This is a genomic window from Nocardioides sp. Root240 (genome assembly GCF_001428825.1).
Classification (GTDB): domain Bacteria; phylum Actinomycetota; class Actinomycetes; order Propionibacteriales; family Nocardioidaceae; genus Nocardioides.
The window spans coordinates 395907-451829 of record NZ_LMIT01000001.1; the positions used below are offsets into that span (position 1 = coordinate 395907).

Here is a 55923-nt window from a genome sequence, read left to right on the forward strand (position 1 = left end):
CCGTCGTACCGGGCGGGAGGGGGGCGGCGCTCCAGCGCCTCGCGCAGTCCGAGACCCGGCTCCAGGCCCGGCTCGTGAAGGCCGCCGGCAAGGCGGAGAGCGGCGCGCTCGCGCAGGTCCTCGCCTCGATGGCCGCCGCGGTCGCCCAGCAGCGGGCGGCGCTCGGATGACCACGACGTCGCCCGAGGCCGCGGACCCGGCCACCGACGCGCTCCAGACCACGCTGGCCGCCGAGCACGCCGCCGTCTTCGTCTACGGCGCCCTCGGCGCCCAGGCCTCCCGCTCCCGTCAGCCCGCCCTGTTCGGCCGCGTCACGGCGGCGTACCGCCTCCACCGGACCCGCCGCGACGAGCTCCTCGCCCTGGTCGAGGCCGCCGGCGCCGACCCGGTCGCCGCCGAGCCCGGCTACGTCCTGCCGCCCGACCTCGGCACCGCCCGCGCCATCAACGCCCGTGCCCTGAAGCTCGAGCAGGACGCCGCGAGCGCCTACGCCTTCCTCGTCGCCAGCAGCACCGGAACGACCCGGAGCTGGGCGGTCGAGGCGCTGCTCGACGCAGCGGTGCGAGGGATGGGCTTCGGCGGCAGGCCCGAGCAGTTTCCCGGACTCTGACTCAGGCAACGCCCTCGCCGAGCTCCTCCGCGCCGGGGACGACCGGGCGGCGCGGAATGGCCGAAAAACGCCAGTGGTTCGCGGCCTCCTGCCTCCGGGGAACTCCCGAGACGTCCCCCGAAGACGGGGCCGCGAACCACTGGTGACCGGGGACAACGGTCATCATGGGTGACGGGAGAGGTGGGGCTCACCGATCACCTGTGCACAATCATGCAACAGAACGCCCTCACGGTCTGCAGATCACGATCCTCATAAATGTGCACTGCACAAACCTGCAGTTCGCGCTCCGGGCCGCGGCCGGCCGGCAGCGGCCCGGCTCAGCGCCAGGGGGCGATGAGGTCGGGGATCTCGGAGAGGCGGTGGGCGACCGCGTCGGGGTCGCCCTCGGTGTGGCCGACCTGCTCGGCCGGGATGTCGCTGTGCGGGACGTGGATCGCCCGCAGGCCGGCGTTCTGGGCGCCCCAGACGTCGTCGAAGAGGCGGTCGCCGACGTAGACGCAGGCAGCCGGGTCGCTGACGCCGACGGCCTCCATCGCGGCGCCGAACGCGCGCGGGGAGGGCTTCGTCCAGGGGATCTCGCTGGTGTAGACGTCGCCGTCGATCAGCTCGAGGACGCCGTCACGCTCGAAGAAGCCGCGATGCCAGGCGCGCGGCCAGATCGTGTTGGAGAGAACCCCGACCTTGATGCCCTCGGCGCGCAGCCAGGAGAAGAGGGGCGCCACCTCGGGGTCGGTGAGCGTGTGCGGCTCCCAGAAGCCGTAGTAGGCCTCCAGCAGGTCGGGGTCGTGGTCGAGGCCGGCCTCGGTGAACAGGTCCGCGATCGTCGCGCTCTGCTGGTGGTCACGGCTGCGACCCCACACGACGCTGCCCGCGGAGTGCAGGCGCGCGGCGTGGGCGTGGTGGTCGTCGCTGGTGTCGGGCGTGGCCAGCACCGCCTGCGCCAGCGCCAGCGACTCCGCGTGGAAGTCGATGTCGTGCCATGCGGTGAGCGTGCCGCCCCAGTCGAAGATGACCGCCTCGACCGGTTTCGAGGCTCGCTGCGCTCGCACCTCAACCACCGCGTTCTCAGAGACCGACGATGGTGCGGATCGCGTCGGCCGCGCCGGTGAGCGCGAGCTCCTGCTTCTCGCCGGTACGCCGGTCCTTGACCTCGATCACGCCGTCGGCCACGCCGCGGCCGACCGTGACGATCGTCGGCACGCCCAGCAGCTCGGCGTCCTTGAACTTCACGCCGGGGCTGATCTTGCCGGCGCGGTCGTCGTAGATCACGTCGACACCTGCGGAGAGGAGCTCGGCGACGAGTGCCTCGGCGGCGTCGAAGACGGCCTGGTCCTTGCCGGCGGCGACGACGTGGACGTCGGCGGGCGCGATCTCGCGCGGCCAGCACAGGCCGATCTCGTCGAGCGTGTCCTCCGCGATCGCGGCGACCGCACGGGAGACGCCGACGCCGTAGGAGCCCATCGTGACGGTCACGAGCTTGCCGTTCTCGTCGAGCACCTTGAGGTCGAGCGCCTCGGCGTACTTGCGGCCGAGCTGGAAGACGTGGCCCATCTCGATGCCACGCGCCGACTCGAGGGTGCCGTCGTCACAGTTCGGGCAGGCGTCGCCGTCGCGGACCTCGGCGGCCTCGATCGTGCCGTCGCCGGTGAAGTCGCGACCCGCGACCAGGTCGATCACGTGGCGGCCGGCCTCGTCGGCGCCGGTCACCCACCGGGTGCCCTCGGCGACGCGGGGGTCGAGCAGGTAGCGGATGCCGCTCGCGCCCTCCTCCCCCAGCGCAGCGGGGCCGATGTAGCCCTTGACGAGGGCGGGGTGCCGGGCGAACTCGGCCTCGCCCATCGCCTCGACCTCGATCGGCTCAAGCTGGCCCTCGAGCCGCTTCTGGTCGACCTCGCGGTCGCCGGGCAGGCCGATGGCGAGGGGCTCACGGGTGCCGTCGGGGTGCTTGAGCACGACCACGACGTTCTTGAGCGTGTCGCCGGCGGCCCACGGCCGGTCCTCGCGGGGGAAGGCCGCGTTGAGGTGGTCGACCAGGGTCTCGATCGTCGGGGTGTCGGGGGTGTCCTCGGCGTGCGCGGCGGGGACGCCGTCGTACGACACGGGCGCGGGCGCGCGCACCTCGACGGCCTCGACGTTGGCGGCGTAGTCGCACTTCGTGCAGCGGACGTAGGTGTCCTCGCCGACCGCGGCGTTCGCGAGGAACTCCTCCGACTTCGAGCCGCCCATCGCGCCGGCGGTGGCCTTGACGATGACGTAGTCGAAGCCGAGCCGGTCGAAGATCCGGACGTAGGCGTCACGGTGGGCCTGGTACGACGCCTCGAGGCCCGCGTCGTCGATGTCGAAGGAGTAGGAGTCCTTCATGATGAACTCGCGCCCGCGCAACAGGCCGGCGCGCGGCCGTGCCTCGTCGCGGTACTTCGTCTGCACCTGGTAGAGGCTCAGCGGAAGGTCCTTGTAGGACGAGTACATGTCCTTCACCAGGAGCGTGAACATCTCCTCGTGGGTGGGTCCGAGCAGGTAGTCGGCGTCCTTGCGGTCCTTGAGGCGGAAGATGCCGTCGCCGTACTCGGTCCAGCGGTTGGTCGCCTCGTAGGGCTCGCGGGGCAGCAGCGCGGGGAAGCTGACCTCCTGGGCGCCGATCGCGTCCATTTCCTCGCGGATGACGCGCTCCACCTTGGCCAGCACCTTCAGGCCCAGCGGCAGCCAGGTGTAGATGCCCGGCGCGGCGCGGCGGATGTAGCCGGCCCGCACGAGCAGCCGGTGGCTCGGGACCTCCGCGTCCGAGGGGTCCTCGCGCAGGGTTCGAACGAAAAGGGTCGACATCCGCATCAGCACGTGCGAAGCCTACGGCCGTCGTACGACGGGCCGCGAACCAGTAACGCAAAGCCTCGATCAGGCGGTCCGGGCAGCCTTGAGCATCCCGCGGATCATCGGCGCCTGCAGCGGCACGCGGGCCGCGGTGAGCACCTTGAACGCGGTGTTGTCGCTGCGTTGCGCGTCCGCGGCCATCTTCACGTTGCCGGGCAGCACGCCGGCGAGCAGCGCGACGCTGGCGTAGGCCGCGGCCTTGCGGGTCCGCGGGTGCAGCATGCCGGCGGCGCACGCCAGCTCGGCGACGCCGCTCCAGGTCACCCACGGCCGCGGGCCGCCGGGCAGCTGCTCGGGGATCAGCGGCTCGAAGACCTCGGGCTTGACGAGGTGGACGACGCCGCTGACGACGAAGGCACCGGTGACCGCCTTGGCGGTGAAGGGAACGGGCATGGCCCCACTCTGCCAGCCGGCACTCAGCCGAGGTCGAGCGCGTTGCGCAGGCCCAGCTTGTAGAGCAGCTTGTCGGCGGCCTTGAGCGCGGTGAACTCCGGCGGGTCGTAGAGCTTGTAGGTCTTGACCCGGGCCGCGGTGGAGCGCGACTCGTCGAGGATCGCGTTGACGGCGTGGCGGGCCGACTCGTTGGCGCCCTCCATCGTGGCGAGGTCGATGTCGGTCTGCACGAAGTCGCCGCTCATCAGCAGGTTCGGGATCCTGGTGCGCGCGGTCGGCCGGCTCCCCCACGAGTCGACGGTGTTGACGAGCAGCGGGGTCTCGTTGGTGTTGCGGCCGGCAGCGGCGTCCCACTGGACGCCCGGGTCGAGGAACCACGAGTGGACGATGCCGTCGGGCATCAGGTCGCCGACCGTGTGGTGGTCCTTGATCTGCGCGAGCACCTCGGCGGCGATCTCCTCGCGCGTGCACTCCTTGGCGGTCTTGCCGTGGAGGATGCCCGGGGCGTCCCAGTTGGAGATGTCGACCGACAAGATGTCGACGACCTCGCCGTCGCCGTAGTCGCGCGGGATGGTGCGGTCCGCCCAGAACTGGCCCTGGGTGAGCGCGGTCAGCGACCAGGGCGAGTCGATGAAGGTGATGTGCCCCTTGGTGATGTCGACGTGGTCGCGCAGGAAGAACTGGATGCCCACCATCCAGTCCGTCCTGAGCGCGGACAGGCCCTTCAGGCCGGGGTCGAGGGCGAGGACGTCGGGCGTGAGCGTCGGGACGGCCTTCTCGACCGGCATCGCGCTGACGAACCAGTCGGCCTCGACGCGGCTCGTCGTACCGTTCACGTCGGCGAGGACGGCGCCCGTGATCCGGCCGGCCGACGTCTCGTAGCGGACCAGGCGCTGCCCGCTCACGAAGCGGACGCCGCGGCCCCGCAGGTAGGTCATCCACGGGTCGATCCAGGCCTCGTTGGTCGGCAGGTCGAGAACGCGGTCGAGGGCGCCGTCGTTGCCGCGGCCCATGATGTTGTAGACGAAGGCCTCGCCCATGTTGCCGATCGTCCGGGTGCTGGCGATGGTCTCCTTGGCGGCGACCAGGTTGCGGGTCAGGCCGGCGGCGAGGATCTTCCGGTACGGCTCGGAGCGCTTGCCGGCACCGACGAAGTCCCACCAGCTGACCTTCTCCCACTGCCCCAGCCGGCGCTCGTCGCAGCTGGTGAGGAAGACGAGCAGCCGCTCGACGAAGTAGACGAGCTCGTGGGGCGGCACCGCGTGGCCGCCGAGGTTGTCGAGCAGGAAGCGGCGCAGGCCGTCGACCGTGAGGATCTGGACCGGGTCGGGACCGATGCCGAAGACGAAGGCGTCGGCGTGGTCGCCACCGCGCAGGAACTTGCCGCCCGTGGCCGCGACCAGGTTGTCACCGACCGTCCCGGAGCCGAACGGGATCCGGCGCATCGTGTCCGGGACGTGGTGGTAGAAGCCCGGGAAGAAGCGGAAGCCGTGCTCGCCGGGGAGGTCTGCCCGGCCTCCGGTGCCGGTGCCGCCGAACGGGATGCTCCGCGCCTTGCCACCCCACGCCGACGGCTCGAAGACGGTCACCGAGAAGCCACGCTCCACGAGCTCGTGGGCCGCGGTCAGGCCGGCCATGCCGCCTCCGAGGACCACCGCCTCCTTGCCGGGCGTCGCCGCGAAGGCGGGCGCGAGGCCGGTCGCGGTCAGTGCGGCGCCGGCGCCCACTGCCGCCGATGAGCTGAGCAGGGTACGGCGGTCGAGGCGGTGCGTCATCGTGTCTCCCCATGAGAAGCGACGGAATCAACCGACACTGGTGTCGGTAACTGTCGGAGCCGAGTATTGTGATCGCCACCACAGCGGTCAAGACCCCGTCGTGGACGAGCCGACACCCGTGTGGGTTGGCAACGAGAGGAGAGCCCGTGGCCACCACGACGGACACCGTCCGCCGGCGGCTCAGCGCGCCCGCCCGCCGCCAGCGGATCGAGGCGGCCGCCGTCGAGGTCTTCGCCGACCGCGGCTACGACGCCACCTCGGTCGGCGAGGTCGCCACCGCCGCCGGGGTGACCCGCACCGTGCTCTACGACCACTTCCGCTCGAAGCGCGAGCTCTACCTGCAGGTCCTCGACAGCCAGAACTCCGCCATGCTCGCCGAGGTGGGCGCCGGCATCACCGGCGCGGGCGCGGGTGACGACCGGCTGCGGGCCACGGTGACGGCGTACCTCTCCTTCGCGCGGCAGCGCCCCGCCGCCCGGCGGCTGCTGGTCGACCCGATCCCGACCGGGGACGCCGAGCTCGACCAGGTCCTGTCGGCGTACCGCACGGCGCGCACGCAGGCGGTCGCCGCCATGCTCGCCCCCGACCTCGCCCGGTCGGGCGTCGTGGCGGGCTCCACCGCCGCGGCCGTGGTGGTCGAGCTGTTGATCACCGGCGTCGACGGCGTCGCCCGGTGGTGGCAGGACCACCCCGGCGCGAGCCTCGACGAGGTCACCGACATCGCCTCCCGGTTGCTCTGGAACGGCCTGCCCCGCCTGGGTCGTTGACGACGAGGGCCGGCAGCCTCAGAACATCACGGTCGCGAAGCGGGTCGTCTCGACGAACCCGACCCGCTCGTAGACCTTGCGCGCGGCGACATTCCAGTCGTTGACGTAGAGCGAGACCGTCGGGGAGATCCGCGCCCGCACCTGGTGCACGACCGCGGCCATCCCGGCCGATGCCAGACCCTCGCCGCGGCGGTGCGGCGGCACCCAGACCCCCTGGATCTGGGCGGCGTTCTCGGTCGCGCACGCCACCTCGGCCTTGAAGACCAGCTCGTCGCCGTCGTAGCGGACGAAGGACCAGCCGCGGCCGATCAGCTGCGCGACCCGCGCCCGGTAGAGGTCGCCTCCCCCGCCGGCCTCGGGCGAGACCCCGACCTCCTCGGTGTACATCGCGACGCACGCGGGATAGAGCGTGGAGATGTCGCCCTGCACGCCGGCGCGCACCCCGTGGTCGGGCTGGACGACGGGCGGGCCGTCGAGGACGAGGTGTCGCTGGTCCCACCGCACGTCGCGCGGCTGCCCCCACTGGGGAGCGACCTCGTCCCAGAACGGGCGGACCGCGGACTGCGGTCCCACGATCGTCGAGGCGCTACGGCGACGCGAGAGCGCCCGCTCGGCGAAGACCACGGCGTCCTCTGCGCTGGCCTGGACCGGCACCAGGTTCGCGGCGACGTGACAGGCGGCCACCAGGCGCCCGCCGTCGAAGCGGCCCCACATCTCGCCGCCGAGCCAGCGCGGCTCGAGGTTGGTGGTGTGGGCGCGGTGCAGCGCGAACACGTTGACCACCGGGTCCTGGTTCGCCAGGTCCACGAAGGCGGGGACGTCGGCCGCCGCGAGGACGCGCACGCCGTGCCGGGTGGTCAACACGCTCGGAGCCTATCGGGAAGGAGGACGGGACACGGACCGGTCGCCGGGGCCACACTGGGGACCTCCCGAATGAGGTGACGCCCATGCCCGCACGGCACGTGACCGACGGCGGTCTGGAGACCGACCTGATCTTCCTGCGCGGGATCGACCTCCCCGCGTTCGCGTCCTTCCCGCTGCTCGACAGTGAGGACGGGAGGGCGGTGCTGCGCGACTACTACCTCGCGTACGCCGACATCGCGGCCCGGGCCGGCGCTCCCCTGCTGCTGGAGACGCCCACCTGGCGGGCCAACGCGGACCACGCCGCCGCCCTCGGGTACGACGCCGCGGCCCTCGACCGCGTCAACCGGCAAGCCGTCGAGGTCCTCGCCGGGATCGCCGCCGAGCGGGCGGACGACCTCGTGGGCTGGGAGGTCGGCGGCATGCTCGGTCCTCGCGGCGACGGCTACGCGAGCGCGGGGCCGGTCGACCCGGACGCCGCGGCGGAGTACCACCACCCGCAGCTGGCCTCCTTCGCCGCCGCCGGGGTCTCCCGGGCGACCGTGCTGACCCTGACCGAGGTCGGCGAGGCGATCGGCGTCAGCCGGGCGGCCGCCGACGTGGGCCTGCGGGCCGGGATCGGGTTCACGGTCGAGACCGACGGGCGCCTGCCCGACGGGACGTCGCTCGCGGACGCGGTGCGCGCGGTCGACGAGGCCGCGCCGCCGGCGTACTTCCTGATCAACTGCGCGCACCCGAGCCACGTCCTTCAGGACTTCGGGGACGGCGCCTGGCGCGAACGGATCGGCGGGCTGCGGGTGAACGCGTCCACGATGAGCCACGCCGAGCTGGACGAGTCCGAGACCCTCGACGACGGCGACCCGGCGCAGCTCGCGGCCGACCAGGCACCGATCGTCGACGCGCTGCCGAACCTGGAGGTGCTGGGCGGTTGCTGCGGCACCGATGCGCGGCACGTGGCCGCGATGTGGGGCCTCAGCAGTTGAGGCTCAGCTGACGGAGACGGAGGGCTCCGCGCCCTCGACCGGCTCCATCGACTCGGCGAGCTTCAACGCCTCCTCGATCAGCGTCTCCACGATCTCGGCCTCGGGGACGGTCTTGATCACCTCGCCCTTGACGAAGATCTGGCCCTTGCCGTTGCCGGACGCGACACCGAGGTCGGCCTCGCGCGCCTCGCCGGGACCGTTGACGACGCAGCCCATGACCGCGACGCGGAGCGGGACCTCGAGTCCGTCGAGACCCGCGGTGACCCGCTCGGCGAGCGTGTAGACGTCGACCTGGGCGCGGCCGCAGGACGGGCAGGAGACGATCTCGAGCTTGCGCGGGCGGAGGTTGAGCGACTGCAGGATCTGGATGCCGACCTTGACCTCCTCGACCGGCGGGGCCGAGAGCGAGACGCGGATGGTGTCGCCGATGCCCTTCGAGAGCAGGGCGCCGAAGGCGGTGGCCGACTTGATGGTGCCCTGGAACGCCGGGCCGGCCTCGGTCACGCCGAGGTGCAGCGGCCAGTCACCCTGCTCGGCGAGCAGCTCGTAGGCGCGGACCATCACGACCGGGTCGTTGTGCTTGACCGAGATCTTGAAGTCGCGGAAGCCGTGCTCCTCGAACAGGCTGGCCTCCCACACGGCCGACTCGACGAGCGCCTCGGGCGTCGCCTTGCCGTACTTCTCGAGCAGCCGCTTGTCGAGCGACCCGGCGTTGACGCCGATCCGGATCGACGTGCCGTGGTCCTGGGCCGCCCGGGCGATCTCCTTGACCTGGTCGTCGAACTTCTTGATGTTGCCCGGGTTGACCCGGACGGCGGCGCAGCCGGCCTCGATCGCCGCGAAGACGTACTTCGGCTGGAAGTGGATGTCGGCGATCACCGGGATCTGGCTGTGCTGCGCGATCTCGGGCAGCGCGTCGGCGTCGTCCTGGCTCGGGCAGGCCACCCGGACGATGTCGCAGCCGGCGGCGGTCAGCTCGGCGATCTGCTGGAGCGTGGTGTTGACGTCGGAGGTCAGCGTCGTGGTCATCGACTGCACCGAGATCGGGTGGTCGCTGCCGACGCCGACCTTGCCGACCTGGATCTGGCGGGTCGTGCGACGGGGAGCGAGCACCGGCGGTGGGGCGGCCGGCATGCCCAGGCTGATCGACGTCATGACGTCCAGCCTACTTTCCGGGCGGGTGGGATCAGGATTCGAGGTGCACGGGTACGACGAGGTCGCCGACGATGAGCACGACGCCCATCACCAGCAGGGCCCCGGCGACGACGTAGGCCACCGGGAGCAGCTTCGCCGCGTCGACGTAGCCGGGGTCGGGACGGCGGCGCAGCCGGGCCAGCCCGCGACGCAGTGCCTCCCACAGCGCACTCGCGATGTGCCCGCCGTCGAGCGGCAGCAGCGGCACGAAGTTGAACATGCCGATGAAGAAGTTGAAGCCCGCGACCAGCATCAGGAGGGAGACGAACTTGTCGCTCACGCTGATCTCGTCGTGCGAGGCGACCTCGCCCGCGAGCCGGCCGCCGCCGACGAGGCTGACCGGACCCATCGGGTCGCGCTCCTTGACCCCGACGATGGCCTGTGCGACGCCCCAGACCTTGGCCGGCAGCGTGGTGAGCGACTTGGCGACGTCGACGGTCATCTGGCCCATCTGCTCGATGGTGTAGCCGACGCCCCCGGTGGTCGGGTGCTGGCGCGGGCTGACGCCGAGGAAGCCGACCTCCTTCTTCTCGTCGTTGCCGATGTCGCGCAGGTCGACAACCGTGGCCGTCTCGATGGTCCGCTCGCGGCCTCCGCGCTCGACGACGATGCTCGCGCGCCGGTTGCCGTTGGCGCGGACCAGCTTCTGGACCTGGTCCCAGTCGGTGACGGCGGTGCCGTTGAAGGAGACGATCCGGTCGCCCGCCTTGATCCCGGCGGAGTACGCCGGGGTCGGCTTCTCGGCGACCTCCTCGCGGGTGCAGACCCGGCCGTTCTCCTCGGGGGGCAGGATGCAGCCCTGCACCTCCTGGATCGTGGTCTCGACCGTCGCGTCGCCCGCGTTGCCGTAGGTCGCGAAGACCCCGGCGAAGATCAGGAAGGCGATCGCGATGTTGACCGACGGGCCGCCGGCCATCACGACGACCTTCTTCCACCACGGCAGCTTGTAGAAGAGCCGATCGGTGTCCTCGGGCTTGACGTGCTCCCACTCCGCGGCGCGCGCGTCCGAGATCAGCTGCGTGAACATGCCGGTGTTGGACTTGCGGACCTTCACGACCTGGTTCCCGTCGGCGTCGACCTCGACGGTGTCGGCCACCTCGGTCGCGGCCGGGGGCAGCATCCCGACGATCTTGACGTAGCCGCCGAGCGGGACGGCCTTGATGCCGTACTCGGTCTCGCCGATCTGCTTGCTCCACACCGTCGGCCCGAAGCCGATGAAGTACTGCGTCACCTTCCCGCCGAACTTCTTCGCCGGGATCATGTGGCCGAGCTCGTGCAGGCCGATCGACGCGAGGATCGCGACGGCAAAGATCACGACGCCGAGGAGGTACAGCAGAGCGGTCATGGGGTGCGGGTCGTGCTTCCTCGGTCGGCGATGGTGCGGGCGGCAGCCTCACGGGCCCACGCGTCAGCGGCGAGGACGTCGTCGAGCGAGATCTGCTGGTTCGAGGGTACGTCGTGGGCGGCTAGTACGTCCCCGACTACGTCGACGATCCCGGTGAACGCCAGGCCACCGGTGCGGAAGGCGTCGACGGCGACCTCGTTGGCGGCGTTGTAGACCGCGGGGGCGGTGGCGCCACGCTCCCCCGCCGCCCGGGCCAGGGCGACCGCGGGGAAGGCCTCGTCGTCCAGTGGGAGGAACTGCCAGGTCTCCGGCTGCGTCCAGTCCACCGCCGGCGCCGCGTCGGGGACCCGGTCCGGCCAGTCCAGACCGAGCGCGATCGGGATCAGCATCGTCGGCGGGCTGGCCTGCAGCAGCGTCGAACCGTCGACGAACTCGACCATGGAGTGCACCACGCTGGTCGGGTGCACCACGACCTCGATGCGGTCGTAGGGGATGCCGAAGAGCAGGTGCGCCTCGATCACCTCCAGGCCCTTGTTGACCAGGGTCGCCGAGTTGATCGTGATCACCGGGCCCATGTCCCACGTGGGGTGGTTGCCCGCCTGCTCCGGGGTGACGTCGGCCAGCTCCGCGCGGGTGCGGCCACGGAAGGGGCCGCCGCTGGCGGTGAGGACGAGGCGTCGTACCTCCGCCGGGGAGCCGCCGCGCAGGCACTGCGCCAGGGCGCTGTGCTCGGAGTCGACCGGCACGATCTGCCCGGGCGCGGCCCGCTCCAGGACCAGCGGGCCGCCCATGACGAGCGACTCCTTGTTGGCCAGCGCGAGCGTGTTGCCCGCGTCGAGGGCCGCGAGGGTCGGCCGGAGACCGACCGCACCGGTGATGCCGTTGAGGACGACGTCGCAGTCCTGCCCCGCCGCGTCGGTGCTGGCGTCCTCACCCAGGCCGTGGAAACGGGGCGCGAACTCCGCCACCTGCTGCTCGAAGAGGTCCGGGTTGCCGCCCCCGGCGGTGAGCCCCACCACCCGGAACCGGTCGGGGTTGGCGCGGACCAGGTCGAGCGCCTGCGTGCCGATCGAACCCGTGGATCCGAGGATGATGACGTCCTTCACAGTGCGCATCCTCTCAACACCACGGGACCACGTCGCGTCGAGGCACGGGACGTGACGTGACGTGCATCATCCCGGGAGGTCGAGGAGCGCCGTGAGCGAGGCACGAGCTCGCGACGCGCGTCTCGAGACACGGCGAAATCCCACGCGAGGGCCCGTCGACACCCCATCCTTGCTGCGTGTCGCTCCCCCTCGCCCGGTTGGAGGCCACGGGGCGGAGACTCGGGACCGCCTGTGCCGCTGCCGTCCTGCTCGTGCTCGCCCTCGTCCTCGGTGTCGGCGGCACGCCTCCGGGCGCGTCCGACGACTCCGACGCGCCGGCTGCCGTCCTCGCCTCCTCGCCGCGGGACCGGGCCGAGGTGTCGGCACGACGCTGCACCGGCAGGGTCGCGCTGACCTTCGACGACGGGCCCGCGGTGGGCACGACGTTGCGCCTGGTCCGGATCCTGCGGCGCGAGAAGGTCACGGCGACCTTCTTCGTCGTCGGCCAGCACGTGCGCGCACACCCCGAGCTGGTCCGCGCGATCGAGCGCAGCGGGCTGCTGATCGGCAACCACAGCTGGGCGCACGAGCAGCTCACCGCGCGCTCCGACCGCGAGATCCGCGACAGCATCCGGGGCACCGACCGGGTCCTGCGCCGGGCCGGTGTGCACCCCACCCACCTTCTCCGCCCGCCGTACGGCGCCATGAACGACCGCGTCCGTGCCGACATCGTCCGCCTCGGCTACCGCCCGGTGCTGTGGACCATCGACTCGCGCGACTGGGCGAACGGCACCGCACCCCAGATCGCCGGCCGGATCCTCCGCGCGTTGCACCCCGGCAACAACATCGTGCTGCAGCACGACGGCGTGACCCGCTCGCCGATCTCGGTCGACGCGGTCACCCGGGTCATCCGCACCGCGCGGCGGCGCGGCTACTGCTTCACCGGGCTCGACGAGCGCGGCCTGCCGGGCTTCCCGTCGCCGCTGGCCTCGGTGTCGGTCCGGCAGGGCGCCGAGGGCGGATTCGCGGTCGCCACCGTCCGGCTCGACCGGATGGCCGGGCGTCGTACCGCGGTGACGCTCTCGGTCCGCTCGGGCAGCGCGACGGTCGGCACCGACCTGGCTGACGTCCGCACCCGTGTGGTGATCCCGGCCGGACGGCTCACGGCCAGCGTGCGGATCCCGATCCTCGCCGACGGGCTCGCCGAGCCGGTCGAGCGGGCGGCCGTCGACATCAGCGCCCCCAGCGGCGTGCGGATCGGCCGCGGCACGGCGTCGTTGGTGATCGGTGCGGTGATGGCTGCCCGGACGGGGCGCTGGTCGCCGGTGCGTCCGCTGCCGTCACCGGCCGGCCGCTGAGCTCCTACGGCGTGCCGGTCAGCTCGTCGGCCGCCGCATAGGCGTCGGTCTCGCCGGCCACGACGGCCGCGGCCAGGGTGTCGAGGCGGTCGCCCTCCCCGACGGCGCCCCAGCGCCGGCGCAGCGCGGTGAGGGCGAGGGTCTCGATCTCGTTGCGCGCCCGTCGTACGCGGCGGCGGTGGAGCTCGCCGCTCTCGCGCAGCCACGTGCCGTGCTCCTCGAGGGCGTCGACGACGTCGGCGACGCCCTCGCCCTTCGAGGCGACGGTCTTGAGAACCGGCGGGCGCCAGGATCCCTCGCGGCGCTCGGCGAGGCCGAGCATCGACCGCAGGTCGCGTCGTACCTTGTCGGCGCCCTCGCGGTCGGACTTGTTGACGACGTAGAGGTCGCCGATCTCGAGGATGCCGGCCTTCGCCGCCTGGATCCCGTCGCCCATGCCGGGCGCGAGCAGGACCATCGTCGAGTCGGCCTGGCCGGCGACCTCGACCTCGCTCTGGCCGACGCCGACGGTCTCGACGAGCACGTAGTCGAAGCCGGCCGCGTCGAGCACCCGCAGTGCCTGCGGGGTGGTCCAGGCCAGGCCGCCGAGGTGACCGCGGGCGGCCATCGAGCGGATGAAGACACCGGGGTCGAGGACGTGGTCGCCCATCCGGATCCGGTCGCCCAGCAGAGCCCCGCCGGAGAACGGCGAGGAGGGGTCGACCGCGAGGACGGCGACCCGGTGGCCGCGCCGGCGCAGCTCGCCGATGAGGGCGTTGGTCGACGTCGACTTGCCCACGCCGGGCGACCCGGTGATGCCGACGATGCGCGCGCGGCCGGTGTGGGGAGCGAGCGCCCGCATCAGCTCCGGCAGCAGCGGCGACTCGTCCTCGACCTGCGAGACCAGCCGGCCCACCGACCGCGGGTCGCCCTCGCGCGCCTTCTCGACCAAGGCAGGAACGGCCGCCGCGGTGATCCCGCGACGGCCGCCCTGGATGCTGCTTGCGTCAGGCAACGCTGTCCGCTCAGTCGATCAGCTGGCCGGTACCCGGAGGACCAGCGCGTCGCCCTGGCCGCCACCGCCGCAGAGGGCAGCGGCACCGAGGCCGCCGCCGCGGCGCTTGAGCTCGAGGGCGAGGTGCAGCGTGATCCGCGCACCGGAGGCACCCAGCGGGTGGCCGATGGCGATGGCTCCACCGTTGACGTTGACCTTGTCCTCGTCGATGCCGAGGGCGCGGGCCGACTCGATGCCGACAGCGGCGAACGCCTCGTTGAACTCGACCAGGTCGAGGTCGGCGGCGGTCAGGCCGGCCTTGTCCAGCGCCTTCTTGGTGGCGTTGGCGGGCTGCAGCTGGAGGGTGGAGTCCGGACCGGCGACCTGGCCGTGGCTCACGATCTCGGCGAGGATCGGCAGGCCGAGCTCCTCCGCCTTCTTCTTCGAGGTGACGACGACAGCGGCCGCACCGTCGGAGATCTGCGAGGACGAGGCGGCGGTGATGGTGCCGTCCTTGGAGAACGCCGGGCGCAGGGCCGCGAGCGACTCGGCGGTGGTGTCGCCACGGACACCCTCGTCCTTGCTGACGACGACCGGGTCGCCCTTGCGCTGCGGGATCGACACCGGGACGATCTCGTCGTCGAAGACACCGTTCTTCTGGGCGGCGGCGGCGAGCTGGTGCGAGCGGGCCGCGACGGCGTCCTGCTCCTCACGGGTCAGCGGCGTCTCGCGGCAGGCGTTGGTCGACTCGGTCAGGTTGCCCATGCCCTGCTGGGTGGCCTGGTCGAAGAGCGCGTCGTAGGCGAGCGAGTCGACGAGGGTCGTGTCGCCGTACTTGAAGCCCTCACGGGACTTCGGCAGCAGGTGCGGCGCCTGGGTCATCGACTCGGTGCCACCGGCGACCACGATCTCGGCCTCGCCGGCGCGGATCATCTGGTCGGCCTGCGCGATGGCGTTGATGCCCGACAGGCACACCTTGTTGATGGTGATCGAGGGGACGTTGGCCGGGAGGCCCGCGGCCAGACCGGCGGTCCGGGCGGGGTTCTGGCCGGCACCGGCCTGGAGGACCTGGCCCACGATGAGGTAGTCGACCTGGTCGCCGGAGACACCGGCCTTCTCCAGCGCGCCCTTGATGGCGACGCCCGCGAGGTCGGCAGCCGAAAGGGTCTTGAGGGCGCCGAGGTGGCGACCGATCGGCGTACGAGCGCCGGCGACGATGACGCTGGGGTTGTCGGACATGTTTCCTCCGTGCAGACGTGTGGTCGGAACATTTGGACTCTACTCGCGGGTATCCGGAGCGGGCGAGGGGTCCATCGTGCGGTCGGTGAGGCACTCGTCACACCCCTCGAACGGAGGCGCAACGGCACAATGGCGCGCATGAGCATCACTGACGGCGTACCCACGCACCTGTTCACCGCCATCGACCACGTCGGCATCGCGGTGCCCGACCTGGACGAGGCGATCGCGTTCTACCGCGACAACTTCGGCATGCACGTGGCGCACGAGGAGACCAACGAGGAGCAGGGCGTCCGGGAGGCGATGGTCGCGGTCGGCGACACCGACTCGAAGATCCAGCTGCTCGCCCCGCTCAACGCGGACTCGACCATCGCGAAGTTCATCGACCGCAGCGGCCCGGGCCTCCAGCAGCTCGCCTACCGGGTGACCGACCTCGACCAGGTCTCCGCCATCCTGCGCGAGCGCGGCCTGCGCCTGCTCTACCCCGAGGCCCGCCGCGGTACGGCGAACAGCCGGATCAACTTCGTCCACCCGAAGGACGCCGGCGGCGTCCTCGTCGAGCTCGTCGAGCCGGCCGCCGACGGCGGTCACTGATCCCCTGACCGGTCAGGCCCAGCGGAACCCGAGCTCGTCGCCGGGACGCAGCTGGGCCAGCCGGTCGGTGTCGGCGTCGACCACCACCGCGACCACGGGATAGCCGCCCGTCACGGGGTGGTCGGGGCCGAACACCACCGGCCGCCCATCCGGGGGCACCTGGACGGCGCCGCGCAGCGCGCCCTCGCTGGGCAGCTCGCCGCGGTGCGGCGTCGCCGTGAGCGGGTCCCCGTCGAGACGGAGGCCGACCCGGTCGCTCGCGGCCCCCACCCGCCACACCTGCCCGACCAGCCGGTCGACGTCGCGGACCCAGCCGTCGCGCGGGCCGCGCACCACGCGCACGACCGCCCGTCCGTCGTACGACGCCGGGGGGACGGCGTCGACCAGCACCTCCGTCGCCGCGTCCCTGCCGACCGGCAGCCGCGCGCCCGGCGCCAGCGCGGTCGGTCCGAGCCGCGCGAGGGTGTCGTGGGAGCGCGAGCCCAGCACGCCGGGGACGTCGAGGCCGCCGCGGACGGCGAGGTAGGACCGCAGCCCGCTCGCCGGCGTGCCGAGCCGCAGCCGCTGGCCGGGCCGCAGGGTCAGCACCGCGCCCGGCGGCTCGGGCCGGCCGTCGACCTCGAGCGGCGTCGGGGCCCCGGTCACGCAGACCGTGATGTGCTCCCCGGCCTCGACCTCGAGCCCGCCCAGCACGACCTCGACCACCGCGGCGCCGGGAGCGTTGCCGACGAGCCGGTTGCCGAGCGCGTACGCCGCCCGGTCGGCCGCGCCACTGACGCCGACCCCGATCGCGGCGTACCCCGGCCGCCCGGCGTCCTGCACCAGGCACGGCCCGCCGTCGACGGCGGTGACGATCACGCTCATGCCTCGACGAACCGGACGGTGGTGCCCGCCGCCAGCAGCGCGGGCGGATCACGCTCGAGGTCCCACAGGGCGACGTCGGTGTGCCCGATCAGCTGCCAGCCACCGGGCGAGGCGCGCGGGTAGACCCCGCTGAACTCCCCCGCCAGGCCCACCGCGCCCGCGGGCACCGTCGTCCGCGGCTGCTCCCGACGCGGCACCTGCAGCCGTGGATCACCGCCGACGAGGTAGGCGAAGCCCGGCGCGAACCCGCCGAAGGCGACCTGCCACGACCTCCCCGTGTGTGCGTCGACCACCTCGGCCTCGGTCAGGCCGGTGCGGTCCGCCACCTCGGCGAGGTCGGGGCCGTCGTACACGACCGGGATGACGACCTCTGCCTGCGGTGGTCCTTGGTCAAGAGCACGGGAATCGGCCGAGTTCAGGTGCTCCTGGCCCGGGACGACCGCCCTGAGACGGTCGAGGGAGACCCCCGGGCGGGCCACGAGGAGGACCGTGCGGGCCCCCGGGACGACGTCGGCGACGAGGGCGGCGACGCGCGAGTCCGCCAGCAGTGCGCCCGCCGCGGCCACCACCGCGGCGGTGTCCGCGAGCTCGAGGAGGAGCCCGCGGTCGCCGTACGGGAGGACGTTCATCCGGCCGCGAACGAGGTGACCGCGAAGCCGGCGTGGTCGAGGGCGGCCCGCACTGCGGCCGCCAGCTCGGGCGCACCGGGCGAGTCCCCGTGCACGCACACCGACCGGACGCCCGACTCCGCCAACCGGACCGCCTGCGCGGCGGCGACGGCCGGATCGGTCAGCAGCGCGCCGGGCTGCGAGCGCGGGACCAGTCCCCCGTCGGGCAGGTAGCCGCGGTCCGCGAAGCCCTCGCCCACCGCCTCGAGCCCGGCCGCCTCGACGGCGGCGAGGAAGGCCGAGCCCGCGAGACCGAGAACGGGCAGTCCGCCGAAGGCACGCACGGCGGCGATGACGGCGTCCGCCTGGCCGGGGTGCTGCGACACGGCGTGGTAGAGCGCACCGTGCGGCTTGAGGTAGGCCACCCGCGCCCCGGCGGCGCGGGCGATCCCGTCGAGCGCACCGAGCTGGTAGAGCACGTCGGCCTCGAGCTCGGCGGGCGGTACGTCGACGTACCGGCGCCCGAAGCCGGCGAGGTCGCGGTAGCCCACCTGGGCGCCGACGGTCACGCCGAGCTCCGCCGCTCGTGCACAGGTACGACGCAGGGTCAGCGGGTCGCCCGCGTGGAACCCGCAGGCGACGTTCGCGCTGGTCAGGTGCGGCAGGAGGGCGTCGTCGTCGCCGAGCTGCCACCGGCCGAAGGACTCCCCGACATCGGCGTTGAGATCCACGCCACCCACCCGGGTGTCGGGCGTGGACCAGCGACCCGAATGCAACGTCACGGGCCTATGGTGACCTATCGAGCCCTCGGACCAGGGCTCAGTGCGCGCCGCCGAGCCCAGGACGGTGCAGTCGCCGTGAATGAGACGCCGGTCACGAAGCCACCCACGAGGTGGTTACTCGTGGGTAATCTTCCCCGCGGCCGTATTGCCACCCCCGCATGCCCTCCGAGCATGTTCCAGAAAGCATTCCTAGGGAGACGACGACCGTGCAGCACATCCTCGACGCCATCCAGGCCGAAGCCTCCGCAGAGGACTTCGCCAACCTCGAGCTTCCCCAGTCCTACCGGGCCGTGACGGTCCACAAGGACGAGGTCGACATGTTCGAGGGCATCGACTCGCGTGACAAGGACCCCCGCAAGTCCCTGCACGTCGACGAGGTCCCGATGCCCGAGCTGGGCCCCGGCGAGGCGATCGTCGCCGTGATGGCCTCGGCCATCAACTACAACACCGTGTGGACCTCGATCTTCGAGCCCGTCTCCACCTTCGGCTTCCTCGAGCGCTACGGCCGCGAGTCCGAGCTCGCCAAGCGCCACGACCTGCCCTACCACATCGTCGGCTCCGACCTGTCCGGCGTCGTGCTGGCCGTCGGCCCGGGCGTGACCCGCTGGAAGGCCGGCGACCGCGTCGTCGCCCACTGCCTCTCCGTCGAGCTCGAGGCCCCCGACGGCCACAACGACACCATGCTCGACACCTCCCAGCGCATCTGGGGCTTCGAGACCAACTTCGGCGGCCTCGCCGACGTCGCCATGGTCAAGGCCAACCAGCTCATGCCCAAGCCCGAGCACCTCACCTGGGAGGAGGCCGCCTCCCCCGGCCTGGTCAACTGCACCGCCTACCGCCAGCTCGTCTCCTCCAACGGCGGCAACATGAAGCAGGGCGACAACGTCCTCATCTGGGGCGCCTCCGGCGGCCTCGGCGGCTTCGCCACCCAGTACGCCCTCAACGGCGGCGCCAACCCCATCTGCGTGGTCTCCAACGAGGAGAAGGCCCAGATCGTGCGCAACATGGGCGCCGAGATGGTCATCAACCGCTCCGAGCTCGCCCCCAGGTTCTGGAACGAGGAGGGCACCCAGCAAAACCCCAAGGAGTGGCAGCGCTTCGGCAAGGCCATCCGCGAGCTCACCGGCGGCGAGGACATCGACATCGTCTTCGAACACCCCGGCCGCGAGACCTTCGGCGCCTCGGTCTACGTCACCCGCAAGGGCGGCACCATCACCACCTGCGCCTCGACCACCGGCTACATGCACGAGTACGACAACCGCTACCTGTGGATGAACCTCAAGAAGATCATCTCCAGCCACTTCGCCAACTACCGCGAGTCGTGGGAGGCCAACCGCCTCATCGCCCAGGGCAAGATCCACCCCACCCTGTCGCGCACCTACAAGCTCGAGGACACCGGCCAGGCCGCCCTCGACGTCCACCACAACTTGCACCAGGGCAAGGTCGGCGTCCTGTGCCTGGCCCCCGAAGAGGGCCTCGGCGTCAAGAACGACGAGATGCGCGCCCAGCACCTCGACAAGATCAACCTCTTCCGCGGCATCTGATCAGCACCTGATCCACCGCACCAGCACGGGCGGGCCGGCGCACACGCGCCGGCCCGTCCGTCTTTTCGCCGGCGCACGGCGCGGGTCCGTCCGCCACGGCGGGGCGGACTGTGAAAGCTCAGGTCCATCGGGGATCATGGAGGCGATTCCCCCATCCCCCATGCACGCACCGAGCCAGGGAGGCTCATCCCCATGAGCGACCAGGGTCTGTCCATCTTCGACGACGAGCCCACCCCCAACGAGGAGTCCGCCCCCGTGACGACCAAGTCCACCGACGAGGAGCCGACGCAGGTCATCCCGGCGGTGAAGACCGCCGAGACGCCGACCGTCCGCGCGCAGGCCACCCCCCGGCCCGCCGCGCAGCCCCCCGCGGCCGCGCCCCGTGCGGCGTCCCCGGCACCGGCAACGTCTCCGCGTCCCGCGGGTGCGTCGTCCGCGACCGCGCGTCCAGTGGGCTTCAGCGCCCCGTCCGGCGGGCTGCCGATCGTCCGCAAGGGCGGCTACGACCGCGACGCCGTCGACGCCCAGATCCGCCAGCTCTCCGGCGAGAAGGCGACGCTGGGCGCCAGCCTCAACGAGTCCGAGCAGCGCGTCATCGAGCTCGAGAAGGAGCTCGCCAAGGTCCGCGCGGAGCTGTCGGAGTCCGACAACCCGTCGTACGCCGGGCTGGGCGGTCGCGCGAGCGCGATGCTCCGGCTGGCCGAGGAGGAGGCGGGCGAGATCCGCACGACCGCCGAGGCCGACGCCGCCGAGATCCGCGACCAGGCCACCCGCGACGCCAAGGCGATCCGCGCCGAGGCCGCGCGCGAGGCCGACGACATGCGTGCCGTCCAGCTCCGCGAGCTGGAGGAGAACCGGACTCGCCTGCTGACCGACGCCGAGCAGGAGCGCGCCCTCGCCAGGAGCGAGGCCGAGGACCTGCGCGCCTCGGCCCGCCGCGAGGCCGACCAGCTGCGGCTCGCCGCCCAGCAGGAGGTCTCCGAGCAGCGCAGCCAGGCCCAGCGCGAGATCGAGCAGGCGCGCACCGCCGTCGACCGCGAGGTCCAGGAGGCCCGTCGGGCCCTCGCCGTGGAGAAGGAGCGCCTCGCCCGCGAGGCCACCGACCACCACGCCAGCGCCGTCGCCGAGACCCGTCGCCTCGTCGAGGAGTCCGAGCAGCGCGCGAACGCCGCCGAGGAGCGGGCCGCCGAGGCCAGCAAGCAGGCGACGCAGAACCGTGCCGCCGCCCAGTCCGAGTCCGAGGCCCTGCTCGGTCGAGCCCGTCGCGAGGCCGAGCAGATCATCGCGTCCGCGCGGGTCCAGGCCGAGGCCCTGGCCGCGGCCGGCGACTCCGAGCTGCAGCGCGAGATCAGCTCGCGCCGGGCCGAGCTCGACCGGCTCACCAAGCGCCGCGCCGCCATCACCGCCCAGCTCTCCTCGCTCGCCGACCTCGTCGCCGGCTTCGGCGAGGACGAGAGTTGAGCGCACCTGACGGAACCGTCGCGTCCCGGGCCGCCGCGGCCCCGGACGCGACGCCCGAGGAGCTGCACGACGGCGTCGACGAGCACGCCGGCATCGACCCGGCCGCGGCGGCCGCTCCCGCCGAGTCGCCGTACGGCGAGATGGGCCAGCCGTTCGACCGGCGCTCGCCCTTCTACTACGGCTTCGTCGGCGCGCTCGGCGCCCTGTCGGCGTTCTGGCTGTTCAAGGCCGTCGCCGGCATCGGCTCGGTGCTGCTGCTGGTCGTCGTCTCGTTCTTCCTCGCCGCCGGCCTGAACCCGTCGGTCGAGTTCCTCGAGCGCCGCGGCCTGCGGCGCTCGTTCGCGGTGACGCTCGTGATCGTGCTCGCGCTCGGCACCGTCGCGCTGTTCCTGGTCGCGATCGTCCCGGTCATCACCGACCAGGTGCAGGCGATCACCAAGAGCGCCCCCGGCTGGCTGGACGAGCTGCAGAAGAACAAGCGGATCCAGGACCTCAACGACGAGTACGACATCATCGACAAGCTGAAGGCGAAGATCACCGACGAGAGCTTCGTGTCGGCGCTCTTCGGCGGCGCGCTGGGCTTCGGCCTCAAGCTCGTCTCGGCGCTGTTCAACCTGTTCGTGATCGTCGTCCTGACGCTCTACTTCCTCGCCTCGCTCAAGACCACGACCGGCGCGATCTACAACCTGGCCCCGGCCTCGCGCCGCGACCGGGTCGCCCGGCTCGGCGACAAGGTGATCGCCAACATCGGCGGCTACGTCTCGGGCGCCTTCCTGGTCGCCATGGCGGCGGGCATCTCGTCGCTGGTCTTCCTGTCGTTCACGCCGATCGGGAAGTACGCCGTCGCGCTGGCCTTCGTGGTCGCCGTGCTCGACGTGATCCCGATGATCGGCGCCACGCTCGGCGCGGTGATCGTCTGCGCGATCGCGTTCGCCACCGACGTCAAGACGGGGGTCATCTGCGTGATCTTCTACGTCGTCTACCAGCAGGTCGAGAACTACCTCATCTACCCGCGGGTGATGAGCAAGTCCGTCGACCTGCCCGGTGCGGTCATCGTGATCGCCGCCCTGGTCGGCACCGCCCTGCTCGGCGTGGTCGGTGCACTGCTGGCCATCCCGGCGGCCGCCGCGGTGCTGCTGGTCATCCGTGAGGTCGTCGTGAAGCGGCAGGACACGCGCTAGCCCGACGGCGTCCCTGCTCCTGCAAAGCGACAAGGGAACCGCATGTGCTTCTCGGCAGAGATGGACCTGGCCGCCGGCCTGCTGGTCACCGGGATCGGCATCGACACCCTGCGTCAGGCGCGCGCCCGCGAGCAGCTGGCGATCGCCGCCGTGCCACTCGTGCTCGGCACCCACCTGCTGGTCGAGACGCCGGTGTGGTGGAGCCTCGAGGGACACCTCTCCCCCGCGGTGGGCGACCTCGCCTCCTGGGCCTACGTCGCGATCGCTCTCGTCGTCGTACCCGCGCTGGTCCCGTGGGCCTTCCTCCGGCTCGGCACGTCGGGACGCGCGGGCCTCGACCGGTTCTTCCTCGCGTGCGGCCTGGCCGCGGCGGCGGCCGGACTGTTCGCGATCGGCCTCGAGCCGGTGGGCCGTCGCATCGACGGCCACCACATCGCCTACCACCCCGGCGTCGCGTGGTCGGGCGTCGTGCTCGCGGCCTACGTCCTGGCGACCTGCGGACCGAGCCTCCTGGCCCGCAGCGCGGAGCTGCGCTGGTTCGGCGTCGGCAACCTCGCGGTCGTCGCGCTGCTCGCGTGGATCCAGCAGAACGCCGTGATCTCGCTGTGGTGCGTGTGGGCTGCGTCGACCAGCCTGCTGATCAACCTGGCCCTGCGCCGCACCCACGTCCCGGCTGTCGCGTCCCTCGTCGCACCCGACGGGCACACATGAGGTCTCAGACGAGCACCGGCTCCTCGCGGGTGACGCTGCGCTCCCCCAGCTTCACCCCGACGACGCCGAGGAGGATCAGCGCGCCTCCGGCGAACTGCACCGGACCCGGCAGCTGGCCCAGCAGGAGCCATGCCCACAGCACGGCGAGGACGACCTCGCTGAGCGCCACGAAGGACGCGAGCCGCGAGCCCAGCCGTCGGCTGGCGGCGATGCCGGTGCCGTAGGCGAGCGCGGCCGTGACCAGGCCGAGGGCGAGGATCGCGACCCACGGCGCGACCTCGAGGCCGGCGTACTCGACTCCGGTGGACGCGGTCCGCACCGGCATCAGGCCGAGGAGGCCGATCAGCCCGAGGAACAGGCCTCCGACGACGAGGCCGCCGGTCGCCAACGCCATCGGCGGCAGGCCGCTGCGGTCGTCGGCCGAGATGACGAAGTAGGCCGCCGCGCCGACCATGGCGCCGAGCGCCCAGGCAGCGCCCCGGACGTCGAAGTCGGCCCCCGAGAAGAGGTCGAGCACCAGCAGCAGCCCGAGCGCCGCCACGACGGCGCCCACGACCGTGAGCCGGCCGGGCCGCTGGCCGTGGGCGACCCACATCCAGACCACGACGGCAGCCGGCGCGGTGTACTCGATGAGCAGCGCCGGGCCGACCTCCATGGTCTGCACGGCCGAGAAGTAGCAGAACTGGGCGCCCGCGACCGCGAGGATGCCGTAGAGGACGACCGTGGGCAGCGCGCGTCCGAGCAGGGGCCAGCGACCGCGCATCGCGGCGAGGCCGAAGGGCAGGACCGCGAGCGCGCCGACGGCGATCCGGAGCAGGACGACCCCGCCGGCGCTCCAGCCGGCGTCCAGCAGCGGCCGTGCCAGCGCTCCGGACATGCCGAAGGTGGCGGCCGAGACGATCGCGAGCAGCAGGCCGGTTCCGGCGTCCCGGCCGGCCGCCACGGGCTTGTCACGAGTCAAGGTCGTCATGACTCATGACGGTACGCCGGGCTGCTGTAACCTGTCAAAGTGGTTTTCACCCATGACACCGCCGCGTCCCTCCAAGCTGCCGTCACCCTCGTCAACTCCGAACTGGAGCCGGTCGGGCTGAGGACGCCCGAGGAGCTCGACGACTTCTTCGCGGACTTCGGCTACACCGGCCGCCACGACGGCGACCAGGCCGAGGTCGACGAGGTACACGCCGTCGTACCCCAGCTGCGGGCAGTGCTCACGGCCCACCGCGACGAGGCCGTGCGGATCGTCAACGAGATGCTGCGGACCGCGCAGGCACTCCCCCAGCTCCAGCGCCACGACGGCCTGGACTGGCACCTGCACGCCATCGCGCCGGACCGCCCCCTGGCCGAGCGGATCGTGGTCGAGACCGCGATGGCGATGATCGACGTGATCCGCGCCGACGAGATGTCGCGGCTCGCGATCTGCGCCGACGAGACCTGCGAGGGCGTCGTGCTCGACCTGTCCCGCAACCGCTCGAAGCGCTTCTGCTCGGTGACCTGTGGCAACCGCAACGCGGTCGCGGCGTACCGTGCCCGGCAGGCGGAGGAGGCCGAGGAATCCGCAGGGTGACGTCCGTGTGACATCTGGCGCGAAGGTCTGGCCGAGCCCGACGGTGCCGGGGCAGGATTCGGCCCATGACTCGCATGCTCGGGATGCGACGACCTCCGCTGGCCGTCCTCGCCCTCACCCTGTTCACGTCCTTCCTCCTCGTGGCGCCACTGCGTCCGGCGCCTGCCTCGGCGGCCACACCGCTGACCGTGGCCCAGGCGATCGCGACCCAGGACTCGTCCGTCGCCACCGTGCGCGGGTACGTCGTCGGCCAGCCGACAGCGACCTCGACCGTCGTCACGAGCGGCTTCCCCAACGACTACGCCCTCGCCCTGGCCGACTCCCCCGGCACGACCGCGACCAGCCAGATGGTCTACGTACAGGTCCCGACCGCCTTCCGCTCGACCTTCGGGCTCCGGACCAACCCGTCCCTGATGGGCAAGCAGGTCGACGTGACCGGCACCCTGTCGGCGTACTTCTCCCACCCCGGGCTCAAGGACGGCACCTCCTTCGCCCTCGCCGGCACCAGCGGCGGCGGAGGCGGCGGCACCGATCCGTCGATCCCTCCCGGCTACTACGACGCAGCCACGGGCAGGACCGGCGCCGCGCTGGCGACCGCGCTGCACGGCATCATCGACGGCAACCAGACGCTGAGCTACACGCAGGTCTGGGAGGCACTCAAGGTCACCGACGCCGACCCGGCCAACGCCAACAACGTGATCGAGTTCTACTCCGGTCGCTCCATCGCGAAGTCGTCGAACGGCGGCAGTGTCGGCCAGTGGAACCGCGAGCACACCTGGCCGCAGAGCCACGGCGACTTCGGCACCACCGCCGGTCCGGGCACCGACCTGCACCACCTGCGGCCCGAGGACGTGACGATCAACTCCACCCGCGGCAACAAGGACTTCGACAACGGCGGCTCCGCGGTCACGAACTGCACCGACTGCTTCACCGACGCTGACTCCTTCGAGCCGCGCGACTCGGTCAAGGGCGACCTGGCCCGCGGCCTGATGTACATGGCGGTCCGCTACGAGGGCGGCGACGGCTTCGCCGACCTCGAGCTCAACAACACCACCAACGGCTCGACGCCCTACCTCGGCAAGATCTCGGTCCTGCTCGCGTGGAGCGCCGCCGACCCGGTGTCCACGGCCGAGCGGACGCGCAACAACCTCATCTACAACAGCTACCAGGGCAACCGGAACCCGTTCGTCGACCACCCGGAGTACGCCGAGGCCATTTGGTGACTCGTTGGTTGAGGTGCGAGCGCAGCGAGCCTCGAAACTCAGTCGCCCAGGAACTGCTGGAGGATCTGGAGGAAGAGCTCCGGGCGCTCGGAGTGCAGCCAGTGCCCGGTGTCCTTGAGGGTCACCTTGCGGTTGCGCGGGAACCAGCGGTCCATCGCGGCGTCGTAGGCAGGCTGGACGTAGCTCGACCGGGCACCGGCGAGCCACAGCACCGGCCCGTCGTACGGCGCCGCGTGGGCCAGCTCCTCCTCGGGCCAGCCGCTGATGACCCCCAGGTCGCGGGCGAGCACGTCGAGGTTCGCCTGCCAGCTCCAGCCGGACGGGGCGTCCGGGTCGCGGCGCAGGTTCTGCAGGAGGAACGAGCGCACGGTCGTGTCGGGCACGGCCGGCTCGAGCAGGCGGTCGGCGTCCGAGCGGTGCACGACCTGGCTGAGGTCCATGCCGCGCATCGCCGCGAAGTAGCCGGGGAACTCGCGGCTCTCGTCGTAGCGGACCGGGGAGATGTCGGCGACGCAGAGCCGCTCGACGCGCTCGGGGTGCAACAACGCGAGCACCATGGCGACCTTGCCGCCCAGCGAGTGCCCGACCAGCGTGAACGGCTCATCCGCCGGGACGGCACCGGCGACGAGCGCCGCGGACTCGGCGAAGTCGAAGTGCTCGAGCCAGTCGGAGCGGCCGTGGTGCGGCAGGTCGAGCAGCAGCACCCGGTGCTTCTCGGCCAGCTGCTTGGCGATGCCGGTCCAGTTCTTGCCCTGCCCGAACAGGCCGTGCAGAAAGACCACACGGCTCCCGGTGGAACCGAGAGCCGTGTGGTGAAGCGTCACGCCGCCATTGTGTCAGGCGTAGTCGTGGAAGCCCTTGCCGGTCTTGCGGCCGAGCTCGCCCGCGTCGACCTTGGCGACCAGGGTCGCGGCCGGGGCGAAGCCGGCCTCGCCGAACTCGCCGTACAGCTCCTTCTGGATGGCCAGCGACACGTCGTTGCCGACCACGTCGAGCAGCTCGAAGGGACCCATCGGGAAGCCGGCGGTCTCCTTGATCGCGGCGTCGATGGTCGCGAGCTCCTCGCCGCCCTCGGCCAGCTTGATGGCGTCGTTGAGGTACGGGAACAGCAGCAGGTTGACGATGAAGCCCGAGCGGTCGCCGGCCGAGACGCCGATCTTGCCGACGTTGGCGGTCAGCGCGCGGGTGGTCTCGTCGACGTCGGCGGAGGTGGCCGGGGTGGTGATGATCTCGACGAGCTTCATGACCGGGGCGGGGTTGAAGAAGTGCATGCCGATGACGTCCTGCGGACGGCCGGTGACCTCGCCGAGCTGGGTGATGGGGAGCGACGAGGTGGTGGTCGCGAGGATCGCGCCGGGCTTCGCGATCTTGTAGAGGTCGCGGAACAGTTCCAGCTTGATCTCGAGGTCCTCGGCGATGGCCTCGACGACGATGTCGACGCCGCCCAGCGCCTCGCGCTCGGTCGAGCCGGTCAGGCGGCCCAGGAGCGCGTCCTTGTCGCCCTCAGTGCCCTTGCCCTTGGCGATGGCGCGGTCGAGGTTCTTGGTGATGTAGCCGAGGACGCCGTCGAGCTTGTCCTGGCTGCGGCCGACGTAGACGACGTCGTAGCCGGCCTGGGCGAAGACCTGGACGATGCCGGAAGCCATGGTGCCGGTGCCGACGACGCCGACCTTGTTGATCTCGTGCTTGAACGTCGGCGCGGCGGCCTCCCCCGCGGCGGCGGCCTCGTCGGCGAAGGTGCGGCCGTCGGCGACGAGCTTCTCCAGCAGGTCGGCGGGCTGGTGCAGGTGGTCGCCGGTCTCGGCGTACCGGGCGGCGAGGAGGTCACGCACCTGGGCGGCACCGATCTCGTCGACGACGGTCAGCGGGCCCTTGGGGTAGCCGCAGCCGAAGCGCATCGCGGCGTCGATGTCGGCCACCGAGGCGTAGCCCGACTCGTAGGTGCGCACCGCGTGGTTCAGGTACGGGAGCACCAGCGTGTTGAAGATCTGCTCGCTCGAAGTCATGCGCCGGATTCTGGCAGCCTCAGGGCCCGGTGACTACCCGTCGGTAACAATGTGGACACATCGAGACCGACGTCACATCCCGCCCCGGGCACGGCGGTTCACCGTGTCGATCCGCAGCTGCTTGGACCGCGAGGCCTGGCCGCGCAGCAGGGTGACGGCCGAGCGCGGTACGCCGAGCTCCTTCGCCAGCCACCGGACCAGCTCCTCGTTCGCGCGCCCGTCCACCGGCGGCGACGCCAGCCGGACCTTCAGCTCGGCCCCCTCCGGGCCCGTCGGCCCCGCCTCCCCGGTCCGCGACGCGCCCGGCTGCACCCGCACGCGGAGCAGCCACGCCGTCGTACTTCCCTCCTCGGGGCGCCACCAGGGAAGGTCCGCATCGATCTCCACGGGCTACGCCTCCATCCACCACTGCGCGACCACCGAGCGGCCCCACGCGGGCGCGCTGGCTGCGTTGCCGACGCTCGACACACGCCCAGTCTGGCGTCGCGCCGGACGCCTTGCCATCACCCCCACCTGGCGCCGCTCGCGACGCCGCTCAGTGGCGGCTGGAGGCGGACTGTAGATTCGTCGCTCGTGAGACTCGTCGTGGCACGTTGCCAGGTGGACTATGCAGGCCGACTGACCGCCCACCTCCCGATGGCGACGCGGGTGCTCATGATCAAGGCGGACGGCTCGGTGCTGGTGCACTCCGACGGTGGCTCCTACAAGCCGCTGAACTGGATGTCCCCGCCGTGCACGGTCCGCGAGGGCACCACCGACGACGGCCAGGTCGAGTGGACCGTCACCGCCAAGGCTGCCAAGGGCGCGACGCCGGACACGCTCCGCATCCTGGTCGAGGAGATCCTCCACGACAGCGAGCACGACCTCGGGATCGACCCGGGCCTGCAGAAGGACGGCGTCGAAAAGCACCTCCAGGAGCTCCTCGCGGAGCACCCCTCCACCCTGGCCACCGGGCTCTCGCTCGTGCGCCGGGAGTTCCCCACCGCCATCGGCCCGGTCGACCTGATGTGCCGCGACGAGTCCGGCCTCAGCGTCGCGGTCGAGATCAAGCGGCGCGGAGAGATCGACGGGGTCGAGCAGCTCACCCGCTACCTCGAGCTCCTCAACCGCGACCCGCTGCTCACCGGGAAGGGTGCCGTCCGCGGCATCTTCGCCGCGCAGGAGATCAAGCCTCAGGCGCGGGTGCTCGCCGAGGACCGCGGGATCACGTGTGCGGTCGTGGACTACGACGCACTGCGGGGCCTGGACAACGTCGAGGACCGGCTCTTCTGACGTCGCTGGCGCGATGGCGCCGCGCTAGCACAGCCCCGGCCCGGCCGGCTCGTCGTCCACCGGCTCCTCGGTGGCCGCGCTCGACGGGTCGCTGGCCCCGGCCGAGGCGGACCCGCTCGGCGTACCGGCGGACGACGAGGTCGAAGCAGACCCGTCCGGGTCCTCCTCCACGCTGATCGAGTCGTCCAGGAAGTCGGCCGTGAGAGGCCGGTCGTTGCGGGCCAGGCGCCAGAGCTTCGTGACGTCGGAGGTCCACTGGATCCTGTTGACCGGGTCGATGTCGGCGGGACCCCAGGGGGTGGTGACGAAGTCGATGTTGTCGAGGCCGATGCCGTTGAGGGAGCTGGCGAGGTCGACCATCTGGGCAAGGTTCTCGAAGTCGGTGGTGAGGGACTCGACGGTGGCGTTGATGAACCCGGCGAGCCGGTTGGGCTGGGCGAGGGTGTCGGCGCGCATCGCCGTGCTGATGATCGACGCCATGAAGGCCTGCTGCCGCTTGATCCGCTCGGGGTCGGAGCCGGTGCCACCGACGACGCCCTTGCGGACCCGGACGTAGTCCAGCGCCTCCTGGCCGCGGACCACCCGCGTCCCTGCCTTCAGGGTGATGCCGGAGTCCTCGTCGACGATGTCCTCAGGGATGCACACCTCGACGCCGCCGAGCGCGTTGACCATGCCCTTGAAGCCGCTGAAGTCGACGACGACGTAATGGTCGATCCGGATGTCGGTGAGCTGCTCGAACTGCTGGATCGTGCAGGCCGGGCCGCCCACCTTGTAGGCCTCGTTCCACATGGCGTCGGCCTTCGCCGCGATCGCCTGGCCGTCCTCGGTCCTGCACTCGGGGCGGTCGACGATCGTGTCGCGCGGGACGGAGATCCCGTAGGCGAACCTCCGGTTCGCGGAGAGGTGGAACATGATCGTGGTGTCGGACCCGCCGCCGCCCTCGCCGTCGACGCGGTTCCCCTTGCCGTCGCGGGTGTCATCGCCCATCACGAGGACGTTCAGCGGCCCGTCGGCGACCTTGTCCGGCCGGTTCGAGAGCTGGTCGTCGACGTTGTCGACGGTGAGGCTGCCGTTCCAGTGCTGGTAGAGCAGTACGACGCCCACGCCGGTCACCAACGCCAAGCCGAGCAGGCTGCTGACGATGACGGCGACCACGGTCCGCCCGGGACGCGCGGCCTTGCGTCGCCCACGCCGACGGGCACTCGGACGGGGGCGGCGAGAGCTGGCCACGCGGCGCGCTCGCCGCCCGGACGGGGTTGCGTCGTCGTCAGTCATCGCCCTCCACCGTAGGCACTGCGCCAAGCAGGTGCTGGCAGGATCGCCCCATGGCCACGATCTTCCACCTCGCCCTCGCCTCGGAGTGGGCCGCTGCGCAGGAGTCCGGCGCGTACACCACCTCGACGCTCGGCCGCTCCCTCGCCGAGGAGGGCTTCATCCACGCCAGCCGCGCCGACCAGTGGACCGGGGTGCGGGACCGCTTCTACGGCGGGGTGACCGAGCCGCTCGTGCTGCTGCACATCGACACCGACCTGCTCGACGTACCGGTGGTGGAGGAGCCGCCCGCTCCGGGCGTGACGGAGACCTTCCCGCACATCTACGGCCGGCTCCCCGTGGCTGCGGTCGTGAAGGCCATGCCCGTCCCCGGCGCGGGTCAGCCGGCAGCACCCGCACCGGCGGCGCCGACCAGGCCCACGGAGAGCTTCTCCCGGGCCTACCTGCGCGAGATGTACTTCAACCTCGCCATGCTCAGCATCGCGCTGGTCGCCTGCACGCTCGGCATGGCGATCGGGCTGCAGGTCGACGACGACGTCGCACCGCTCGTGGGCGGCCTGGTCGGACTGGTCCTCGGGAGCGCGACAGCCGTGGTGCTCTACCGCCGCCGCCACGCGGGGACGGCGTAGCCGCGGTCCTCCAGGAGGCTCAGGCGCCGGCGGCGGTCGGCGCGGTCGGGTCGGTGGCGCCACCGCCCTGCTCGCGCACGATCCAGTCCTCGATCGCGTTGATGTCGTCCTTGCTGCGGGTGACGACGGCGAGCAGGTCGTTCATCGTGGCGACCTCCTCGACCTGCTCCTTGATGAACCACTGCATGAACTGCTCGGAGGCGAAGTCGTTCTCCTCACGGGCGATCCGCAGCAGGCCGTAGATCTGCTCGGTGACCCGCTTCTCCTGCTCGAGCGCGAGCGCGATCGGGGCGGTGATGTCGGCGAACTCGGAGATCGGGGCCTCGACGCCGGGGATCACGACCGGGGCGTCGGTGTCGAGGAGGTACTGCACCATCATCATGGCGTGCTCGCGCTCCTCGAGCGCCTGCGCGTAGAAGAAGCCGGCCATCTGCGGCATCGTCAGGGCGTCGTAGTGGACGGCGCACGCGAGGTACTGGTTGTGCGCGGCGAACTCGTTGCCGATCTGGATCGTGAGCTGGTCGGTGAAGCGAGGAGCGGCCATGCGGGCACCCTATCGTCGTGGGATCAGGCGGCCTTCTGCAGCGCCTTCTTGGTGACCTTCTTGCCGCTCGTGGTCACGAGCACGCGGCGCTTGACGGTGAAGCCGTCGGGCAGCGTGCCCTCCTTGAGCATGCGCAGGGGGCAGCGGCCGCACTTCGACTTCGAGACGCAGCACTTCGTCTTGGGGAGCTTCTGCTTCCCCTGCGACTTCTTCTTGTCCTTGCCCACGGGACGAGCGTAAGCGATTGAGGGTAGGCAGACCTAACTGACGTGACCGGGCTCACACGTGACCCGGATCGCAGGTCCCCTAGAGTCCGGGCGTGATCGAGATCTGGCTGAATCCCGCCTGCTCCAAGTGCCGCACCGCCGAGAGCGACCTCCGGGCCGCCGGTGTCGAGTACACGGTCCGCCGCTACCTCGACGACCCGCCGACCGTCGCCGAGCTCGAGGACGTCCTGGGCCGGCTCGCGCTGGAGCCGTGGGACATCGCCCGTACGGCGGACGCCGGCAAGCTGGGCATCACGCTGCCCGCCAAGGCGGCGGACCAGAGGTCCGCCTGGGTGCAGCTGCTCGCCGACCACCCGCGCCTCATCCAGCGGCCGATCATCACCGCGACCGACGGCACGACGGTCGTCGGCCGCGACCCGGGGTCGGTCGCCCGCGTGATGGGTGTCTGACTTCCTCGCTGCGCTGGCATGTCGGGCGCCCTTCTGCCGCGTGATCCAGCCCCCGCCCGGTGCGCGAACGAATCGGGTGAGGCTGATTCCCGTCGCGCCGCCCGCCGTTTCTGGACGGAGGAGCGAGCGAGGAACGAGCGAGCGGGGGAGGAANGCGAGCGAAGCGAGCGCCGACTAACCCAGCCCGTTGGCCTTGCGGATGACCTGGACGATGCCGCCCATGATCTCCGTCAAGCCGAAGTCCTTCGGCGTGTAGACCGCGGCGACACCGAGGTCCATCAGCGCCTTGCCGTCGGAGTCGGGGATGATCCCGCCGACGATCACCGGGACGTCGCCCATGCCGGCGGCCTTGAGCCCGTCGAGGACGGCCGGGACCAGCTCCATGTGCGAGCCGGACAGGATCGAGAGGCCGACGCAGTGGACGTCCTCGGCCACGGCGGCCGCGACGATCTGCTCAGGGGTGAGGCGGATGCCCTGGTAGATGACCTCGAAGCCGGCGTCGCGAGCCCGGACGGCGACCTGCTCGGCGCCGTTCGAGTGGCCGTCGAGGCCGGGCTTGCCGACCAGCAGGCGCAGCCGGCCGCCGAGCTCCTCGCCCGTCGTACGCACGGCCTCGCGGACCGCGGTCAGCTCGGCGCCGGCCTCGGCCACGCCGACCGCACCGGCGACACCGGTGGGAGCGCGGAACTCGCCGAACACCTCGCGCAGCACGCCGGCCCACTCCCCCGTGGTCGCGCCCGCACGGGCGGCGGCCAGGGTGGCGGCGACGAGGTTGGTGCCGGTCTTGGCGTCCTCGGCGAGGCGCGCCAGCGCGGCGTCGACCTCGGCCTGGTCGCGCTGGGCCTTCCACGCCTCGACGGAGGCGAGCGCGGCCTTCTCGGCCTCGGGGTCGGCGACCATGATCGCGCCGTCGAGGTCCGCGGTCAGCGGGCTCGGCTCGGTGGTGTCGAACTTGTTGACGCCGACGATGATCTCGTCGCCCGCCTCGATCGCCGCGCGACGGCGGGCGTGCGAGGAGACCAGCTCCTGCTTCATGTAGCCCGAGTCGACGGCAGCGATCGCCCCGCCCATCGCCTGGACGCGGTCGATCTCGGCCTTCGCACCGGCGACCAGCTCGTCGACCTTGGCCTTGACGACCGGCGAGCCGTCGAAGATGTCCTCGTACTCCAGCAGGTCGGACTCGAAGGCCAGGACCTGCTGCAGGCGCAGCGACCACTGCTGGTCCCACGGACGCGGGAGGCCGAGCGCCTCGTTCCACGCGGGCAGCTGCACGGCGCGGGCACGGGCGTTCTTGGACAGCGTCACGGCGAGCATCTCGAGCACGATCCGCTGGACGTTGTTCTCGGGCTGCGCCTCGGTCAGGCCCAGGCTGTTGACCTGGACGCCGTAGCGGAAGCGGCGCATCTTCTCGTCGGTGACGCCGTAGCGCTCCCGCGTGATCTCGTCCCACAGCTCGACGAAGGCGCGCATCTTGCACATCTCCTCGACGAAGCGCACGCCGGCGTTGACGAAGAAGGAGATCCGGCCGACGACCTTCTCGAAGTCGTCGTCGGAGACCTGGCCGGAGTTCTTGACCTGGTCGAGGACGGCGATCGCGGTGCACATCGCGTAGGCGATCTCCTGCACGGGCGTCGCGCCGGCCTCCTGCAGGTGGTAGCTGCAGATGTTGATCGGGTTCCACTTCGGGATCTCGTGGACCGTGTAGGCGATCATGTCGCCGATCAGCCGCAGGGAGTGCTCCGGCGGGAACACGTAGGTCCCGCGCGAGAGGTACTCCTTGATGATGTCGTTCTGGGTCGTGCCCGCGAGCTTGTGGGCGACCTCCGACGGCGACAGGTCGGGGTTCTGCTCCTCCGCCGCGACCTGGTACATCGCGAGCAGCCACATGGCCGTCGCGTTGATCGTCATCGAGGTGTTCATCTCGGTGAGGGGGATGTCCTTGAACAGCTTCCGCATCTCGCCGAGGTGCGGAACCGGTACGCCGACCTTGCCGACCTCGCCGCGCGAGAGCGGGCTGTCGGGGTCGTAGCCGGTCTGCGTCGGCAGGTCGAAGGCCACCGACAGGCCGGTCTGGCCCTTCGCGAGGTTGGTCCGGTAGAGCGCGTTCGACGCCTCGGCGGTCGAGTGCCCGGCGTACGTCCGCATCACCCAGGGGCGATCCTTGGCGTGCGAGGCCTTCTCCGGCGTGGCGGCAGCGTCAGACGTGGTGCTCATAGAGCGAAGCGTAGGCGGATCGATACCGGTTGGTAACCGCCGTTCGATGTGTGGTTGTGCACAACGCCACATCGGCCGCTTGACAGCTCAGGCCGGGATCGGCTCCCGCTCGAGCTCGACCAGCCGGATCAGGTGGGTCAGGTGCAGCATGCGTCGTACGGCGGGGCAGGCACCTCGCAGGACGACGGATCCGCCGCGGCGACGCGCGCGGCGGCTGGCGGCGGCGACGACCTTCAACGCCGTCGCGTCGACCGAGGTGACCTCGCTGATGTCGACGAGGACCCGGCCGTCGGTGTAGGAGCCGTGGACACGGAGGTGCTCGTAAAGGGCGTTGCGGAGCTCGGCGGTGCTGCGCACGTCGAGGTCGCCGCCCAGCACGAGGACGGCACCGGTCTCCCGCAGGTCGGTGCTGATGGTGCTGATCGTCGCGCTCATGCTCACCCTCCCGAGTTCCGGACCCTCCCGCAGGACCCTCTACCCACCATGACGCTCAGGTACCCCGTTCGGTTGCACCGAGCCCCGGAAATTTTCGGCGCGCCCCGGAAGTAGGGTCGAGCCATGGTCAACCTCACCCGGATCTACACCCGCACCGGCGACGCCGGCGAGACACGCCTCGGCGACATGAGCGTGACCACGAAGACCGACCTGCGCCTGCTCGCGTACGCCGACGTCGACGAGGCCAACGCCCACCTCGGGGTGGCCCTCGCGACCGGCGAGCTCGAGGACGACGTGGTCGCCGTCCTCACCCACGTCCAGAACGACCTGTTCGACGTCGGTGCCGACCTGTGCACGCCGGTCGTGGCCGACCCGGAGTACCCGCCGCTGCGCATCGAGCAGGACTACGTCGACCGCCTGGAGGGCTGGTGCGACCACTACAACGAGGACCTGGAGAAGCTGCGCTCCTTCATCCTCAACGGCGGTACGCCGGCCGCGGCCCAGCTGCACGTCGCCCGCACCGTGATCCGCCGGGCGGAGCGGGGCGCGTGGGCGGCGTACGAGGTCCACGGCGAGGCCATGAACAAGCTGGCCATCACCTACCTCAACCGGCTCTCGGACCTGGTCTTCATCCTCGCCCGGTACGCCAACCGCGCGCAGGGCGACGTGCTCTGGGTGCCCGGGGGCGAGCGAGGGAAGTGACGCCCGCGGGGGCGACCTCGCCGAGGCGGTGATCGTCGGTCCCCCGTGTCACGATGGTCGGATCGTGAACGTCCTCGCCCAGCTCACCGACGCCTTCCTCGGGCGCGCCTTCGATGCGGGCACCCTCGAGCGGGCGCACGACGTCGTCGCCCGCGGCGCCGTACGACGCCCCGAGATCGGGATGCTGTCGGCCGCAGCCGTCACGGCGACCGCCGAGGTCGTCGGGTCGCGCGAGGAGCCCTACCAGGTCCAGCTGCACGCCGAGGCCCCCAAGGACGACTACGCCGGCTGGCTGTTCACCGTGTGCACCTGTCCGGTGCGCTCCAGCTGCAAGCACGGCGCCGCGCTGGCGCTGACCCTCCGGCAGAGCTTCGCCCAGCCGAGCGGGCCGGCGTCGACGTGGCGGCGCACCCTCGAGCGGGTCGTGACCGAGCTCGACAAGCAACGCAGCGTGCCGGGCGAGGAGACGCCTTTGGCCCTCGAGATCAGCCTCGCCGCGCCCCGGCACAGCTACCGCTCCCCCGGCACCACCCTCCACGTGCGGCCGATGCGCCAGGGCCGCAACAAGCCGTGGGTCAAGACCGGCGCCGAGTGGTCCGACGTCGCCGCCGCCCTCACCACCGGCGCCTTCCCCCGCGCCCAGGCCGAGGCCGTGGTCGCCCTGCACACGCTGTGGTCCGGCCAGCGCGGCTACTCGCAGGCCGGCTCGATGCCGGCGCTCGACGAGTTCGGCAGCCAGGTGGTCCGTGCGCTGCGGACGGTCCGCGACGCGGGCGTCACCCTGCTCGGGGGCGGCCAGATCGCGTCGGTGGAGATCGCCGAGGAGGCGGCCGAGGTCGTCGTACGGCTGGGCGATGCGGCGTCCGGGGGCACCGAGGTGCAGGGCCTGGTCACGCTCGGGGAGCAGTCCTGGCGCGGCGACGACGTCGTCCCCATCGGCAACCCGGCGACCTCGGTCGGCCTGGTCGACCCGCTCGGGCACCTCGTGGTCGCCGACCTCACCGCCCCCATGCCGCTGGCCGTGCGCCACCTCGTCGACGGACCCGGGTTCACCGTGCCCCCGGCCGAGGCCGAGGAGTTCCGGGCCGAGCTCCCCGTGCTGATGCGCCACCTGCCGGTCCGCGCCGAGACCGCCACGATCGAGCTGCCCGAGCCGCTCACGCCGACACTCGTGCTGACGGTGACCTGGCACAGCGCGACCAAGGCCGGCCTCGCCTGGACGTGGGAGTACGGCGACGACGGCTCCCGCAGCTGCCCGATCACCAGCAGCGACCCGCTCGGCGGGGTCCGCGACCGCACGGCCGAGCGGGCGCTGCGTGCCCTGGTCGCGGAGCACCTCCTCCGCACCACGACCGCCACCGACGGCGAGGCACTCACCCTCGCGATCCACGACCTCCCCCACCTGCGCACCCTCGAGGGCGTGCGGGTCGTCGAGGAGGAGCGGCCCGACTTCCGCGAGGTCGACGTCGCCCCCGAGATCCGGTTCGAGCTCGTCGAGCCCGAGGGCGACCACACGACCACCGACTGGTTCGACCTGGCGGTCAGCGTCCGGGTCGCCGACGAGTCGCTGCCGCTGCCCGACGTGCTGGCGGCGCTGACGCTCGGCGAGGAGTTCCTCGTCCTGCCCAGCGGCATGTACGTCACGACGGACCGGCCCGAGTTCGCCCGGCTGCGCGAGGTGGTCGCCGCGGCCGCCGAGCTGCACGACCGTGAGGGCGACCGGATCGGCGTCGGCCGCCAGGACCTCGGCCTGTGGGCCCAGCTCGCCGAGACCGGCCTGGTCGACACCCAGGTCGCGGAGTGGGTACGCCGCGCCGAGGCCCTCCGCGACCTGACCGAGCTCCCGCGGCCCGAGCCCCGCGGGCTGGTCACCGAGCTGCGCAGCTACCAGCGCGAGGGCTTCTGGTGGCTCGCCTTCCTCTGGCAGCACGGCCTCGGCGGGATCCTCGCCGACGACATGGGCCTCGGCAAGACGCTCCAGGTGCTGGCGCTGATCGCGCACGCCCGCGCCGAGCGTCCCCTCGACGGGCCCTTCCTCGTGGTCGCACCGACGAGCGTGGTGACGGCCTGGGCCGACGAGGCCGCCCGGCACGCCCCCGACCTGCGCTTCGGCGTGGTGCGCCGGGGCACCGACGACGTCGCCGAGATCGCCCGCGAGAGCGACGTGGTCGTGACGACGTACACCCTGCTCCGGCTGGCGCAGGACGACTACGCCGCGATCGGTTGGGCGGGCCTGGTGCTCGACGAGGCGCAGCAGGTCAAGAACCACCAGAGCAAGACCTACACCGCCGTGCGGATGATCGACGCGCCGTTCCGGCTGGCCGTCACCGGCACGCCCTTCGAGAACCGGCTGATGGAGCTGTGGTCGCTGCTGTCGGTGACCGTGCCCGGCCTCTACCCGTGGCCGCGCCGTTTCGCCGAGCGCGTCGTCCGCCCGATCGAGCGCGACGGCGACCAGGCCGTGCTCGACCGCTTCCGCGCCCGGGTGAAGCCCTTCCTGCTGCGCCGCACCAAGGAGCTGGTCGCCGACGACCTGCCGCCGAAGCAGGAGCAGGTGCTGTCGGTGGAGCTCGAGCCGAAGCACCGCAGGATCTACGACACCCACCTCGCCCGCGAGCGGCAGCGGATCCTCGGTCTCGTCGACGACTTCGACCGCAACCGGGTCGCGATCTTCAGCGCGCTCACCACGCTGCGCCAGCTGGCGCTCGACCCGGCGCTGGTCGACGACGAGCACGACGACGTCGGGTCCGCCAAGCTGGACGTGCTGGTCGACCACCTCGCCGAGATCACCGCCGAGGGGCACAAGGCGCTGGTCTTCAGCCAGTTCACCTCCTTCCTCGGGCGAGTGCGGAGCCGCCTGCAGGACGTGGGGATCCCCACGACGTACCTGGACGGGTCGACGCGCGACCGCGCCGCCGTCATCGACGACTTCCGCAGCGGTACGGCGCCGGTCTTCCTCATCTCGCTCAAGGCCGGCGGCGTCGGCCTGACCCTCACCGAGGCCGACTACGTGTTCGTCCTCGACCCGTGGTGGAACCCCGCGGCCGAGGCGCAGGCCGTCGACCGCGCGCACCGGATCGGCCAGACCAGGCACGTCCACGTCTACCGGCTGGTCGCCACCGACACGATCGAGGAGAAGGTGATGGAGCTCAAGGCCCGCAAGGCCGAGCTGTTCGCCCAGGTGATCGACGGCGACGGGGCGATGAGCACCACCATCGGGGCCGACGACATCCGCGGGCTCTTCGAGGACTGATCCGTTCGGGTCTTTCGCCGCGCGCCGCGCGCGAGGATCCTCGGACCCATGAAGACCGTCGCCCGGTGGGCGCTCGCCCTCGTCGTCCCGCTCGGCGGCGTGGTCGCCGTCGCCGCTCCGGCCTCGGCCGTGACCCCGCAGATCTACGTCACGGACGGCCCGTACACCCGGGACCAGTCGGTCGCCATCCTCGGCGTCGGGTGCCCCACCGGGGCTCCCGTGTCCGTCGACGTCTGGGACACGGCAAAGCCCGCGAGCCACGTCGCGCGCAACGCCATCGCCACCGCTGCGGGATCGAACGGTGCCTTCGGCTACAGCTTCGACCTGGACAACCAGTTCGACGCCGGTGCCCAGGTCGGCTTCTACTTCTCCTGCACCGCGACCCTCGACTGGTCGTGGGACTCCGCGAGCGCGTCGACGCGCACGACCTACGAGTGGATCAGCGTGTCCTCGCCGCACGCCGAGATCATCGCGCCGGCCACGGCGACCTACGGCCTCAGCCGCGACGTGTGGGTCTCCAACGACGCGGTGCTCGGCAACGTGGTGCTGACCCTCGACGGCGCCCCGGTACCGGCCGACCTCACCGCCCCCGAGCCGACCAGCCACTACGGCGCGTGGCTCTTCCACCTGCCGGCCGGACTCTCCGTCGGAACCCACGCGCTGCACGTCACGTGGACGCCGCAGGCGCCCGGATCCCCCACCGTCACCGACGACGCCACCCTGCGGATCACCAGGCTGCGACCCCGCCTCTCCCTGTCGCTCAGCGACCGCACCGTCCGCCGTACGCAGTGGTTCAGCGCCCGGGTCCGGCTCTCCGGCACCCGGATCGCGCCGAGGACCGGCACCGTCGTCATCAAGGACGGCACCCGCGTCGTCATCCGCTTCACCCTCCGGGCGAGCGACGCCGGCACCCGCTCGGTCCGGATCCGGCTCAGCCGCCTCGGCACGCGGAACGTGACGGCGACCTACCTCGGCAGCGCCAGGCTGACGAGCGTGCGGACCCCGGTCATCACGGTGCGGGTACGTCGCTGACCGGGTTCCGGATCGTCAGCCAGGACAGCACGCCGCTCACCGCGAGCAGGCCGGCGCACCAGAGCATCGCGGCGCGGTAGCCGTCGGAGAACACCGAGGCCACCTGGTAGTCCTCGCCCGACAGTCCGACGAGCAGCGGCAGCGCCGCCACCGCGAGGAGCGAGCCCGCGCGGGCGACCGCATTGTTGACGCCCGACGCGACGCCGGCATGGTGGTCGGGCGCCGCGGCGAGAACGGTCGCGGTCAGGGGTGCCACGAGGGAGGCGAGGCCGAGCCCGAACACCGTGAGCGGTACGGCGACGTCGAGCCAGTACGTGGGATCGGCATCGACCCGGGACAGACCGAGCGTCCCGAGCCCGCACAGCAGCGGTCCGACAGTCATGGGCAGGCGTGGCCCGATGCGGCCGGCGAGGGCACCACCACGTCCGGCGAGCAGCAGCATGACGACGGTGATGGGCAGCGTCGAGAGACCGGCTGCGAGCGGACCGAATCCGGCGACGGTCTGCAGCTGCAGCACGAGGAAGAAGAGCACACCGCCCAGTGCGGCGTAGGTCAGGAGGGTCATCGCATTGGCTGCGGAGAACTGGCGGATGCCGAAGAGGGACAGAGGCAGCATCGGGTGCGCGCTGCGGCGCTCGACCACGACGAACGCGATGCCGGCAGCGACGCCGACGGCCAGTGCCACGGCCGCCGAGGCGGGCACCGCCGTCCACTCGATCAGTGCGTAGGTGACGCCACCCAGCGAGAGCGCGCCGAGCGCGGCGCCCCGCGTGTCGAACCCGGGCACGGCCTCCGGGTCCCGCGACTCCGGGACGAGGCGAGCCGCCACCAGGGCCAGGGCAGCCACCGGCAGGTTGACCAGGAAGACCCAGCGCCAGCTCGCCGACTGGACCAGCCAGCCACCCAGGAGAGGACCGATGGCAGTGGCGACACCGCCCAGCCCGGTCCAGGTGCCGATCGCGCGGGCTCGGTCGGCCGGAGCGAGCGTGCCCTGGATCATGGCCAGGCTGCCCGGCACCAGGAGGGCCGCGGCGATGCCCTGCGCGACACGGGCCGCGACCAGCACCGGCGCCGTCGGCGCCAACCCGCAGGCCGCCGAGGTCAATGCGAAGCCCACCACGCCGATGACGAAGACCCGCCGCCGGCCGAACCGGTCGCCGAGGGAGCCGCCGAGCAGGGTCAGCGAGGCGAGGCTGAGGAGGTAGCCGTTGGAGACCCACTGGAGGATCCCCAGGCCGGCGTCGAGGTCCTCGCCGACCTGGCGCAGCGCGACGTTGACGACCGTGCTGTCGAGGAGCGCGAGGGCCGAGCCCAACGTCGCGGCGGCGAGCACTGCACGGCCGGCGGGCGACGCCAGCGGGACGTCCGCGCACGGACCCACCGCAGGTCGCACCTACGAGCCGCCCTTGATGCGGTTCCAGTCCGTGCCGGGCGGCATCGCCTCGAGCCAGGACTGGAAGCCGGTCAGCGAGGCCACGCTCATCGCGAGCTCGACCACGCCGTCGGGCGACTGGCAACGGATCACCAGGTGGTCGGGGTACAGCGAGGCCTGCTCGGCACCGAGCGGCTCACGTCGCCCGTCGTACTCGAGCTCCTCGCGGCTCCACGAGTGCTTGGGCCACGGCGAGATCGAGAACACCCGGAACCACTCGAGGGTCTCCCCCGAGTAGCGGCCCAGGCCCAGGACCCAGCCCCGCTCGGGGCGGTCCGTGCGATAGCGGTGGCTCAGCTCGAAGGTGCCGCCGTGCCGGGACAGCAGACGGCGCCGGACGATGAGTCCGGCGCCGTACAGCACACACAGCAGCAGGAGCGCGCCACAAGCGTCGAGCAGCCACTCCCACCACGTCATATTCGTGCTAGCTGACCTTCTCCGCCGCGCGGATCCGTGCCTCGGCGTGGCGCAGCCGCTGCTCCGCCTCGTTGCTCGAGTCGAGCAGGCGCTTGGCCTCCTCGAGGTCGATGCGAGCCTGGGACACCTCGATGTCCTCGGCCTTCTCGATGTGCTCGGCGAGGATCGAGACCCGGTCGTTGGCGACCGACAGCACGCCACCGTCGACAGCGACGACGACGAGCTGGTTGGTGCCCGCGACCTGGATCTCGACGACCGAGGCCTGCAGCAGCGACAGCGTGGGCGCGTGACCGCGCAGCACGCCGATGTCACCCTCGAGCGTGCGCGCGATGATCATCGCCGCCTCACCGGACCACACGGTCCGGTCGGCAGCGACGAGCTCGACGTGCAGGTGCTCGACTGCGGTCTCCGCCATGATCAGAGGCTCTTCTGGATCTCGGCCCAGTTGCGCTCGACGTCGTCGAGACCACCGCACATGAAGAAGGCCTGCTCGGCGACGTGGTCGTACTCACCGTCGGCGATCTTGTTGAACGCCTCGATGGTGTCCGCCACGGGAACCGTCGAACCCTCGATGCCGGTGAACTGCTTGGCGACGTAGGTGTTCTGCGACAGGAACCGCTGGATACGACGCGCGCGGGACACGATGACCTTGTCCTCTTCGGACAGCTCGTCGACGCCCAGGATCGCGATGATGTCCTGGAGCTCCTTGTTGCGCTGCAGGATCTGCTTGATCCGGACCGCGCAGTCGTAGTGCGCCTGACCGATGTACTGCGGGTCGAGGATCCGCGAGGTCGAGGTCAGCGGGTCGACGGCCGGGTAGATGCCCAGCGACGCGATCTCACGGGAGAGCTCGGTCGTTGCGTCGAGGTGCGCGAACGTCGCGGCCGGGGCCGGGTCGGTGTAGTCGTCCGCGGGGACGTAGATCGCCTGCATCGAGGTGATCGAGCGACCGCGCGTCGAGGTGATCCGCTCCTGCAGCGTGCCCATCTCGTCAGCCAGGTTGGGCTGGTAGCCCACCGCGGACGGCATGCGACCGAGCAGCGTGGAGACCTCGGAGCCCGCCTGGGTGAACCGGAAGATGTTGTCGATGAACAGCAGCACGTCCTGGCCCTGGACGTCGCGGAAGTACTCCGCCATCGTCAGCGCGGACAGGGCGACGCGAAGACGCGTGCCCGGCGGCTCGTCCATCTGGCCGAAGACCAGGGCGACCTTGTCGAAGACGCCGGCCTCCTGCATCTCGACGATGAGGTCGTTGCCCTCACGGGTGCGCTCGCCGACACCGGCGAACACCGACACACCACCGTGGTTCTTGGCGACACGCGCGATCATCTCCTGGATGAGCACGGTCTTGCCGACGCCGGCACCACCGAAGAGGCCGATCTTTCCACCGGTCACGTAGGGCGCGAGCAGGTCGATGACCTTGATGCCGGTCTCGAACATCTGGGTCTTCGACTCGAGCTGGTCGAACGCCGGCGCCTTGCGGTGGATGCCCCACCGCTCGTTGACCTCGACGGTCTCGCCGGCCTCGAGGTTCAGGAAGTCGCCCGTGGCGTTGAAGACCTTGCCCAGGGTGACGTCACCGACGGGGACCGTGATCGGGCCGCCCGTGTCGGTGACGCTCTGGCCACGGACCAGGCCGTCGGTCGGCTTCAGCGAGATGGCGCGGACCATGCCGTCGCCGATGTGCTGGGCCACCTCGAGCGGCAGGACCGAGGTCTGGCCCTCGAGCGTGATCTCGGCCTCGAGCTTGTTGTAGATCTCGGGCATCGCGTCGGTCGGGAACTCGATGTCGACGACCGGGCCGATGACCCGCGCGATCCGACCCACCGAGGCCGCACCGCTGGCGGTGGTCTCTTCAACCGTTGCAGTCATGTCTTACTCCGTTTGGTGTTGAACTCGATGGTGGATCAGTCGTTGGCAGCCTGGGCGTCGGCGAGCGCGTTCACGCCACCGACGATCTCGCTGATCTCCTGCGTGATGCCCGCCTGGCGCGCCTGGTTGGCGATCCGGGTGAGCTTCTTGATCAGCTCCTCCGCGTTGTCCGTCGCGGACTTCATCGCCTTCTGGCGGGCAGCGAGCTCGGAGGCCGCCGCCTGCAGGAGGCTGTAGAAGATCCGGCTCTGGACGTACTGCGGGAGCAGGCCGTCGAGCACCTGCTCGGCCGAGGGCTCGAACTCGTAGAGCGGCAGCAGGTCCTCCGTCGCCGGGGCCTCCTCGCCCTCGACGACCTCGAGCGGCAGCAGCCGGACCGCAGTCGGCTCCTGGGTCAGCATCGACCGGAAGCGGGTGTAGACCACGTGGACCTCGTCCACGTCGCCGTCCTCGCCCTGCTCCTTGAGGAAGGCCTCGATCAGCGCCGCGCCGATCTCCGCCGCCTTGTCGTAGGTCGGCTGGTCCGAGAAGCCGGTCCAGGACTGCACGTAGGGGCGGTTGCGGAACTTGAAGTACGCCTCCGCCTTGCGGCCCGCGAGGAAGAAGTCGAGCTCCTTGCCCTCGGCACGCAGCCGCTCGGAGAGACGCTCGGTCTCCTTGATGACGCTCGAGGAGTAGGCACCCGCGAGACCACGGTCGCTGGTGATGACCAGGACCGCGGCGCGCTTGGGGTTCTCCTCCTCCCGCGTCAGCGGGTGGTCGACGTTCGAGTACGTCGCCACCGCCGACACGGCACGGGTCAGCTCCCGGGCGTACGGCGCTGCCGCCGCGGCCCGCTGCTGCGCCTTGATGATCCGGGACGCAGCGATGAGCTCCATGGCGCGCGTGATCTTCTTCATCGACTCCGTCGACTTGATCCGCGCGCGGTACTCACGCAGCGAGACGGCCATGCGTCAGCCCCGCTTCTGCTTGACGATCTGCTCCTGCTCGAGCTCGTCGTCAGCAAGCGCACCGGCCTCGGGCTCGTGCCCGACCTTGATGCTGTTGCCCTCGGAGGTCTCGAACTGGTTCAGGAAGGAGTCGTAGGCGGCGACCAGGCCGTCCTCGTCCTCGAACTTCTGCGTCTCGCGGATCGCGGCGAGGAGACCCTCGTGCGAACGACGCAGGTAGTCGAGGAACTCGTGCTCGAAGCGCAGCACGTCGCCGGTCGGGACGGCGTCCAGCTTGCCGCTGGTGCCCAGCCACAGGGAGACGGTCATCTCCTCGAGCGGGTACGGCGAGTAGGCCGGCTGCTTGAGCAGCGCCATCAGCCGCTGGCCGCGGGCCAGCTGCTGCTTCGACGCGGCGTCGAGGTCGGAGGCGAACATCGCGAAGGCCTCCATGGCGCGGTACTGCGCCAGGTCGACCTTGAGCGAGCCGGTGACGGCCTTCATCGCCTTCGTCATCGCGGAACCACCGACACGGGACACCGAGATGCCGACGTCGATGGCCGGGCGCTGGTTGGCCGCGAACAGGTCCGACTGCAGGAAGATCTGGCCGTCGGTGATCGAGATGACGTTGGTCGGGATGAACGCCGAGACGTCGTTGGCCTTGGTCTCGATGATCGGCAGACCCGTCATCGAGCCGGCGCCGAGCTCGTCGGACAGCTTCGCGCAACGCTCCAGCAGGCGGGAGTGCAGGTAGAAGACGTCACCCGGGTACGCCTCACGGCCCGGCGGGCGACGCAGCAGCAGCGACACGGCACGGTAGGCCTCGGCCTGCTTGGTCAGGTCGTCGAACACGATGAGGACGTGCTGGCCGGCGTACATCCAGTGCTGGCCGATCGCCGAACCGGTGTAGGGGGCGAGGTACTTGAAGCCCGCACTGTCGGACGCCGGAGCCGCCACGATGGTGGTGTACTCCAGGGCGCCGGCCTCCTCGAGGGCACCACGCACGGAGGCGATGGTCGAGCCCTTCTGGCCGATGGCGACGTAGATGCAGCGGACCTGCTTGGTCGGGTCGCCCGACTCCCAGTTCTGCTTCTGGTTGATGATCGTGTCGATCGCGACCGTGGTCTTGCCGGTGGCGCGGTCACCGATGATCAGCTGGCGCTGGCCACGGCCGATCGGGGTCATCGAGTCGATCGCCTTGATGCCGGTGGCGAGCGGCTCGTGGACCGACTTGCGCGACATGACGCCGGGAGCCTGCAGCTCGAGGGCGCGGCGACCGTCGGTGGCGATCTCGCCCAGGCCGTCGATCGGCTTGCCGAGCGGGTCGACCACGCGGCCGAGGTAGCCCTCGCCCACGGGCACCGAGAGGATCTCGCCGGTACGGCGGACCGTCTGGCCCTCCTCGATCTTGTCGAAGTCACCGAGGACGACGACACCGATCTCGCGGTCCTCGAGGTTCAGCGCGAGGCCGAGCGTGCCGTCCTCGAACTCGAGGAGCTCGTTGGCCATGGCCGACGGGAGACCCGACACGCGGGCGATGCCGTCACCGGCGGAGGCGACGGTGCCGACCTCTTCCTTGCTCGCGGCCCCGGGCTCGAAGTCCGCGACGTACTTCGCGAGGGCGTCGCGGATCTCGTCCGGACGGATGGAGAGTTCCGTCATCTCAGGTGCCTTCTCTCTTCTCTACAGCTGTGAAGTCGTGGGTGTGGGTGCCGCGCGGCGTCAGCCGGCGATCTTCCGGCGGGCGTCGTCGAGGCGGCTGACGACGGTGCCATCGATGACGTCATCGCCGATCTCCACGCGGAGGCCGCCGAGGACCTGCGGGTCGATGACGATGTTGAGGTGGACCGGGCGGCCGTACTGCGCGGCGAGCGCAGAGGCGAGCCGCTGCTGGTCGGCGTCGGCCAGGGCGCGGGCGACGTGGACGGTGGCCACGCTCTCCCCCTGCACCTGCGCGGCGGTGCGCTCGTAGTCCTCGAGCGCGGCCACCACGGTCCGGTAGGAGCCGGACAGCGCCTGTCGGAGCAGCTGGAGCGTCGCGGCCAGGACCTTGCCGCCGAAGAGGGTCTCGAGGAGACCGCCCTTGTCGGCGGCGGAGCGGACCGGGTCGGACAGCGCGTTGCGCAGGTCGCTGTCAGCGGTGATGAGCTGGCGCACGCCGAACAGCTCGTCCACCAGGGTCGCGCCCTGGAGACCGACCGAACGGACGGTCGCCACCACACCGAGCTGCTCGAGCGCGTCCGCGAGGTCGCGGGTGCGCGTCCAGCGGCGGCCGGCAGCGTCACGGAGCAGGCCGAGCGTCGCCGCGTCGACCTTGCCCGTGAAGAGGTCGCCCACCAGGCCCGTGCGGGCCTCGGCCGGCACCGACTGGTCGGTGACGACACGGCGCAGGGCTGCCTCGGTCCGGAAGGCACCCGCGGCGGAGAACAGGTCTCCCGCCACGGTTGCCGCGGACGCCTCGGCCACCCCACCGACCTGGTCGGTGAGGGCAGCCATGGCGTCGGCGGAGGCGCCGCGGAAGGACACCATCAGGCGTCCTTGCCCGCGTCGGCAGCGTTGGCCGTCTCCAGCTCGGCGAGGAACCGCTCGACCACACGCGACTGGCGCGCGTCGTCCTCGAGCGACTCACCCACGATGCGGCCGGCGAGGCCGGTCGCGAGGGAGCCGACCTCGGCACGGAGCGAGGTGACCGCCTGCTGGCGCTCGGCCTCGATCTGCGTCTTGCCGTGCTCGATGATCCGGGTCGCCTCGGCCTGGGCCTGCTCCCGCATCTCCGCAACGATCGCGGCACCCTGCTCACGAGCCTCCTCGCGGATGCGAGCTGCCTCGTGACGGGCCTCGGAGAGCTGCTGCTCGAGCTCGGCCAGCTTGGCGTCGGCCTCGGCCTGCTTGGTCGCAGCCGCGGCGATGCCGCCCTCGATCGCCGCCGAGCGCTCGGCGAACGTCGTCTCGAAATTCGGGACGACGAACTTCTTGATCGCGAAGAAGAGGATCGCGAACACGACGAGGGCGAGAACGACCTCGATCCACTCGGGGACGAGCGGGTTGTGCTCCTCCGCCTCAGCGGCGGCGAGGATGAGCTGTGACTTCATGGACCTGACCTAGATCTCGTGGTGACGGGAGGAGGCCGGTTCGGCTCAGGTGTTCGAGGCCTTGAGGACGAACGCCAGGGCGATGCCGATGATCGCCAGCGCCTCGGCGAGCGCGAATCCGAGGATCGCGATCGACTGGAGGCGGCTCTGCGCCTCGGGCTGGCGGGCAACGCCGTTGATGTACGCGGCGAAGATCAGACCGATGCCGATACCCGGGCCGATGGCGGCCAGGCCGTAACCGATCATGTTGAGAGAGCCACCCATGGCTACTTTCCTTTCGGGTTGTTTTCTCGTGCTGAGAACTGTGGGTTGGTGGTGCGGGAGAAAAGCTGGTGGATCAGTGCTCGTCGGCGAGCGCGCCCTGGATGTACATGGCGTTCAGCAGGACGAACACGTAGGCCTGGAGGAACTGGACCAGGATCTCCAGGAAGCTCACCAGGATCGCGAGCACCCAGGCCAGCGGGCCGGCCACGTAGCCGATGCCGCCGACGTGCTCGATCAGGTAGAGGCCACCGGTCGCGAAGAGCGCGAGCAGGATGTGGCCGGCGAACATGTTGCAGAACAGACGCAGGGCCAGCGTGACCGGGCGGACCAGGATGTTGGAGAAGAACTCCAGCGGGACCAGCAGCGGGTACATGACCGGGCTGACGCCGGACGGGACGCTCTGCAGCTTGAGGTAGCCGAGCAGGCCGTGCTTGGCCACGCCGACGCCGTTGTAGACCAGCCAGGACAGACCGGCCAGCGCGTAGGCCATGCCAGCGCGGCTGAAGGTCGGGAACTGGATGAACGGCACGCTGGCGAACAGGTTGTTGACCAGGATGAAGAAGAAGACCGTGACGAGGTACGGCACGAACTTCTGGAAGTCGTGGCCGCCGATGATGTCGCGGGCGACGCTGTTGCGCACGAAGCCGTAGGCACCCTCACCGGCGAACTGCAGCTTGCCGGGGACCAGGGCGCGCTTGCGCGAGGCGGCGTAGAAGAAGGCGAACACGACGATCGCCGCGAGGAAGAGCTGCACCATCGGCTTGGTGACCTCGGAGCCGGCGATGCCGGGCAGGTCGAACAGGCTCGGGCCCGGAGCGTGGAACTCCTCGGCTCGGACGGTGGCGCTGGCCGCGTTGATCACCAGGTCTCCTCTGTGTTCACTGCTCGTCGGTGCTGTCGGGCTTGGGGCTGTTGGGCGGTTCCGGTGGATCCACGCGGAACCGTGCGGCTGTCTGGAAGATCCCCAGCGCAGCACCCGCGAGGATGCCCACCGCAACGAGGAACGTGGTGCCCAGCCAGCGGTCCAGCAGCCACCCCGCGAAGCCGTAGAAGGCGACCCCGGCGACGATGTAGCCGAACGCATGCCACGGATCGCCCTTGGGCTTCTCCTCGGGCTGACTCATTGCGCCCCGGACAATAGCAGCAGCCACGGGTCATCGCGCACCGCCCTCGGACCGGGTGGACGGCACGGTCTCGAACGCCGGGATCCGCGCGGTCGTGGCCAGCAGGATCTGGACGGTCATCCACACGAAGGCACCCACGATGATGGCGATGCCGACCCAGGTGCTGTCGATCTCGTCGTCCAGCAGACCGGAGGTGTTGAGGGCGACGAAGACCAGCGCCATGGCCGCGACCTGGAAGGTGTAGGTGACCATCGCGAAGAGCAGCGAGGCCGCGGGCATGAGCCGGGCCACCGCCTCGACGGCGAAGGAGCCGAAGGCGAAGACGCCGACGGCGATCACTCCCCCGACCGCGGCGCCGAGCGCCGCCGACTCACCGGAGACGAGTGCGGCCACCAGGACGAGGCCCGCTGCGGCGACCGCGGCCACGAGGGCCGCACGGGTCACCACGCGGTGGGTCCGGGTGTCGGTCGTCATCATCGGCGGCCGTTCTGCTCGTTGCGGTCGTCGGCCCGGAAGAGGGAGCCCTCCGGGAGTTCGTGAAAGTTATCACAAAGTCCCGGACGGGTCCGAATCGGGGGTTCCCGCCTCGTCCGGCACGGGTTCCAGGAGCGGCTCCCCCGCAGGCTCGAGCGCCTGCTCGAGCACCTGGTCCACGAGCGGTGCGTTGACCAGCGGCAGCGCGAAGGTGAGGCCCACGGTGACCACGAAGCTGGCACCGAGGACCCCCCACACGACCGGGCCGGTGAACAGGCTGGCCACCACGACGCTGAACGCGATCAGGCCGGCCCAGAGCCACATGATGATGACCGCGCGGCGGTGGGAGTGGCCGATCTCGAGCAGGCGGTGGTGCAGGTGCTGCTTGTCGGGGGCGAACGGCGAGCGTCCGGCCCGCGTGCGTCGTACGACGGCGAGGACCAGGTCCGCGAGCGGCACGATCATGATCAGGATCGGCAGCGCCACGGGCAGCAGCACGGGGAGCAGGCTCGAGCGGCTGCCGTCGGCGCCCTGGGTGAGGTCGCCGGGCGCGAACTGGGTGGTCACCGTGATCGCGGTGGCCGAGAGGACCAGCCCGATCAGCATCGAGCCGCTGTCGCCCATGAACACCCGCGCCGGGTGGAAGTTGTGGACCAGGAAGCCGGCGCAGGAGCCGGCGAGCGCGGCCGAGAGCAGCGCACCCGTGGTGGCCAGGGTGACGTCGTTGAGGAAGGCCAGCGAGTAGCAGAAGAGGAAGAAGGCGGCGGCACTGATGCCGATGACGCCCGCCGCGAGCCCGTCGAGGCCGTCGATGAAGTTCACCGCGTTGACGGTGGCGACCACGATGAACGCGGTCAGCAGCGCGCCCTGCCCGGCGTCGAGGGAGAACACCTCGCCGGTGGACTGGTAGAAGTAGCGGAACTGGATGCCGGCGTACACGAGGATGCCGACGGCGAGCACCTGGCCGCCGAACTTGGTGAGGGCGTCGAGGTCGATGATGTCGTCGACGACGCCCACCGCGCAGACCAGCGAGCCGGCGACCAGCACGGCCAGCGCGTCGTCGAAGACGAACGGGCTCGCGTCGCCGAGGAAGGGCAGCACCTTGGCGACGAGGTACGCCGCCCAGAGCCCCCCGAGCATCGCCAGCCCCCCGAGGTAGGGCACCGGCTCCGCGTGGACGTCGCGGTCGCGGACCTTCGCGACCGCGCCGGTACGCACCGCGATCTCCCGGGCGACGACCGTCAGCAGGTAGGTGACGACGGTCGCGACCAGGAAGACGAGGAGGTACTCACGCATCTGTGGGCTCGGTCTCCACCGTCAGCTCGAGGTCGGCGAGCACGGCGTCGATGTCCTCGACCGGGATCGCCCCGGCCCGGAGCAGGCGCGGCCGCTCCCCCGTCGCGTCGATGATCGTGGAGGCGACACCGCCGGGGGCGGCGCCACCGTCGACGACGACGTCGACCGCGGCGCCCAGCATCTCGATCGCCTCGTCGGCATCCTGCGCGGCCGGCTGCCCGGTGATGTTCGCCGAGGTCACCGCGAGCGGGCCGGTGCGGTCGAGCAGGGCGCGGGCGAGGTCGTGGTCGGGCATCCGGATGGCGACCGTGCCCCGGGTCTCGCCCAGGTCCCACTGCAGCGAGGGCTGCTGGTGGCACACGATCGTGAGGGCTCCCGGCCAGAACTCGGCGACCAGCGGGGCGACGTACGCCGGCACCTTGGTCGCGAGTGCCTCGAGGGTGCCCTTGGTGCCGACCAGCACGGGCGGCGGCATCTCGCGGCCACGGCCCTTCGCTGCCAGCAGCCGGCTCACGGCGTCGGGGTCGAAGGCGTCCGCACCGACGCCGTAGACCGTGTCGGTGGGGAGCACGACCAGGCGGCCACGGCGCACGGCCTGGCTGGCAGCATCGAGCGCGGCCTCGCGCTCCTCGTCGGTCTCGGTCGGGAACCGCTCGGCAGTCACGACGTCATCCTCCCATCGTCGGGGTCGGGGGTCAGGGGCGGCGTGCCGTGAGGTACCGCGGGCGGTCGGCGAGGTCGCGGTGGTCGCGGACCTCCGACCAGCGGCCGTCACGGCTGAACACGGCGGGAGCGGACTCGCCCTGGGCGTCGGCGTGCTCGACCCCGACGACACCGCCGGGGACCAGCAGGAGCAGGCCACGCTCGGCGATCACGCGGATCGCGTCGAGGCCGTCGTCGCCGGAGAAGAGGGCCAGGTGCGGGTCGTGGTCGCGGGCCTCGACGGCGACCGACTCCCACGCCTCGAGGGGGACGTACGGCGGGTTGCTCACCAGCACGTGGACCTGGCCCGCGAGGTCGTCGAACGCGGTGGCCAGGTCGCCGAGGCGGAGGTCGACGCCGGTGCCGGTGAGGTTGCGCTCGGCCCACGCGTGCGCGTCGGGGTCCAGCTCGACCGCGTGCACCCGCGCCTCGGGGACCTCGTCGGCGATGCTGCGCGCGATGACGCCAGAACCCGTGCAGAGGTCGACCACGACCGGGGTCTCCCCCGCCCCGAGCACCTCGCGGGCGCGGTCGATCGCCCAGCCGGCGAGCAGCTCGGTCTCCGGACGCGGCACGAAGACGCCGGGGCCGACCGCGACCTCGACGTAACGGAAGGCGGCGGAGCCGAGGAGGTGCTGGAGCGGCTCACGGGCGGCGCGGCGGGCGACCAGGTCGTCGTACCGCTGCTGCTGGAGGGGGTCGACACCGTCGACGAGGAGGAGCCGGCCCCGCGTGGTGCCGAGGACGTGGGCGAGCAGCTCGGCGGCGTCGTGGTCGGGGCTGGCCACGCCGGCCGCGGCGAGGCGTCCCGAGGCGTCGTGGACCAGCTGCCGGGCACTCATGCCGCTCACTCCTCGAGCGCGGCCAGCCGGGCGGCCATGTCGGTCTCGACGCACGAGTCGAGGACCGGCTGGAGGTCGCCGTCGAGGACCTGGTCGAGGTTGTAGGACTTGTAGCCCGTGCGGTGGTCGGAGATCCGGTTCTCCGGGAAGTTGTAGGTGCGGATCCGCTCCGAGCGGTCGACCGTACGGACCTGGCTGCGGCGGGCGTCGCTGGCCTCGGCGTCGGCGGCGTCCTGGGCGGCCTGCAGCAACCGGGCGCGCAGGATGCGCATCGCCTGCTCCTTGTTCTGCAGCTGCGACTTCTCGTTCTGGCAGCTCACCACGATGCCGGTCGGCAGGTGGGTGATCCGCACCGCCGAGTCGGTCGTGTTGACGCTCTGCCCACCCGGGCCGGACGAGCGGAAGACGTCGATGCGCAGGTCGTTGTCGTTGATCTCGACGTCGACCTGCTCGGCCTCCGGCATGACCAGGACGCCGGCGGCGCTGGTGTGGATCCGGCCCTGCGACTCCGTCACGGGGACCCGCTGCACGCGGTGCACACCGCCCTCGTACTTGAGCAGGGCGTACGGCGTCTGGCCGGGCTCCGGGCTGCCGGTGCTCTTGACCGCCACCGTCACCGACTTGTAGCCGCCGAGGTCGGACTCGGTCGCATCGAGGATCTCGGTCTTCCAGCCCCGGCGCTCGGCGTAGCGGCTGTACATGCGCAGCAGGTCGCCCGCGAACAGCGCGCTCTCCTCGCCGCCCTCGCCGGACTTCACCTCGAGCAACGCGTCCTTGTCATCGGCCGGGTCCCGCGGGACCAGCAGCCGGCGCAGCCGCTCCGCGGCCTCCTCCTGCCGGGCGAGCAGGCCGTCGACCTCGGCGGCGAACGCGGGGTCGTCGGCCCCCAGCTCACGGGCAGCCCCGGCGTCCTCGCCGGCGTGCCGCCACTCGCGCCACGTCGCGATGATGGCGTTCAGCTCGGCGTACCGGCGGTTGAGGGTGCGCGCGAGACGGGCGTCCGCGTGGGTCTCGGGCAGCGCGAGCCGCGTCTCCAGCTCGGCATGCTCGGCGAGCATCCCCTCGACTGCCTCGAACAACCTGGGCTCCTCTGTGACGGTGCATGAATCCCCGCTCCGGCGGGGATTCCGGCGGTTGTCGACGGTTGCAACGGCCACGAACCGCTGGAGAACGTCACCAACCCCTGGGGACAAAATGACGAACGCCGGTCCACCCCGGGAAGGGACGGACCGGCGCTCGGAGGCAGCTACTTCTTGGCAGCCTTGGCGTAGCGGGCCTCGAAGCGGGCGACGCGGCCGCCGGTGTCGAGGATCTTCTGCTTGCCGGTGTAGAACGGGTGGCACTGCGAGCAGACGTCGGCGTGGATCGAGCCGGAGGTCGCGGTGCTGCGCGTGGTGAACGAGGCGCCACAGGTGCAGGTCACCTGGGTCACGACGTAGTCGGGGTGGATGTCCTTCTTCATGGGTTGTCCTCTCAAAGGGGCCCGGGTCGTCGCGCGGGGTGCGGACGTGAACCGGAGCCAACGGGAGATCCTACGGCGAGATCCCTCAGCTCCCCAAACCTTCGGGGAGCCGAGGATGTTCCCGACGTCAGCGTCGCTCGAGCTTGACCAGCAGCTCGTAGTTGGTGGCGCTGTTGCGCACCATGCCGAGGAGCTGCTCGAGCGCGGTCGCGGCGTCCTTGCCGGCGAGCTCGGTGCGCAGCGAACCGAGCACCGTCAGCTCCTCCGGCGTCAGCAGCTGGTCCTCGCGGCGGGTGCCGGAGGCAGCGATGTCGACGGCCGGCTCGAGGCCCCGGTCCGCGAGCTCGCGGCTCAGCTGCAGGCGCAGGTTGTCGGTGCCGGCGAGCTCCTCCAGGACGGCCTCGTCCATCTTCGAGCCGTCGTCGAGGCCGGTGGCCAGGATGGTCAGCGAGCCGCCGTTGTCGATGTTGCGCGCGGCACCGAACAGCTTCTTGGGCGGGTACAGCGCGGCGGCGTCGACGCCGCCGGGCAGGATCCGACCGCTGGCGGGAGCCGTCAGGTTGTAGGCACGGCCGAGGCGGGTCAGGCCGTCGATCAGTACGACGACGTCGTGGCCCAGCTCGACGAGGCGCTTCGCGCGCTCGATGGCCAGCTCGGCGAGCGTCGTGTGGTCGGTGGCCGGGCGGTCGAAGGTGCTCGCGACGACCTCGCCCTTGACGGCACGCTGGAAGTCGGTGACCTCCTCCGGACGCTCGTCGATCAGCACGACCATCAGGTGGCACTCGGGGTTGTTGGCCGTGATGGCGTTCGCGATCGCCTGCACCGTCGCGGTCTTGCCCGCGTCGCTCGGTGCCAGGATCAGGCCGCGCTGGCCCTTGCCCACCGGGGCGACCAGGTCGATGACCCGGCCGACGACGGCGTCGGAGCCGGTCTCGAGCCGCAGCCGCTCGGTCGGCGAGACCGGGGTGAGCTTCTCGAACTCGACGCGGACCTTGGCCTGCTCGGGGTCGACCCCGTTGACGGTCTCGATCCGGACCATCGGGTTGAACTTCTCGCGCCGCTCGCCCTCACGGGGCTGGCGGACCTGGCCGACGATGGCGTCGCCCCGGCGCAGGCCGTACTTGCGCACCATCGACAGCGACAGGTAGACGTCGTCGACGCCGGCGAGGTAGCCGCTCGTACGGACGAAGGCGTAGTTGTCGAGCACGTCGAGGATGCCGGCGGCCGGCACGAGGACGTCGTCCTCGCGGACCTCGGTGTCGGGCTCGCGGCCGGTCCGGGCGGTGCGCTCGCGGTCGCGGCCACGGCGGCGACGGTTGCGGCGGCTGCCGCCCTCGCCACCCTCGCCGTCGTCGTCACCGTCGTCGTCGGCGTGGCGGGACTCGTCCTGCTTGGGCGGGTTCTGGTTCTGGCCGCCCTGGGCGTTCTGGTTCTGCGGGCCCTTCTGCTGGTTGGCCTGGTTGCCCTGCTTCTGGCCACCCTGGTTGCCCTGCTGGTTGCCCTGCTGGTTGCCCTGGCGCTGCTTCGGGTTCTGCTGGTTGCCCTGACGGTTCTGCTGGGGCTGGTCCTTCTTGTCCTGCTGGTCCTTCTTGTCCTGCTGCTTGTCCTGCTGCTTGTCCTGCGGCTCGGCCTTGGGCTCATCGGCCTTCGGCTCGTTCTTCGGCTCGGACCTGGCAGCAGGCTTCTCGGCGCGGGGCTCGTCGGCGGGCTTGTCCGCCTTCGGCTCGGACTTCTGCTCCGCCTTCGGCTCGGACTTCTGCTCGGCCTTCGGCTCGGACTTCTCGGCGCGGGCCGAAGCACCGCCACCGGAGCCGCCGCCGGCCTGGGATGCCTTGATGGCGTCGACCAGGGCAGCCTTCTTCATGCTCCCGGCGCCCGGGATGCCCATGCCGTTGGCCATCGCCTTGAGGTCGGCGAGCAGCATGGAGTTGAGTCCACCGGCACGCTTCCTGGGTGCCTTCGCCGACGCCTGGTCGGCGGCGGCGGTGGTGGAGTCGAGGGT

Annotated in this window: 57 protein-coding genes (1 of these 57 cut by a window edge); 17 read left to right on the forward strand and 40 right to left on the reverse strand. The window is 71.4% G+C overall.

From position 1 onward, the window contains the following. Positions 1–166 precede the first annotated feature (166 nt). On the forward strand, positions 167–610 hold the full coding sequence (locus ASE20_RS25230; RefSeq protein WP_056892816.1) for a ferritin-like domain-containing protein: 444 nt from the start codon (positions 167–169) through the stop codon (positions 608–610). Positions 611–927: 317 nt separating this feature from the next. On the opposite strand, the gene ASE20_RS01855 is transcribed toward ASE20_RS25230, so the two are convergent. From ASE20_RS01855 to ASE20_RS01870, 4 genes are read right to left on the reverse strand one after another with little or no spacing between them, the layout of a single operon-like run. Then, complete coding sequence (locus ASE20_RS01855; RefSeq protein ID WP_082612102.1) at positions 928–1659, reverse strand: HAD family hydrolase; 732 nt, start codon at positions 1657–1659, stop codon at positions 928–930. A gap of 16 nt (positions 1660–1675) precedes the next feature. After that, positions 1676–3445 carry a proline--tRNA ligase gene (locus ASE20_RS01860; RefSeq protein ID WP_056892818.1) on the reverse strand — a complete coding sequence of 590 codons (1770 nt, stop codon included), beginning with the start codon at positions 3443–3445 and terminating at the stop codon, positions 1676–1678. A gap of 57 nt (positions 3446–3502) precedes the next feature. Continuing rightward, positions 3503–3871 (reverse strand): DoxX family protein, encoded by a 369-nt coding sequence (locus tag ASE20_RS01865; protein WP_056892819.1) that lies wholly within the window; start codon positions 3869–3871, stop codon positions 3503–3505. A gap of 23 nt (positions 3872–3894) precedes the next feature. Continuing rightward, positions 3895–5646: an FAD-dependent oxidoreductase gene (locus ASE20_RS01870; protein ID WP_056892820.1), complete on the reverse strand. Its 1752-nt coding sequence runs from the start codon at positions 5644–5646 to the stop codon at positions 3895–3897. Between the two features lie 146 nt (positions 5647–5792). Here ASE20_RS01870 and ASE20_RS01875 point away from each other — a divergent pair, with 146 nt between their 5' ends. Beyond that, complete coding sequence (locus ASE20_RS01875) at positions 5793–6413, forward strand: TetR/AcrR family transcriptional regulator (protein ID WP_056892821.1); 621 nt, start codon at positions 5793–5795, stop codon at positions 6411–6413. A gap of 18 nt (positions 6414–6431) precedes the next feature. On the opposite strand, the gene ASE20_RS01880 is transcribed toward ASE20_RS01875, so the two are convergent. Next, positions 6432–7277 carry a GNAT family N-acetyltransferase gene (locus ASE20_RS01880; RefSeq protein ID WP_082612058.1) on the reverse strand — a complete coding sequence of 282 codons (846 nt, stop codon included), beginning with the start codon at positions 7275–7277 and terminating at the stop codon, positions 6432–6434. Positions 7278–7360: 83 nt separating this feature from the next. On the opposite strand from ASE20_RS01880, the gene ASE20_RS01885 reads away from it, so the two are divergent. Beyond that, complete coding sequence (locus tag ASE20_RS01885) at positions 7361–8257, forward strand: homocysteine S-methyltransferase family protein (RefSeq protein ID WP_056892822.1); 897 nt, start codon at positions 7361–7363, stop codon at positions 8255–8257. A 3-nt stretch (positions 8258–8260) separates the two neighbouring features. Here ASE20_RS01885 and ispG read toward each other — a convergent pair whose 3' ends face one another. Genes ispG through ASE20_RS01900 form a run of 3 tightly spaced genes read right to left on the reverse strand, consistent with a single transcriptional unit; the run spans position 8261 to position 11911 of the window. Beyond that, entirely contained in the window at positions 8261–9412 is a 1152-nt protein-coding gene (gene ispG, locus ASE20_RS01890; protein ID WP_056892823.1) for a flavodoxin-dependent (E)-4-hydroxy-3-methylbut-2-enyl-diphosphate synthase, read from the reverse strand. Between the two features lie 31 nt (positions 9413–9443). Beyond that, complete coding sequence (locus ASE20_RS01895; RefSeq protein WP_056892824.1) at positions 9444–10796, reverse strand: M50 family metallopeptidase; 1353 nt, start codon at positions 10794–10796, stop codon at positions 9444–9446. Continuing rightward, on the reverse strand, positions 10793–11911 hold the full coding sequence (locus tag ASE20_RS01900) for a 1-deoxy-D-xylulose-5-phosphate reductoisomerase (protein WP_056892825.1): 1119 nt from the start codon (positions 11909–11911) through the stop codon (positions 10793–10795). Before ASE20_RS01900 ends, ASE20_RS01895 begins: the two co-directional genes overlap by 4 nt. 167 nt (positions 11912–12078) lie before the next feature. On the opposite strand from ASE20_RS01900, the gene ASE20_RS01905 reads away from it, so the two are divergent. Continuing rightward, entirely contained in the window at positions 12079–13239 is a 1161-nt protein-coding gene (locus tag ASE20_RS01905) for a polysaccharide deacetylase family protein (RefSeq protein WP_157538373.1), read from the forward strand. A gap of 4 nt (positions 13240–13243) precedes the next feature. On the opposite strand, the gene meaB is transcribed toward ASE20_RS01905, so the two are convergent. After that, positions 13244–14233 (reverse strand): methylmalonyl Co-A mutase-associated GTPase MeaB, encoded by a 990-nt coding sequence (gene meaB, locus ASE20_RS01910; RefSeq protein ID WP_412778588.1) that lies wholly within the window; start codon positions 14231–14233, stop codon positions 13244–13246. A gap of 18 nt (positions 14234–14251) precedes the next feature. Next, positions 14252–15451, reverse strand: a complete 1200-nt coding sequence (locus ASE20_RS01915; protein ID WP_056892827.1) for an acetyl-CoA C-acetyltransferase — start codon at positions 15449–15451, stop codon at positions 14252–14254. Positions 15452–15580: 129 nt separating this feature from the next. Here ASE20_RS01915 and mce point away from each other — a divergent pair, with 129 nt between their 5' ends. Continuing rightward, a complete protein-coding gene (mce, locus tag ASE20_RS01920) occupies positions 15581–16042 on the forward strand; it encodes a methylmalonyl-CoA epimerase (protein ID WP_412778589.1) in 462 nt (153 codons plus the stop codon). 12 nt (positions 16043–16054) lie between these two features. On the opposite strand, the gene ASE20_RS01925 is transcribed toward mce, so the two are convergent. Genes ASE20_RS01925 through ASE20_RS01935 form a run of 3 tightly spaced genes read right to left on the reverse strand, consistent with a single transcriptional unit; the run spans position 16055 to position 18254 of the window. Further along, positions 16055–16906, reverse strand: coding sequence for a biotin-dependent carboxyltransferase family protein (locus ASE20_RS01925; protein ID WP_082612060.1), 852 nt, complete (start codon positions 16904–16906; stop codon positions 16055–16057). Beyond that, a complete protein-coding gene (locus ASE20_RS01930; RefSeq protein WP_056892829.1) occupies positions 16903–17535 on the reverse strand; it encodes a 5-oxoprolinase subunit B family protein in 633 nt (210 codons plus the stop codon). The genes ASE20_RS01925 and ASE20_RS01930 overlap by 4 nt, the downstream gene beginning before the upstream one ends. Next, positions 17532–18254: a LamB/YcsF family protein gene (locus ASE20_RS01935; RefSeq protein ID WP_056892830.1), complete on the reverse strand. Its 723-nt coding sequence runs from the start codon at positions 18252–18254 to the stop codon at positions 17532–17534. Before ASE20_RS01935 ends, ASE20_RS01930 begins: the two co-directional genes overlap by 4 nt. 248 nt (positions 18255–18502) lie before the next feature. Here ASE20_RS01935 and ccrA point away from each other — a divergent pair, with 248 nt between their 5' ends. From ccrA to ASE20_RS01955, 4 genes are all read left to right on the forward strand, one after another. Then, entirely contained in the window at positions 18503–19840 is a 1338-nt protein-coding gene (ccrA, locus tag ASE20_RS01940) for a crotonyl-CoA carboxylase/reductase (protein ID WP_200952677.1), read from the forward strand. Between the two features lie 192 nt (positions 19841–20032). Continuing rightward, a complete protein-coding gene (locus ASE20_RS01945) occupies positions 20033–21301 on the forward strand; it encodes a hypothetical protein (RefSeq protein ID WP_056892832.1) in 1269 nt (422 codons plus the stop codon). Further along, positions 21298–22482 (forward strand): AI-2E family transporter, encoded by a 1185-nt coding sequence (locus ASE20_RS01950; protein WP_225869004.1) that lies wholly within the window; start codon positions 21298–21300, stop codon positions 22480–22482. Before ASE20_RS01945 ends, ASE20_RS01950 begins: the two co-directional genes overlap by 4 nt. A 42-nt stretch (positions 22483–22524) precedes the next feature. Further along, positions 22525–23193 carry a DUF6629 family protein gene (locus ASE20_RS01955; RefSeq protein ID WP_157538374.1) on the forward strand — a complete coding sequence of 223 codons (669 nt, stop codon included), beginning with the start codon at positions 22525–22527 and terminating at the stop codon, positions 23191–23193. A gap of 4 nt (positions 23194–23197) precedes the next feature. Here the strand turns inward: ASE20_RS01955 and ASE20_RS01960 are convergent, their stop codons facing one another. Further along, complete coding sequence (locus ASE20_RS01960) at positions 23198–24163, reverse strand: EamA family transporter (protein ID WP_056892834.1); 966 nt, start codon at positions 24161–24163, stop codon at positions 23198–23200. A 39-nt stretch (positions 24164–24202) separates the two neighbouring features. Between ASE20_RS01960 and ASE20_RS01965 the strand changes: the two genes are divergently transcribed. Together ASE20_RS01965 and ASE20_RS01970 are read left to right on the forward strand one after the other, a co-directional pair. Next, the gene (locus tag ASE20_RS01965; RefSeq protein WP_056892835.1) at positions 24203–24757 is read left to right on the forward strand and encodes a CGNR zinc finger domain-containing protein; all 555 of its coding nucleotides are present in this window, start codon (positions 24203–24205) and stop codon (positions 24755–24757) included. Positions 24758–24822: 65 nt separating this feature from the next. Beyond that, positions 24823–25980, forward strand: coding sequence for an endonuclease (locus tag ASE20_RS01970; RefSeq protein WP_200952678.1), 1158 nt, complete (start codon positions 24823–24825; stop codon positions 25978–25980). 38 nt (positions 25981–26018) lie between these two features. Here ASE20_RS01970 and ASE20_RS01975 read toward each other — a convergent pair whose 3' ends face one another. The 3 genes from ASE20_RS01975 to ASE20_RS01985 form a co-directional block, all read right to left on the reverse strand. Further along, positions 26019–26804 (reverse strand): alpha/beta fold hydrolase, encoded by a 786-nt coding sequence (locus tag ASE20_RS01975; protein ID WP_056892836.1) that lies wholly within the window; start codon positions 26802–26804, stop codon positions 26019–26021. Between the two features lie 12 nt (positions 26805–26816). After that, on the reverse strand, positions 26817–27986 hold the full coding sequence (locus ASE20_RS01980) for a 3-hydroxyacyl-CoA dehydrogenase NAD-binding domain-containing protein (RefSeq protein ID WP_056892837.1): 1170 nt from the start codon (positions 27984–27986) through the stop codon (positions 26817–26819). A 72-nt stretch (positions 27987–28058) separates the two neighbouring features. Next, entirely contained in the window at positions 28059–28373 is a 315-nt protein-coding gene (locus ASE20_RS01985) for a DUF167 domain-containing protein (RefSeq protein ID WP_200952679.1), read from the reverse strand. A gap of 186 nt (positions 28374–28559) precedes the next feature. Here ASE20_RS01985 and nucS point away from each other — a divergent pair, with 186 nt between their 5' ends. After that, entirely contained in the window at positions 28560–29258 is a 699-nt protein-coding gene (nucS, locus tag ASE20_RS01990; RefSeq protein ID WP_082612062.1) for an endonuclease NucS, read from the forward strand. A 24-nt stretch (positions 29259–29282) separates the two neighbouring features. Here nucS and ASE20_RS01995 read toward each other — a convergent pair whose 3' ends face one another. Continuing rightward, positions 29283–30533 carry an LCP family protein gene (locus tag ASE20_RS01995; RefSeq protein ID WP_082612063.1) on the reverse strand — a complete coding sequence of 417 codons (1251 nt, stop codon included), beginning with the start codon at positions 30531–30533 and terminating at the stop codon, positions 29283–29285. A gap of 50 nt (positions 30534–30583) precedes the next feature. Between ASE20_RS01995 and ASE20_RS24165 the strand changes: the two genes are divergently transcribed. After that, the gene (locus ASE20_RS24165; RefSeq protein ID WP_082612064.1) at positions 30584–31159 is read left to right on the forward strand and encodes a DUF952 domain-containing protein; all 576 of its coding nucleotides are present in this window, start codon (positions 30584–30586) and stop codon (positions 31157–31159) included. 19 nt (positions 31160–31178) lie between these two features. Here ASE20_RS24165 and ASE20_RS02005 read toward each other — a convergent pair whose 3' ends face one another. Both ASE20_RS02005 and ASE20_RS02010 read right to left on the reverse strand, forming a co-directional pair. Further along, on the reverse strand, positions 31179–31703 hold the full coding sequence (locus ASE20_RS02005; RefSeq protein WP_056892839.1) for a ferritin: 525 nt from the start codon (positions 31701–31703) through the stop codon (positions 31179–31181). 23 nt (positions 31704–31726) lie between these two features. Then, positions 31727–31930: a hypothetical protein gene (locus tag ASE20_RS02010; protein ID WP_082612065.1), complete on the reverse strand. Its 204-nt coding sequence runs from the start codon at positions 31928–31930 to the stop codon at positions 31727–31729. A 92-nt stretch (positions 31931–32022) separates the two neighbouring features. On the opposite strand from ASE20_RS02010, the gene ASE20_RS02015 reads away from it, so the two are divergent. Further along, positions 32023–32379 (forward strand): ArsC/Spx/MgsR family protein, encoded by a 357-nt coding sequence (locus ASE20_RS02015; protein WP_225869005.1) that lies wholly within the window; start codon positions 32023–32025, stop codon positions 32377–32379. A gap of 174 nt (positions 32380–32553) precedes the next feature. On the opposite strand, the gene ASE20_RS02020 is transcribed toward ASE20_RS02015, so the two are convergent. Next, positions 32554–34593, reverse strand: coding sequence for a protein meaA (locus tag ASE20_RS02020; RefSeq protein WP_082612066.1), 2040 nt, complete (start codon positions 34591–34593; stop codon positions 32554–32556). 87 nt (positions 34594–34680) lie between these two features. Next, positions 34681–35028, reverse strand: coding sequence for an STAS domain-containing protein (locus ASE20_RS02025; protein WP_056892841.1), 348 nt, complete (start codon positions 35026–35028; stop codon positions 34681–34683). Positions 35029–35151: 123 nt separating this feature from the next. Between ASE20_RS02025 and ASE20_RS02030 the strand changes: the two genes are divergently transcribed. The 3 genes from ASE20_RS02030 (at position 35152) to ASE20_RS02040 (ending at position 40015) form a co-directional block, all read left to right on the forward strand. Further along, positions 35152–35730, forward strand: a complete 579-nt coding sequence (locus ASE20_RS02030) for a cob(I)yrinic acid a,c-diamide adenosyltransferase (protein WP_056892842.1) — start codon at positions 35152–35154, stop codon at positions 35728–35730. Positions 35731–35794: 64 nt separating this feature from the next. Further along, the gene (locus ASE20_RS02035; protein ID WP_056892843.1) at positions 35795–38983 is read left to right on the forward strand and encodes a DEAD/DEAH box helicase; all 3189 of its coding nucleotides are present in this window, start codon (positions 35795–35797) and stop codon (positions 38981–38983) included. A gap of 48 nt (positions 38984–39031) precedes the next feature. Then, positions 39032–40015 carry a hypothetical protein gene (locus ASE20_RS02040; protein WP_056892844.1) on the forward strand — a complete coding sequence of 328 codons (984 nt, stop codon included), beginning with the start codon at positions 39032–39034 and terminating at the stop codon, positions 40013–40015. Here ASE20_RS02040 and ASE20_RS02045 read toward each other — a convergent pair. From ASE20_RS02045 to rho, 18 genes are all read right to left on the reverse strand, one after another. Next, positions 39993–41396, reverse strand: a complete 1404-nt coding sequence (locus ASE20_RS02045; RefSeq protein WP_056892845.1) for an MFS transporter — start codon at positions 41394–41396, stop codon at positions 39993–39995. The genes ASE20_RS02040 and ASE20_RS02045 overlap by 23 nt on opposite strands. 12 nt (positions 41397–41408) lie before the next feature. Next, the gene (locus ASE20_RS02050; protein ID WP_056892846.1) at positions 41409–41864 is read right to left on the reverse strand and encodes a DUF2550 domain-containing protein; all 456 of its coding nucleotides are present in this window, start codon (positions 41862–41864) and stop codon (positions 41409–41411) included. Between the two features lie 7 nt (positions 41865–41871). Then, positions 41872–42279: a F0F1 ATP synthase subunit epsilon gene (locus ASE20_RS02055; protein ID WP_056892847.1), complete on the reverse strand. Its 408-nt coding sequence runs from the start codon at positions 42277–42279 to the stop codon at positions 41872–41874. A 2-nt stretch (positions 42280–42281) separates the two neighbouring features. Next, complete coding sequence (atpD, locus tag ASE20_RS02060) at positions 42282–43736, reverse strand: F0F1 ATP synthase subunit beta (protein WP_056892848.1); 1455 nt, start codon at positions 43734–43736, stop codon at positions 42282–42284. Positions 43737–43771: 35 nt separating this feature from the next. After that, complete coding sequence (locus ASE20_RS02065) at positions 43772–44686, reverse strand: F0F1 ATP synthase subunit gamma (protein WP_056892849.1); 915 nt, start codon at positions 44684–44686, stop codon at positions 43772–43774. A gap of 3 nt (positions 44687–44689) precedes the next feature. After that, complete coding sequence (atpA, locus tag ASE20_RS02070; RefSeq protein ID WP_056892850.1) at positions 44690–46327, reverse strand: F0F1 ATP synthase subunit alpha; 1638 nt, start codon at positions 46325–46327, stop codon at positions 44690–44692. Positions 46328–46387: 60 nt separating this feature from the next. Then, entirely contained in the window at positions 46388–47194 is an 807-nt protein-coding gene (locus ASE20_RS02075; protein WP_056892851.1) for a F0F1 ATP synthase subunit delta, read from the reverse strand. Continuing rightward, positions 47194–47757 carry a F0F1 ATP synthase subunit B gene (locus ASE20_RS02080; RefSeq protein WP_056892852.1) on the reverse strand — a complete coding sequence of 188 codons (564 nt, stop codon included), beginning with the start codon at positions 47755–47757 and terminating at the stop codon, positions 47194–47196. The genes ASE20_RS02075 and ASE20_RS02080 overlap by 1 nt, the downstream gene beginning before the upstream one ends. Positions 47758–47802: 45 nt before the next feature. Next, positions 47803–48021 (reverse strand): ATP synthase F0 subunit C, encoded by a 219-nt coding sequence (gene atpE, locus ASE20_RS02085; RefSeq protein ID WP_036542107.1) that lies wholly within the window; start codon positions 48019–48021, stop codon positions 47803–47805. Between the two features lie 73 nt (positions 48022–48094). Continuing rightward, positions 48095–48883, reverse strand: coding sequence for a F0F1 ATP synthase subunit A (gene atpB / locus ASE20_RS02090; RefSeq protein WP_225869006.1), 789 nt, complete (start codon positions 48881–48883; stop codon positions 48095–48097). A 16-nt stretch (positions 48884–48899) separates the two neighbouring features. After that, a complete protein-coding gene (locus ASE20_RS02095) occupies positions 48900–49145 on the reverse strand; it encodes an AtpZ/AtpI family protein (RefSeq protein ID WP_056892853.1) in 246 nt (81 codons plus the stop codon). A 30-nt stretch (positions 49146–49175) separates the two neighbouring features. Then, positions 49176–49622, reverse strand: a complete 447-nt coding sequence (locus tag ASE20_RS02100) for a hypothetical protein (RefSeq protein ID WP_056892854.1) — start codon at positions 49620–49622, stop codon at positions 49176–49178. Between the two features lie 69 nt (positions 49623–49691). After that, positions 49692–50915 carry a glycosyltransferase family 4 protein gene (locus ASE20_RS02105; protein ID WP_082612068.1) on the reverse strand — a complete coding sequence of 408 codons (1224 nt, stop codon included), beginning with the start codon at positions 50913–50915 and terminating at the stop codon, positions 49692–49694. Beyond that, complete coding sequence (locus ASE20_RS02110) at positions 50908–51579, reverse strand: L-threonylcarbamoyladenylate synthase (RefSeq protein WP_056892855.1); 672 nt, start codon at positions 51577–51579, stop codon at positions 50908–50910. Before ASE20_RS02110 ends, ASE20_RS02105 begins: the two co-directional genes overlap by 8 nt. 31 nt (positions 51580–51610) lie before the next feature. Continuing rightward, the gene (gene prmC / locus ASE20_RS02115; protein WP_056892856.1) at positions 51611–52459 is read right to left on the reverse strand and encodes a peptide chain release factor N(5)-glutamine methyltransferase; all 849 of its coding nucleotides are present in this window, start codon (positions 52457–52459) and stop codon (positions 51611–51613) included. 5 nt (positions 52460–52464) lie between these two features. Continuing rightward, positions 52465–53538, reverse strand: a complete 1074-nt coding sequence (gene prfA, locus ASE20_RS02120) for a peptide chain release factor 1 (protein WP_056892857.1) — start codon at positions 53536–53538, stop codon at positions 52465–52467. 167 nt (positions 53539–53705) lie between these two features. Then, positions 53706–53921, reverse strand: a complete 216-nt coding sequence (gene rpmE / locus ASE20_RS02125) for a 50S ribosomal protein L31 (protein ID WP_038678102.1) — start codon at positions 53919–53921, stop codon at positions 53706–53708. Positions 53922–54048: 127 nt separating this feature from the next. Next, on the reverse strand, positions 54049–55923 hold the 3' portion of the coding sequence (gene rho, locus ASE20_RS02130) for a transcription termination factor Rho (protein WP_056892858.1). It continues 9 nt past the right edge of the window; only the last 1875 of its 1884 coding nucleotides appear in the window; its start codon lies beyond the right edge, outside the window; it ends in the stop codon at positions 54049–54051.

Coding starts and splice junctions, on each gene's coding strand:
- ASE20_RS01995 (WP_082612063.1), bottom strand. CDS start 30,533: ATGACTGACGACGACGCAACCCCGTCCGGGCGGCGAGCGCGCCGCGTG.
- prmC (WP_056892856.1), bottom strand. CDS start 52,459: ATGAGTGCCCGGCAGCTGGTCCACGACGCCTCGGGACGCCTCGCCGCG.
- ASE20_RS01925 (WP_082612060.1), bottom strand. CDS start 16,906: ATGAGCGTGATCGTCACCGCCGTCGACGGCGGGCCGTGCCTGGTGCAG.
- atpE (WP_036542107.1), bottom strand. CDS start 48,021: ATGGGTGGCTCTCTCAACATGATCGGTTACGGCCTGGCCGCCATCGGC.
- ASE20_RS25230 (WP_056892816.1), top strand. CDS start 167: ATGACCACGACGTCGCCCGAGGCCGCGGACCCGGCCACCGACGCGCTC.
- ASE20_RS01865 (WP_056892819.1), bottom strand. CDS start 3,871: ATGCCCGTTCCCTTCACCGCCAAGGCGGTCACCGGTGCCTTCGTCGTC.
- atpD (WP_056892848.1), bottom strand. CDS start 43,736: ATGACTGCAACGGTTGAAGAGACCACCGCCAGCGGTGCGGCCTCGGTG.
- ASE20_RS01895 (WP_056892824.1), bottom strand. CDS start 10,796: ATGACCGCTCTGCTGTACCTCCTCGGCGTCGTGATCTTTGCCGTCGCG.
- ASE20_RS02055 (WP_056892847.1), bottom strand. CDS start 42,279: ATGGCGGAGACCGCAGTCGAGCACCTGCACGTCGAGCTCGTCGCTGCC.
- ASE20_RS02030 (WP_056892842.1), top strand. CDS start 35,152: ATGGTCAACCTCACCCGGATCTACACCCGCACCGGCGACGCCGGCGAG.
- ASE20_RS02075 (WP_056892851.1), bottom strand. CDS start 47,194: ATGGTGTCCTTCCGCGGCGCCTCCGCCGACGCCATGGCTGCCCTCACC.
- ASE20_RS02065 (WP_056892849.1), bottom strand. CDS start 44,686: ATGGCCGTCTCGCTGCGTGAGTACCGCGCGCGGATCAAGTCGACGGAG.
- ASE20_RS02020 (WP_082612066.1), bottom strand. CDS start 34,593: ATGAGCACCACGTCTGACGCTGCCGCCACGCCGGAGAAGGCCTCGCAC.
- ASE20_RS01915 (WP_056892827.1), bottom strand. CDS start 15,451: ATGTCCGACAACCCCAGCGTCATCGTCGCCGGCGCTCGTACGCCGATC.
- ASE20_RS01945 (WP_056892832.1), top strand. CDS start 20,033: ATGAGCGACCAGGGTCTGTCCATCTTCGACGACGAGCCCACCCCCAAC.
- ASE20_RS01900 (WP_056892825.1), bottom strand. CDS start 11,911: ATGCGCACTGTGAAGGACGTCATCATCCTCGGATCCACGGGTTCGATC.
- ASE20_RS01930 (WP_056892829.1), bottom strand. CDS start 17,535: ATGAACGTCCTCCCGTACGGCGACCGCGGGCTCCTCCTCGAGCTCGCG.
- ASE20_RS02095 (WP_056892853.1), bottom strand. CDS start 49,145: ATGAGTCAGCCCGAGGAGAAGCCCAAGGGCGATCCGTGGCATGCGTTC.
- ASE20_RS01960 (WP_056892834.1), bottom strand. CDS start 24,163: ATGACGACCTTGACTCGTGACAAGCCCGTGGCGGCCGGCCGGGACGCC.
- ASE20_RS02105 (WP_082612068.1), bottom strand. CDS start 50,915: ATGCGTGAGTACCTCCTCGTCTTCCTGGTCGCGACCGTCGTCACCTAC.
- ASE20_RS02080 (WP_056892852.1), bottom strand. CDS start 47,757: ATGAAGTCACAGCTCATCCTCGCCGCCGCTGAGGCGGAGGAGCACAAC.
- ASE20_RS24165 (WP_082612064.1), top strand. CDS start 30,584: ATGGCCACGATCTTCCACCTCGCCCTCGCCTCGGAGTGGGCCGCTGCG.
- ASE20_RS01955 (WP_157538374.1), top strand. CDS start 22,525: ATGTGCTTCTCGGCAGAGATGGACCTGGCCGCCGGCCTGCTGGTCACC.
- ASE20_RS02005 (WP_056892839.1), bottom strand. CDS start 31,703: ATGGCCGCTCCTCGCTTCACCGACCAGCTCACGATCCAGATCGGCAAC.
- rpmE (WP_038678102.1), bottom strand. CDS start 53,921: ATGAAGAAGGACATCCACCCCGACTACGTCGTGACCCAGGTGACCTGC.
- ASE20_RS01870 (WP_056892820.1), bottom strand. CDS start 5,646: ATGACGCACCGCCTCGACCGCCGTACCCTGCTCAGCTCATCGGCGGCA.
- ASE20_RS02040 (WP_056892844.1), top strand. CDS start 39,032: ATGAAGACCGTCGCCCGGTGGGCGCTCGCCCTCGTCGTCCCGCTCGGC.
- ASE20_RS01980 (WP_056892837.1), bottom strand. CDS start 27,986: ATGACTTCGAGCGAGCAGATCTTCAACACGCTGGTGCTCCCGTACCTG.
- atpA (WP_056892850.1), bottom strand. CDS start 46,327: ATGACGGAACTCTCCATCCGTCCGGACGAGATCCGCGACGCCCTCGCG.
- ASE20_RS02050 (WP_056892846.1), bottom strand. CDS start 41,864: ATGACGTGGTGGGAGTGGCTGCTCGACGCTTGTGGCGCGCTCCTGCTG.
- ASE20_RS02100 (WP_056892854.1), bottom strand. CDS start 49,622: ATGATGACGACCGACACCCGGACCCACCGCGTGGTGACCCGTGCGGCC.
- ASE20_RS01885 (WP_056892822.1), top strand. CDS start 7,361: ATGCCCGCACGGCACGTGACCGACGGCGGTCTGGAGACCGACCTGATC.
- ispG (WP_056892823.1), bottom strand. CDS start 9,412: ATGACGTCGATCAGCCTGGGCATGCCGGCCGCCCCACCGCCGGTGCTC.
- mce (WP_412778589.1), top strand. CDS start 15,581: ATGGCGCGCATGAGCATCACTGACGGCGTACCCACGCACCTGTTCACC.
- ASE20_RS02025 (WP_056892841.1), bottom strand. CDS start 35,028: ATGAGCGCGACGATCAGCACCATCAGCACCGACCTGCGGGAGACCGGT.
- ASE20_RS01970 (WP_200952678.1), top strand. CDS start 24,823: ATGACTCGCATGCTCGGGATGCGACGACCTCCGCTGGCCGTCCTCGCC.